This is a genomic window from Nocardioides sp. JCM 18998 (genome assembly GCF_055391535.1).
Map to the genome: position 1 here is coordinate 2,264,847 of NZ_AP043886.1, position 57,671 is coordinate 2,322,517.

General features: G+C 68.7%; 46 protein-coding genes and 4 pseudogenes (2 of these 50 cut by a window edge). 35 read left to right on the forward strand and 15 right to left on the reverse strand.

Features of this window, described 5'->3' with window-relative positions; all coding sequences use genetic code 11:
* Both cydB and cydD read left to right on the forward strand, forming a co-directional pair.
* Positions 1-523 carry the 3' portion of a cytochrome d ubiquinol oxidase subunit II gene (gene cydB, locus ACZ5L9_RS10550; protein ID WP_464527421.1) on the forward strand. It extends 488 nt beyond the left edge of the window, so 523 of the gene's 1,011 nt are visible here — the last part of the coding sequence; its start codon lies beyond the left edge, outside the window; its stop codon occupies positions 521-523.
* Position 524: 1 nt separating this feature from the next.
* A complete protein-coding gene (gene cydD / locus ACZ5L9_RS10555; RefSeq protein ID WP_464527423.1) occupies positions 525-4,019 on the forward strand; it encodes a thiol reductant ABC exporter subunit CydD in 3,495 nt (1,164 codons plus the stop codon).
* On the opposite strand, the gene ACZ5L9_RS10560 is transcribed toward cydD, so the two are convergent.
* Positions 3,977-4,384, reverse strand: coding sequence for a YchJ family protein (locus ACZ5L9_RS10560; RefSeq protein ID WP_464527424.1), 408 nt, complete (start codon positions 4,382-4,384; stop codon positions 3,977-3,979). The genes cydD and ACZ5L9_RS10560 overlap by 43 nt on opposite strands.
* A gap of 55 nt (positions 4,385-4,439) precedes the next feature.
* Here ACZ5L9_RS10560 and ACZ5L9_RS10565 point away from each other — a divergent pair, with 55 nt between their 5' ends.
* The 7 genes from ACZ5L9_RS10565 to ACZ5L9_RS10595 all read left to right on the forward strand — a co-directional run bounded on the left by ACZ5L9_RS10565 (position 4,440) and on the right by ACZ5L9_RS10595 (position 10,637).
* Positions 4,440-5,828: a MoxR family ATPase gene (locus ACZ5L9_RS10565; protein ID WP_464527427.1), complete on the forward strand. Its 1,389-nt coding sequence runs from the start codon at positions 4,440-4,442 to the stop codon at positions 5,826-5,828.
* Entirely contained in the window at positions 5,821-6,210 is a 390-nt protein-coding gene (locus tag ACZ5L9_RS10570; RefSeq protein ID WP_464527430.1) for an OsmC family protein, read from the forward strand. The genes ACZ5L9_RS10565 and ACZ5L9_RS10570 overlap by 8 nt, the downstream gene beginning before the upstream one ends.
* Positions 6,207-8,219 (forward strand): vWA domain-containing protein, encoded by a 2,013-nt coding sequence (locus ACZ5L9_RS10575; protein ID WP_464527432.1) that lies wholly within the window; start codon positions 6,207-6,209, stop codon positions 8,217-8,219. The genes ACZ5L9_RS10570 and ACZ5L9_RS10575 overlap by 4 nt, the downstream gene beginning before the upstream one ends.
* Before the next feature lie 121 nt (positions 8,220-8,340).
* Positions 8,341-9,114, forward strand: coding sequence for a sulfite exporter TauE/SafE family protein (locus ACZ5L9_RS10580; protein WP_464527435.1), 774 nt, complete (start codon positions 8,341-8,343; stop codon positions 9,112-9,114).
* Positions 9,115-9,142: 28 nt separating this feature from the next.
* The gene (locus ACZ5L9_RS10585) at positions 9,143-9,610 is read left to right on the forward strand and encodes a TspO/MBR family protein (protein ID WP_464527437.1); all 468 of its coding nucleotides are present in this window, start codon (positions 9,143-9,145) and stop codon (positions 9,608-9,610) included.
* Between the two features lie 49 nt (positions 9,611-9,659).
* Positions 9,660-10,214 carry a YbaK/EbsC family protein gene (locus ACZ5L9_RS10590; RefSeq protein ID WP_464527439.1) on the forward strand — a complete coding sequence of 185 codons (555 nt, stop codon included), beginning with the start codon at positions 9,660-9,662 and terminating at the stop codon, positions 10,212-10,214.
* Positions 10,215-10,253: 39 nt separating this feature from the next.
* Positions 10,254-10,637 carry a nitroreductase family deazaflavin-dependent oxidoreductase gene (locus ACZ5L9_RS10595; protein ID WP_464527441.1) on the forward strand — a complete coding sequence of 128 codons (384 nt, stop codon included), beginning with the start codon at positions 10,254-10,256 and terminating at the stop codon, positions 10,635-10,637.
* A gap of 84 nt (positions 10,638-10,721) precedes the next feature.
* Here the strand turns inward: ACZ5L9_RS10595 and msrA are convergent, their stop codons facing one another.
* Entirely contained in the window at positions 10,722-11,369 is a 648-nt protein-coding gene (gene msrA / locus ACZ5L9_RS10600) for a peptide-methionine (S)-S-oxide reductase MsrA (protein WP_464527443.1), read from the reverse strand.
* A gap of 150 nt (positions 11,370-11,519) precedes the next feature.
* On the opposite strand from msrA, the gene ACZ5L9_RS10605 reads away from it, so the two are divergent.
* The 5 genes from ACZ5L9_RS10605 (at position 11,520) to greA (ending at position 17,099) form a co-directional block, all read left to right on the forward strand.
* On the forward strand, positions 11,520-12,530 hold the full coding sequence (locus tag ACZ5L9_RS10605; RefSeq protein WP_464527445.1) for a GNAT family N-acetyltransferase: 1,011 nt from the start codon (positions 11,520-11,522) through the stop codon (positions 12,528-12,530).
* A gap of 37 nt (positions 12,531-12,567) precedes the next feature.
* Positions 12,568-13,728 (forward strand): cystathionine gamma-synthase, encoded by a 1,161-nt coding sequence (locus ACZ5L9_RS10610; protein WP_464527447.1) that lies wholly within the window; start codon positions 12,568-12,570, stop codon positions 13,726-13,728.
* A 130-nt stretch (positions 13,729-13,858) separates the two neighbouring features.
* The gene (locus ACZ5L9_RS10615) at positions 13,859-15,223 is read left to right on the forward strand and encodes an AI-2E family transporter (RefSeq protein WP_464527449.1); all 1,365 of its coding nucleotides are present in this window, start codon (positions 13,859-13,861) and stop codon (positions 15,221-15,223) included.
* Positions 15,216-16,436: a threonine ammonia-lyase gene (gene ilvA, locus ACZ5L9_RS10620; RefSeq protein ID WP_464527451.1), complete on the forward strand. Its 1,221-nt coding sequence runs from the start codon at positions 15,216-15,218 to the stop codon at positions 16,434-16,436. Before ACZ5L9_RS10615 ends, ilvA begins: the two co-directional genes overlap by 8 nt.
* Positions 16,437-16,601: 165 nt before the next feature.
* The gene (greA, locus tag ACZ5L9_RS10625; RefSeq protein ID WP_464527453.1) at positions 16,602-17,099 is read left to right on the forward strand and encodes a transcription elongation factor GreA; all 498 of its coding nucleotides are present in this window, start codon (positions 16,602-16,604) and stop codon (positions 17,097-17,099) included.
* A gap of 169 nt (positions 17,100-17,268) precedes the next feature.
* Here greA and ACZ5L9_RS10630 read toward each other — a convergent pair whose 3' ends face one another.
* A complete protein-coding gene (locus ACZ5L9_RS10630) occupies positions 17,269-17,703 on the reverse strand; it encodes a DUF4307 domain-containing protein (protein ID WP_464527455.1) in 435 nt (144 codons plus the stop codon).
* Positions 17,704-17,892: 189 nt separating this feature from the next.
* On the opposite strand from ACZ5L9_RS10630, the gene mca reads away from it, so the two are divergent.
* The 9 genes from mca (at position 17,893) to ACZ5L9_RS10675 (ending at position 25,967) form a co-directional block, all read left to right on the forward strand.
* Positions 17,893-18,804 (forward strand): mycothiol conjugate amidase Mca, encoded by a 912-nt coding sequence (mca, locus tag ACZ5L9_RS10635; RefSeq protein ID WP_464527457.1) that lies wholly within the window; start codon positions 17,893-17,895, stop codon positions 18,802-18,804.
* A gap of 12 nt (positions 18,805-18,816) precedes the next feature.
* On the forward strand, positions 18,817-19,050 hold the full coding sequence (locus tag ACZ5L9_RS10640; RefSeq protein WP_464527459.1) for a hypothetical protein: 234 nt from the start codon (positions 18,817-18,819) through the stop codon (positions 19,048-19,050).
* Between the two features lie 35 nt (positions 19,051-19,085).
* A complete protein-coding gene (locus tag ACZ5L9_RS10645) occupies positions 19,086-19,967 on the forward strand; it encodes a mechanosensitive ion channel family protein (protein ID WP_464527461.1) in 882 nt (293 codons plus the stop codon).
* A complete protein-coding gene (locus ACZ5L9_RS10650; protein WP_464527463.1) occupies positions 19,967-20,371 on the forward strand; it encodes a hypothetical protein in 405 nt (134 codons plus the stop codon). Before ACZ5L9_RS10645 ends, ACZ5L9_RS10650 begins: the two co-directional genes overlap by 1 nt.
* 10 nt (positions 20,372-20,381) lie before the next feature.
* Positions 20,382-21,164, forward strand: coding sequence for an HNH endonuclease family protein (locus tag ACZ5L9_RS10655; protein WP_464527464.1), 783 nt, complete (start codon positions 20,382-20,384; stop codon positions 21,162-21,164).
* Between the two features lie 124 nt (positions 21,165-21,288).
* Positions 21,289-22,881: a PP2C family protein-serine/threonine phosphatase gene (locus ACZ5L9_RS10660; protein ID WP_464527466.1), complete on the forward strand. Its 1,593-nt coding sequence runs from the start codon at positions 21,289-21,291 to the stop codon at positions 22,879-22,881.
* 16 nt (positions 22,882-22,897) lie between these two features.
* Positions 22,898-23,998, forward strand: a complete 1,101-nt coding sequence (locus tag ACZ5L9_RS10665) for a cobalamin B12-binding domain-containing protein (protein WP_464527467.1) — start codon at positions 22,898-22,900, stop codon at positions 23,996-23,998.
* 152 nt (positions 23,999-24,150) lie between these two features.
* On the forward strand, positions 24,151-24,501 hold the full coding sequence (locus tag ACZ5L9_RS10670; protein WP_464536847.1) for a YciI family protein: 351 nt from the start codon (positions 24,151-24,153) through the stop codon (positions 24,499-24,501).
* A 188-nt stretch (positions 24,502-24,689) separates the two neighbouring features.
* Entirely contained in the window at positions 24,690-25,967 is a 1,278-nt protein-coding gene (locus ACZ5L9_RS10675; protein ID WP_464527469.1) for an RNA polymerase sigma factor, read from the forward strand.
* A 12-nt stretch (positions 25,968-25,979) separates the two neighbouring features.
* Here the strand turns inward: ACZ5L9_RS10675 and ACZ5L9_RS10680 are convergent, their stop codons facing one another.
* Both ACZ5L9_RS10680 and ACZ5L9_RS10685 read right to left on the reverse strand, forming a co-directional pair.
* A complete protein-coding gene (locus tag ACZ5L9_RS10680) occupies positions 25,980-27,251 on the reverse strand; it encodes a sensor domain-containing phosphodiesterase (RefSeq protein WP_464527471.1) in 1,272 nt (423 codons plus the stop codon).
* A gap of 133 nt (positions 27,252-27,384) precedes the next feature.
* Entirely contained in the window at positions 27,385-27,870 is a 486-nt protein-coding gene (locus ACZ5L9_RS10685) for an FBP domain-containing protein (protein WP_464527473.1), read from the reverse strand.
* A gap of 52 nt (positions 27,871-27,922) precedes the next feature.
* Here ACZ5L9_RS10685 and ACZ5L9_RS10690 point away from each other — a divergent pair, with 52 nt between their 5' ends.
* Positions 27,923-28,549 (forward strand): TetR-like C-terminal domain-containing protein, encoded by a 627-nt coding sequence (locus tag ACZ5L9_RS10690; protein ID WP_464527475.1) that lies wholly within the window; start codon positions 27,923-27,925, stop codon positions 28,547-28,549.
* Here the strand turns inward: ACZ5L9_RS10690 and ACZ5L9_RS10695 are convergent.
* From ACZ5L9_RS10695 to ACZ5L9_RS10705, 3 genes and pseudogenes are all read right to left on the reverse strand, one after another.
* Complete coding sequence (locus tag ACZ5L9_RS10695; protein WP_464527477.1) at positions 28,506-28,883, reverse strand: YrdB family protein; 378 nt, start codon at positions 28,881-28,883, stop codon at positions 28,506-28,508. The genes ACZ5L9_RS10690 and ACZ5L9_RS10695 overlap by 44 nt on opposite strands.
* A 109-nt stretch (positions 28,884-28,992) precedes the next feature.
* Positions 28,993-30,384 (reverse strand): DUF1254 domain-containing protein, encoded by a 1,392-nt coding sequence (locus tag ACZ5L9_RS10700; RefSeq protein ID WP_464527478.1) that lies wholly within the window; start codon positions 30,382-30,384, stop codon positions 28,993-28,995.
* A 619-nt stretch (positions 30,385-31,003) separates the two neighbouring features.
* Positions 31,004-32,015 (reverse strand): annotated as a pseudogene (locus ACZ5L9_RS10705) (IS481 family transposase).
* 356 nt (positions 32,016-32,371) lie between these two features.
* Between ACZ5L9_RS10705 and ACZ5L9_RS10710 the strand changes: the two are divergent.
* The 3 genes from ACZ5L9_RS10710 to ACZ5L9_RS10720 all read left to right on the forward strand — a co-directional run bounded on the left by ACZ5L9_RS10710 (position 32,372) and on the right by ACZ5L9_RS10720 (position 35,758).
* Positions 32,372-33,292, forward strand: coding sequence for a nuclease-related domain-containing protein (locus ACZ5L9_RS10710; protein ID WP_464527480.1), 921 nt, complete (start codon positions 32,372-32,374; stop codon positions 33,290-33,292).
* A 397-nt stretch (positions 33,293-33,689) separates the two neighbouring features.
* Positions 33,690-34,763 carry a nucleoid-associated protein gene (locus ACZ5L9_RS10715; RefSeq protein WP_464527482.1) on the forward strand — a complete coding sequence of 358 codons (1,074 nt, stop codon included), beginning with the start codon at positions 33,690-33,692 and terminating at the stop codon, positions 34,761-34,763.
* Positions 34,760-35,758, forward strand: coding sequence for a hypothetical protein (locus ACZ5L9_RS10720; protein ID WP_464527483.1), 999 nt, complete (start codon positions 34,760-34,762; stop codon positions 35,756-35,758). Before ACZ5L9_RS10715 ends, ACZ5L9_RS10720 begins: the two co-directional genes overlap by 4 nt.
* Positions 35,759-37,472: 1,714 nt before the next feature.
* Here ACZ5L9_RS10720 and ACZ5L9_RS10725 read toward each other — a convergent pair.
* On the reverse strand, positions 37,473-38,429 hold the full coding sequence (locus ACZ5L9_RS10725) for an FRG domain-containing protein (protein WP_464527485.1): 957 nt from the start codon (positions 38,427-38,429) through the stop codon (positions 37,473-37,475).
* Between the two features lie 398 nt (positions 38,430-38,827).
* Here ACZ5L9_RS10725 and ACZ5L9_RS10730 point away from each other — a divergent pair.
* Positions 38,828-39,739: pseudogene (locus ACZ5L9_RS10730) on the forward strand (zinc-ribbon domain-containing protein); the annotation flags it as partial.
* Between the two features lie 18 nt (positions 39,740-39,757).
* Here the strand turns inward: ACZ5L9_RS10730 and ACZ5L9_RS10735 are convergent.
* Positions 39,758-39,958, reverse strand: a complete 201-nt coding sequence (locus ACZ5L9_RS10735; RefSeq protein ID WP_464536934.1) for a hypothetical protein — start codon at positions 39,956-39,958, stop codon at positions 39,758-39,760.
* Positions 39,959-40,234: 276 nt separating this feature from the next.
* Between ACZ5L9_RS10735 and ACZ5L9_RS10740 the strand changes: the two are divergent.
* Positions 40,235-41,125: pseudogene (locus ACZ5L9_RS10740) on the forward strand (zinc-ribbon domain-containing protein); the annotation flags it as partial.
* 73 nt (positions 41,126-41,198) lie between these two features.
* Here ACZ5L9_RS10740 and ACZ5L9_RS10745 read toward each other — a convergent pair.
* The 3 genes and pseudogenes from ACZ5L9_RS10745 to ACZ5L9_RS10755 form a co-directional block, all read right to left on the reverse strand.
* Positions 41,199-42,358: pseudogene (locus tag ACZ5L9_RS10745) on the reverse strand (IS3 family transposase).
* Between the two features lie 198 nt (positions 42,359-42,556).
* Positions 42,557-42,844: a hypothetical protein gene (locus ACZ5L9_RS10750; protein ID WP_464527486.1), complete on the reverse strand. Its 288-nt coding sequence runs from the start codon at positions 42,842-42,844 to the stop codon at positions 42,557-42,559.
* 3 nt (positions 42,845-42,847) lie between these two features.
* Positions 42,848-43,096 carry a helix-turn-helix domain-containing protein gene (locus tag ACZ5L9_RS10755; RefSeq protein ID WP_464527488.1) on the reverse strand — a complete coding sequence of 83 codons (249 nt, stop codon included), beginning with the start codon at positions 43,094-43,096 and terminating at the stop codon, positions 42,848-42,850.
* Between the two features lie 62 nt (positions 43,097-43,158).
* Here ACZ5L9_RS10755 and ACZ5L9_RS10760 point away from each other — a divergent pair, with 62 nt between their 5' ends.
* Positions 43,159-43,881, forward strand: coding sequence for a helix-turn-helix domain-containing protein (locus ACZ5L9_RS10760; protein ID WP_464527490.1), 723 nt, complete (start codon positions 43,159-43,161; stop codon positions 43,879-43,881).
* Here ACZ5L9_RS10760 and mobF read toward each other — a convergent pair.
* Positions 43,878-46,430, reverse strand: coding sequence for a MobF family relaxase (gene mobF / locus ACZ5L9_RS10765; protein WP_464527492.1), 2,553 nt, complete (start codon positions 46,428-46,430; stop codon positions 43,878-43,880). The genes ACZ5L9_RS10760 and mobF overlap by 4 nt on opposite strands.
* 267 nt (positions 46,431-46,697) lie before the next feature.
* On the opposite strand from mobF, the gene ACZ5L9_RS10770 reads away from it, so the two are divergent.
* Genes ACZ5L9_RS10770 through ACZ5L9_RS10790 form a run of 5 tightly spaced genes read left to right on the forward strand, consistent with a single transcriptional unit; the run spans position 46,698 to position 56,325 of the window.
* On the forward strand, positions 46,698-48,245 hold the full coding sequence (locus ACZ5L9_RS10770) for an N-6 DNA methylase (protein ID WP_464527494.1): 1,548 nt from the start codon (positions 46,698-46,700) through the stop codon (positions 48,243-48,245).
* Positions 48,242-49,471, forward strand: a complete 1,230-nt coding sequence (locus tag ACZ5L9_RS10775; RefSeq protein WP_464527496.1) for a restriction endonuclease subunit S — start codon at positions 48,242-48,244, stop codon at positions 49,469-49,471. Before ACZ5L9_RS10770 ends, ACZ5L9_RS10775 begins: the two co-directional genes overlap by 4 nt.
* A complete protein-coding gene (locus tag ACZ5L9_RS10780; RefSeq protein WP_464536849.1) occupies positions 49,471-52,797 on the forward strand; it encodes a type I restriction endonuclease subunit R in 3,327 nt (1,108 codons plus the stop codon). Before ACZ5L9_RS10775 ends, ACZ5L9_RS10780 begins: the two co-directional genes overlap by 1 nt.
* An 8-nt stretch (positions 52,798-52,805) precedes the next feature.
* Entirely contained in the window at positions 52,806-53,468 is a 663-nt protein-coding gene (locus ACZ5L9_RS10785) for a hypothetical protein (protein WP_464527497.1), read from the forward strand.
* Positions 53,461-56,325 carry a hypothetical protein gene (locus tag ACZ5L9_RS10790; RefSeq protein ID WP_464527498.1) on the forward strand — a complete coding sequence of 955 codons (2,865 nt, stop codon included), beginning with the start codon at positions 53,461-53,463 and terminating at the stop codon, positions 56,323-56,325. Before ACZ5L9_RS10785 ends, ACZ5L9_RS10790 begins: the two co-directional genes overlap by 8 nt.
* Positions 56,326-56,328: 3 nt before the next feature.
* Here the strand turns inward: ACZ5L9_RS10790 and ACZ5L9_RS10795 are convergent, their stop codons facing one another.
* Positions 56,329-57,671 carry the 3' portion of a hypothetical protein gene (locus ACZ5L9_RS10795; RefSeq protein WP_464527499.1) on the reverse strand. The gene runs 1 nt beyond the window's last position, so 1,343 of the gene's 1,344 nt are visible here — the last part of the coding sequence; its start codon straddles the right edge of the window (only 2 of its three bases are visible, at positions 57,670-57,671); the stop codon is at positions 56,329-56,331.

The window sequence follows — 57,671 nt, forward strand, 5'->3', positions numbered from 1 at the left end:
GGGCGGCCTCGTGACGCTGACGCTGTTCCTGACCCACGGCGCGATGTTCATCGCGCTGAAGACGGACGGCGAGATCCGGCACCGCGCCCGGACACTGGCGATCCGGCTCGGCCTGATCGCGGCGGTCGTGGCGGTGGTCTTCATGCTGTGGGCCGAGATCCACACCGGCGACCTGGCCTCGGCGCTCCTCTTCATCGGGGCCGCGCTGTGCCTGGTCGGCGGCATCGCCGCGGCGGCGATGGGCCGCGAGGGCTGGGCCTTCGCCGGCACCTTCCTGACCCTCGCGCTCGCCGTGCTCGGCCTCTTCGTGGCCCTCTTCCCGGAGGTGATGCCGACGACCCTCGCGGACGGTGTCAGCCTGACTGTGCACAACGCCTCGGCCACCCACTACACGCTTCAGGTGATGACGATCGTCGCGGCGATCTTCACCCCGATCGTGCTGCTCTACCAGGGCTGGACGTACTGGATCTTCCGGCGCCGGCTCTCGGTGCAGCACATCCCGGCCGAGGAGCTGGCGCACTGACGTGAGGCCCACCGACCCACGGCTGCGGGCCCAGCTCGGGCCGGCCCGCGGCCCGCTCCTCCTCGTCGCTCTGTGCGGCGTCGCCGCGAGCCTCGCCCTGATCGGGCAGGCCTTCGCCGTCACCTCGCTGGTGCTGTCGATCATCCGGGCGGACTCGCTCGGGGCGGTCGGGGCGCGTGCCGTTCTGGTCGCGGCGCTCTTCGCCCTGCGCGGGGTGCTGGGCTGGGTCGGCGACGTCGCGGCGGCCCGCGCCGCCGGGCTGGTCGGTGCCGGGCTGCGGCGACGGGTGATGGGCTCGGTCCTCGGCTCGGGGTCCTCGGGGCCCGGCGCTGACGGTGGACCGGCCGAGCCCGAGGTGCTGGCGACACGGGGTGTGGCCGCCGCGGAGCCGTACCTGACGCGATACGTCCCGGCGCTCGTCCTCGCGGCGGTGCTGCCGGTGCTCACGCTGGTCGCGATCACGGTGATGGATCCGCTGAGCGGGTTGATCGTGGTCTGCACGCTGCCGTTGATCCCGCTCTTCGGAGCGCTGGTCGGGCTGGCGACCCGCGACCGCGCCGAGACGCAGTGGCGGGCGCTGGAGCTGTTGTCGGGGCACTTCCTCGACGTGATGCGAGGGCTGCCGACGCTGGTCGCCTTCCGCCGGGCCGAGGCGCAGTCGCGGACGATCGCGTCGGTCACCGAGCGCTACCGGGTCGCCAGCCTGGCGACGCTGCGGATCGCCTTCGCCTCGGCGGCGATCCTCGAGCTGGTCGCGACCATCTCGGTCGCGCTCGTGGCGGTCACGGTCGGCGTCCGGCTGGCCGGCGAGCACCTGGATCTCCGGACGGCGCTGGTCGTGCTCCTGCTCGCCCCCGAGGCGTACTGGCCGCTGCGCCGCGCCGGCTCGGAGTTCCACGCCGCCGCCGAGGGTGTGGCGACCTTCGAGGCGGTCGCGGGTCTGGAGGCTGAGCCGGCAGCGCGGGAGGGTCTCGATACGCCCGCGCTCGTCCCTCACGCGGGCTACTCGACCACCGATGCCGGCGAGCTGGGCGGTCGAGGAGCGAGCGCCAGCGATCCTCGGGGGTCGATGAGCGAGCGCGGCGATCTCGGAGGTCGAGTAGCGAGCGCCAGCGAGCGTATCGAGACCCTCGCCGTCGCCGACGTCTCGCTGACCTACCCCGGTCGCACCACCGTCGCGCTCGCGCCGGTCTCTCTGCGGCTCGACAGCCGGGGTGTGACGGCCGTCGTCGGCCCGTCCGGCTGCGGCAAGTCGACGCTGCTGCGGATCCTCGCTGGTGAGCTGGCGCCGACCTCGGGCGAGGTCACGCGACCACCCGCCCAGCAGATCGCGTACCTGCCGCAGCGCCCGGTCTTCGTCGCGGGCTCCATCGCCGACAACCTGCGGCTGGCACGCCCCGGGGCCACGGACGACGAGCTCTGGGTCGCCTTGCGCGAGGTCGCCTTGGCCGAGCGCATCGCGGCTCTGCCGGGCGGGCTGGACGCCGATCTGGCCGAGGACGGCCGCAGCCTCTCCGCAGGGGAGCGGGCCCGCCTCGCGCTGGCCCGTGTCGGCCTGTCCGGTCGCCCGTACGTCCTCCTCGACGAGCCGACCGCCCACCTCGACGCGACGACCGAACGGGTGATCGCCGACACCGTCGCCAGCTGGGGTCGTACGCGCACCGTCGTCGTGGTCGCACATCGGCCCGCGCTGGTCGCCGCCGCCGGGCGGATCGTCGAGCTGGCCCGACCTGATGTCGCTATAAAGAGGGATACATCGGGGCCGCGCGGCGTCGACCGTATCCCTCTTTATAGGGGCCCTATAAAGAGGGATACACAGTCGTCGGCGGGCCCAGAGAGTGTCCCGCTCCACGCAGCCGATCCCGTCGCCCACCACAGCAGAAAGGGCCTCGCGGGATGGGGCGCCGCACTCATGGGTGGCCTGGCGTCCGCCTCGGGCGTGGCCCTGACAGCGACCGCCGGGTGGCTGATCGTCCGGGCCGACGCGCAGCCGGCGATCCTCACCCTGACAGTCGCGATGGTCGGCGTCCGTACGTTCGGCCTGGCCCGGCCGGCGCTGCGGTACGTCGAGCGCCTGTGGTCGCACGACCGCGCCCTGCGCCTGCTCGCGCGGCGCCGGGTCGAGGTCTACGACGCCCTCATCCCGCTCGTGCCCGGTCGGATCGGACGGCGCGGCGACGTGCTCGCCTCGGTCGTCGACGACGTCGATGCCGTCCTGGACACCGAGCTCCGGGTGCGCCTGCCCGTCCGCGCCTACACCGTGGTCGCCGCCCTGACCGTCGTGGCGGCGGCCCTGATCCGCCCGGTCGCGGGCGCCGTGCTGCTCGCCGACGCTCTTCTCGCGGGTGTCGTCTTCGCCCTCGCCCGTCGCGGGGCGAGCCGGGCCGAGCAGCGCGCCGTCGCCGCCCGCGCGGCTCTCTCCGACGCCGTCGTCGAGGCCACCCAGACAGCCGGTGAGCTCCGGACGTGGGGCGCCGAGCAGCGGGCGTACGACGCCGTCGCGGCGCGCGGCGCCGAGCTCGCCGCGGCGACGAGGAGCGCGGCCACCTGGCTCGGCGGAGCCCGCGGGCTCGTCCTCACCACCGCCGGTGTGGCCGTCGCGGCCCTCGCACTGCTGCTGCGCGACCAGGTAGCCCACCACGAGCTGAGTGGCCCGGTGCTCGCCCTGCTCCTGCTGCTGCCGATCGCCCTGGCCGAGGCCGCCGGGACGATGGCCGACGCCGGAGCCGCGGCCGCCCGCGGCGCCGCTGCAGGCGACCGTCTCGACGCCCTCGCGGCCCTGCCGCCCGCGATCGTCGAGACCGTCACCCCGCTGGACCCGCCGGACGGCAGCGCCATCACCACCGAGGGTGCGTACGCCCGCGACCGTGCCCTGCCCGACCTGACCCTCGAGCCGGGGAAGCGGATCGCCGTCGTCGGTCCGTCCGGCTCCGGGAAGAGCACCCTCGCGGCCCTGCTGCTGCGCTTCCTCGATCCCGATCGTGGTGTCGTCGCCCTCGCCGGCACCGACTACCGCGACCTGGCCGCGGCCAGCGTCCGCGCGCGGGTCGGGCTGGTCGACGACGACCCGCACGTCTTCGCCTCCACGGTCGTCGAGAACGTCCGTCTCGCACGCCCGGCCAGCACCGACGACGAGGTCGAGCAGGCGCTGCGCCGCGCCCACCTCGGGCCCTGGCTCGACACCCTGCCGCGCGGCCTTCACACCCACCTCGGCACCACCGGCAGCGTCTCCGGCGGTGAGCGCGCCCGGCTGGCGATCGCCCGCAGCCTGCTGGCCGACCAGCCCGTCCTGGTCCTCGACGAGCCGACGGCTCACCTCGACACGGCCACCGCCGCCGACGTCGCCGAGGAGGTGCTGGTCGAGTCCGGGCGCAGCATCGTGTGGATCACCCACGGCGAGGTCGGCCTCGACCGCGTGGACCAGGTCGTCGACCTCGGCGCCGGGCGCATCGCTCAGTCGGTGTCGAGGTCGTCGTCCACCTCGCCGTCCACGTAGACCCAGCGTCCGGCGCGCTGCTCGAAGCGGCTCCGCTGGTGCATCGAGCCGTCGCCGTCCGGTCCGCGCCAGCGCGCAGTGAACTCCACCCAGTCCTCTCCGTACCCGTGGATCTCCAGCCCCGCCCACCTGAGCCCGTCTTCGGAGGTCGAGCCTGTCGAGACCCCGGCGAGCTCGTCGAGCCCCGGCCGCGTCCTGGGGTGCCACGTGCGGAAGACGTAGTCGGTCTCGTTCAGCGCGTACGCGGCGTAGCGCGAGCGCATCAGCTCGACCGCCGAACCGGCCTGACGGACACCGCGGTGGAGCGGGCCGCAGCAGGCGTCGTACGGCCGCCCGGAGCCGCAGGGGCAGGTCTTCCCGAACATGCTCGCCAGCCTAGGACCCGGGGTAGGACGTTGTGGCCCTGAGTAGCGTGTTGGTGTGAGTGCTGCTCCCACCATCAAGAACGTCAGCGAGCTCAAGGCCGCCGGATACATCGTCAAGCCGCTGCGCACCGAGATCCGTGACAACCTGCTCGCCAAGCTGCGGGCCGGCGAGAACCCGTGGCCCGGGCTGCACGGGCTCGAGAGCACGGTCATCCCGCAGCTCGAGCGGGCCCTGATCGCCGGTCACGACATCGTGCTGCTCGGCGAGCGTGGCCAGGGCAAGACCCGGCTGCTGCGCACCATGATCGGCCTGCTCGACGAGTGGTCGGCGGTGATCGAGGGCTCCGAGCTGGGCGAGGACCCGCTCGAGCCGATCACCGTCGCCTCCCGCCGTCGGGCCGAGGAGCTCGGCGACGACCTCCCGGTCGCGTGGAAGCACCGCTCGGAGCGCTACTCCGAGAAGCTGGCCACCCCGGACACCAGCGTCGCGGACCTGATCGGCGACGTCGACCCGATGAAGGTCGCCGAGGGCCGCTCGCTGGGCGACCCGGAGACGATCCACTTCGGCCTCATCCCGCGCAGCCACCGCGGCATCGTCGCGATCAACGAGCTGCCCGACCTCGCCGAGCGGATCCAGGTCGCGATGCTCAACGTGATGGAGGAGCGCGACATCCAGATCCGCGGCTACGTGCTCCGGCTGCCGCTCGACGTCCTGGTGGTGGCGAGCGCCAACCCGGAGGACTACACCAACCGCGGGCGGATCATCACGCCGCTGAAGGACCGCTTCGGCGCCGAGATCCGCACGCACTACCCGCTCGAGCTCGAAGCCGAGATGGCGGTGATCCGGCAGGAGGCGCAGCTGGTCGCCGAGGTGCCCGACTACCTCCTGGAGATCCTGGCCCGCTTCACCCGCAACCTGCGCGACTCCTCGGCCGTCGACCAGCGCAGCGGCGTCAGCGCCCGCTTCGCAATCGCGGGGGCCGAGACCATCGCCGCGGCCGCCCTCCACCGCGCGACGCGGCGCGGCGAGGAGCTGCCGGTCGCGCGCGTCGTCGACCTGCAGACCGCTGTCGACGTCCTCGGCGGCAAGATCGAGTTCGAGACCGGCGAGGAAGGCCGCGAGCAGGAGGTCCTGACCCACCTGCTCCGCACCGCCACCGCCGAGACCTGCCGGGCCCGCCTGCGCGGGATCGACTTCGGACTCCTGGTCGCCGCCGTCGAGAACGGTCAGATGATCACCACCGGCGAGCAGGTCACCGCCCGAGACTTCCTCACCGGCCTGCCGGCCCTCGGCGAGTCCGAGCTGTACGACGAGGTGTGCGCCCGCCTGGAGGCCACCAACGACGGCGAGCGTGCCGGCGCGCTCGAGCTCGCCCTCGAGGGTCTCTACCTCGCCCGTCGGATCGGGAAGGACACCGACGGCGACGAGGTCGTCTATGGCTGAGACCTCCCCGTTCGCTGTCACGGTCTCCGCCGGCTCGTTGCGCGCCGACGGCGGCGTGACGCTGCGGCACGCGTGGACCGAGGCGGGCGTCTCGGCCGGGCCGGTCGAGAACGGCGGCCAGGCGCTGCACCTCGCCGTCGCCCTGTGCGTGCTCAACGACACCTACCGCGAGGCGGCGCCGCTCGGCGTGCCCGTGGACGGGGTGGAGGTCCACGCCGACGGGGGCTTCGACGAGGACTGGACCTCGACCGGGATCACGTACCGGCTGCGCGTCGACACCGGTGCGGCCGAGGACGCGGTCGCCGCGCTGGCGCAGCGGGTGGACGAGGTCGCGGAGATCCCACGCGCTTTGCGCGCCGGGGCGAAGGTGGTGCGGGCATGAGATACAAGAGGTACGCCGGCGGCGACCCGCTCGCCCCGCCGGTCGACATCGCCGAGGCGCTCGACGCGATCGGCGAGGACGTGATGGCGGGCTACTCGCCCGAGCGCGCGCTGCAGGAGTTCCTGCGCCGCGGCGGGCAGAGCCAGGCGGGGCTCGACGACCTCGCCCGCCGGGTCGCCGAGCGTCGCCAGGAGCTGCTCCAGCGGCACAACCTCGACGGCACCATGCAGCAGGTCCGCGAGCTGCTCGACAAGGCGGTGCTGGCCGAGCGCGGCCAGATCGCACGCGACACCACCCTCGACGCGGACGACGCGATGCTCCGCGAGATGCAGCTCAATAACCTGCCACCCAACACCGCCGCCGCTGTCTCCGAGCTGGGCTCCTATGACTGGAGGTCCCGCGAGGCCCGCGAGGCGTACGAGGAGATCAAGGACCTGCTGGGGCGCGAGCTGCTCGACCAGCGCTTCGCCGGGATGAAGCAGGCGCTCGAGGGCGCCACCGAGGAGGATCGCGCCGCCGTCGCCGAGATGCTCGAGGACCTCAACGGGCTGCTCGAGAAGCACCGTCGCGGCGAGGACACCCCAGAGGACTTCGCGGAGTTCATGGGAAAGCATGGAGAGTTCTTCACCGCGCCTGATGGTGGGCGTCCGAAGGACGTGGACGAGCTGCTCGATGCGCTCGCCCAGCGCGCCGCGGCCGCCCAGCGGATGCTCAACTCGATGACCCCGGAGCAGCGCGCCGAGCTGATGGAGCTCTCTGCCCAGGCGTTCGGATCGCCCTCCCTCATGGAGGCGCTCGACCGGCTCGACGGCAACCTGCAGTCGCTGCGCCCCGGTGAGGACTGGGGCGGTTCGGAGCAGTTCGGAGGCTCGGGACAGGGTTCGTCCCTGGGACTGGGCGACGGGACCGGCGTGCTCCAGGACCTCGCCGAGCTCGACCGGCTCTCCGAGCAGCTCTCGGGATCGCGCGGCGCCGGTCTGAACAGAGGAATGCTCGACGACGTCGACCTCGACGCGCTGGCCCGCCAGCTCGGGGACTCGGCCGCGGTCGACGCCCGCACCCTGCAGCAGCTCGAGCAGGCGCTGCGCGACTCCGGCCAGCTCGAGCGGGGCTCCGACGGCAACCTGCGGCTCACCCCGAAGGCGATGCGCCAGCTCGGCAAGGCCCTGCTGCGCGACGTCGCCCAACGGATGTCGGGACGGCAGGGCCAGCGCGAGCTGCGTACGGCCGGCGCGGCCGGCGACCTGTCCGGCGCCTCCCGCCGGTGGTCCTTCGGCGACACCGAGCCGTGGGACATCCCTCGTACGATGCTCAACCGCGCCCTGCGCGGCGGCGACCGGCTCACCCTCGACGACATCGAGGTCCAGGAGACCGAGTCCCGCACCCAGGCGTGCGTGGCGCTCCTGGTCGACACGTCGTTCTCGATGGCGATGGACGGGCGCTGGGTGCCGATGAAGAGGACGGCACTCGCGCTGCACACCCTCATCCGGTCACGCTTCCGCGGCGATCACCTGCAACTGATCGGCTTCGGGCGGGCCGCTCAGGTGATGGAGATCGAGGAGCTCACCGCCCTCGACGCGCGCTACGCGAAGGGCACCAACCTCCACCACGCGCTGCTGCTGGCGAACCGGCACTTCCGCAAGCACCCCAACGCGCAGCCGGTGCTGCTGATCGTCACCGACGGCGAGCCGACGTCCCACCTGGAGCCGGACGGCGAGGTCTGGTTCTCCTACCCGCCGCACCCGCTGACCATCGCGTACGCCGTCCGGGAGCTCGACAACGCCGGGCGTCTCGGCGCGCAGACCACGTTCTTCCGTCTCGGCGAGGACCCCGGTCTGGCCCGCTTCATCGAGTCGATGGCCAAGCGGGTCGACGGGAAGGTGATCGCGCCCGAGCTCGACGATCTCGGTGCGGCCGTGGTCGGCTCGTACCTCGGCTCGCGGTCCCGCCCGCAGGGCTCCGCGGGCGAGATGTTCGGAGGCTGGGGCCGGGGCTTCTGGGCCGGCTGATCGGGTGGTCGCTCGGTGGGTAACACGATGTTCACGGAGGTAGCAGCGCGTTGCGTCGCGCTGCTACCCGAGTGGACACCGTGTTACCCGGGGCGCCGGCCGGCATCGGTAGCCTCTGCGGGTGCCTGATCTGTCGACCGTCCTGCTGCTCGCGATGGCGGCGATGGCGGCGGGCTTCGTGGACGCCGTGGTCGGTGGCGGTGGGCTGATCCAGCTCCCCGCCCTGCTGCTGGGGCTGCCGGGGTACGCGCCGGTGCAGGTGCTGGCGACCAACAAGATGGCCTCCATCTGCGGGACGACGACCAGCGCGGCGACGTACTACCGCCGCGTCCGGCCCGATCCCAAGACCTTCATCCCGCTGATGATCTTCGCTTTCGTCGGCTCGGCCGCGGGGGCGGAGGTCGCGACCCACATCTCGGAGTCGGCGTTCAAGCCGATCGTGCTGGTCGCGCTGATCGTGATCGGGACGTGGGTGTGGTTCCGCCCGACGCTGGGCGGGGAGACGGTGCTGCGACACGAGCCGCGGCGACACCTGGTGATCGCGATGGCGATCGGCGCGGCGATCGGGTTCTACGACGGCGCGCTCGGGCCCGGCACCGGCTCGTTCTTCGTGATCGCGCTGGTCGGCCTGCTCGGCTACTCGTTCCTCGAGGCCTCGGCGAAGTCGAAGATGGCCAACGCCGCGACCAACCTGGCGGCGCTCGTGGTCTTCATCCCGCAGGGTGCGGTGCTGTGGCGACTCGCCCTCGTGATGGGCGGCTGCAACATCATCGGCGGCTACCTCGGCGCCCGGATCGCGGTCGCCCGCGGCACCGCGTTCGTACGGATCTTCTTCCTGCTCGTGGTCGGCGGCTTCATCGTCCGGATCGGCGGCGAGCTGCTCGGCCTCTGGTGAAGGGCGCCGTTCCTGGTTACAGGGCGGCATGATCAGTCGCACCCTGGCCGGGGTCGGCGGCGCCGTGGTCGGCACCGCGCTCCTCGGCAGCCTCGCCAGCAAGGACACCTCGAGTCGCTGGTACCGGACCCTGCGCAAGCCCGCCATCCAGCCACCGCCGGTCGCCTTCCCGGTCGTGTGGACGGGCCTGTACGCGACCATCGCCGGCGCGGCCACGGCCACCCTCGAGAGCGCGGAGCCCGACGTCGCGCGCAGCTACCGGCGGGCGCTGGCGATCAACCTCGCGCTCAACGCCTCCTGGACCTGGGTCTTCTTCAAGGCGCACCGGATCGGGCCGGCGGTCGGCGTCGCGGCAGCGCTCGCGGCGAGCAGCGGCGACCTCGCGCTCCGCAGCGGCCGCGTGCAGCGCTCCGCGGGCTGGGCGCTGGCGCCGTACGCCGCCTGGTGCGGGTTCGCGACGGTCCTCAACGTCGCGATCTGGCGCGAGAACGCCTGAACGCGAGGCGGTTCCCGGACCCCATCGGGGGAGTGCCAGGATCGGTGGCATGTCGCTGCCCACCCTCGCCGACCTGACCAGCCTGCCCGCCGCCGACCACCCCGAGCTGGTCGCCGAGCCGACCGCCCGCGCGCTCCCGGCCTGGCCGGACGTCGCGTCGGTCGCGGTGATCGAGATCGACCCGGGCCTGGCGGACACGGCCGCGCTCACCGAGGCGTACGACCTGCCCGCCGAGGGCTCCGGCAACTGCGTCCTGGTCGCGGGCTCGCGCAACGGCGAGGAGCGGATCGCCGCCTGCGTCGTCCCGGCCGACTCGCGCGCCGACATCAACAGCCTGGTGAAGCGGCTGCTGGACGTCCGCAAGGCGTCGTTCCTCCCGATGGACCGCGCGGTGGAGGAGTCCGGGATGGAGTACGGCGGCATCACGCCCGTCGGCCTCCCGGCTGGCTGGCGCGTCCTGGTGGACGCCCGGCTGCTCACCGTCGAGCGGGTCGTGATCGGCTCCGGCCTGCGCCGCTCCAAGCTCCTGCTGCCCGGCTCCGCGCTCGCCTCGCTGCCCGGCGTCGAGATCGTCGAGGGACTCGGCAAGCCGATCTCGGCCTGATCGCGGGTGCGGCCTGGGCGAGCGGAGTAGAAAGGGAGCATGCATCTGCCCCGCGCGCTCGCGGCGTTCAACCGGCGTGTCACCAACCCGATCCAGCGCCGCTGGGCCGGCCGGATCCCCGGCCACGCGATCATCGAGCACGTCGGGCGCAAGTCGGGCCGCCCCTACCGGACGCCGGTGCTATGCGTGGAGCGCCCGGGCGGCTTCGCGTTCCTGGTCGGCTACGGCCTGGAGTCCGATTGGGTCCGCAACCTGCTCGCCGCGGACGGGGGAACGGTCGTCCACCGCGGTCGCCGCTACCGGGTGAACGACGTGCGGCTCGTGCCGAGCCCGGCCGGCCGCGAGCTGCTCCCGAGGTGGCTCCAGCGGGTCACCAAGCTGGCCCGCGAGGGCAACGTCCTCACGGTCACGATCGTCGACTGACCGCGCGCTACACCGAAGTCGGTCCGGAACCCGGCCGCCACGCGTGACGGCCGGGCCGGATCGGGACTTCGGTGGACTCTCCGGTCAGGCCGGGAAGGCCACGCCGGTGTTGGCGTGGCAGCGATACCCGTTGGGGTGGGCGTCGAGGTACTGCTGGTGCGAGGGCTCGGCCGGGTAGAAGACCGGAGCCTCACGGATCTCGGTGGTGATCTCACCCAGGCCACGGCGCGCGAGCTCCTGGCCGTAGACCTCGGTCAGCTCGCGGGCGACCTTCTCCTGCTCGGGCGAGAGGAAGTACAGCGCCGAGCGGTACTGGGTGCCGACGTCGTTGCCCTGGCGCATGCCCTGGGTGGGGTCGTGCACCTCGAAGAACCGCTTGACCAGCTCCGCGTAGTCGACGACCGCCGGATCGAACACGACGCGGACCGCCTCGGTGTGGTTGGTCATGCCCGAGCAGACCTCCTCGTACGTCGGGTTCAGCGTGGTGCCGCCCTGGTAGCCGACCGCCGTCGCGTAGACGCCGGGGATCTGCCAGAACATCTCCTCGGCGCCCCAGAAGCAGCCGAGGCCGAAGTACGCGGTCTCGTACCCGGCCGGGGCGGTCCCGGCCTCGGGGGAGGCGAGCAGCGGGGTGCCGAGCACACGGTGCTTGGCGGGCAGGTCCCAGGCGAGCGTCTCGCGGCCGGGAAGGGTGCGCTCAGCGGGCTGGAGCGAGGTGGGACGTCCGAACATGGGGTTCCTCCTTCAGGATCCGTACACAGGATCCACCCCCTCCAACACCATCGCCACTCCAGACGTTCCCGGCCGGCCGCCACACCCGGCGAGGGCGGCGGCCGACGGTCGGGCCGGCACCGGCTGGGGTCGGTTTGGCAGGGTGGAGTGGTGAGCCACACTCCCGGGAACCCCCTCGATCTCCCCGACGGCTGGTCGGCGCGTCCGGCCGAGCTGACCGATCTCGACCGCCTGGTCGCGCTGCGCAACGACGACCGCACCCGGTTCGAGGGGCCGGGGCCGGTGGACCCGGTCGGCATCGAGAACGAGATCGCCGGCCTCGCCTCCTGGACCCGCCAGCAGATCGTCGCGCTCGACCAGGACGACGTGATCCGGGCGTGGGCCAGCGTCCACGACCGGGCCGCCGGACGTGCGCTGGTGCACCTGTACGTCGACCGGGCCACGCCGGCGGCCGCCGACGTCGCCGCGGCCCTGTACGCGTGGATGAAGGAGCGGGCGCGGGCGATCGCGCGGATGCGCGGGCTGCACGAGACCCAGCTCGACGCCAGCCCCTTCGCCGAGGACACCGAGCAGCGCGGCTGGCTGACCGGCGCCGGCTACCGCCAGGTCCGGACCTGGCTGCAGATGACCCGGCCGGTGCGCCCCGAGGAGCGGACCTCGCTGCCGATGCCGCGCGCGGGGGTGGTCGTACGCCCGGTCGACATCCATCCCAACGGCTTCCCGGTGGCAAGCGATCTCCAGACGATCCACCGGATGCTGGAGGAGTCGTTCGCCGACCACTTCAACTCCTACCGGGAGAGCTTCCCGGAGTTCGTGACGCGGTTGCGCGAGGAGCCGGGCCACCGGTGGGACCACTGGCGGCTGGCGACGGTCGACGGCCAGCCCGCCGGCGCGCTGATCGCCTCGGTGCTCCCGGCCGGGTCCGGTGGCGTCGAGGGCTCCTACGTCGAGTACATCGGCGTCAACCGTCGCGCCCGCGGCCGCGGTGTCGCGAAGGCGCTGCTGCACAGCGTCATCGCCGGCACCGCCGCCCGCGGCGGCGACCGGGTCGGGCTCGAGGTCGACGCCGACAGCCCGACCGGTGCCGACGGGCTCTACGCGTCGATGGGCTGGCGCACCGTCTACGTCACCGAGTCCTGGCACCAGGACATCTCGGTCTGAGGCGGGGCCGGGCAGGGCGCTGGGTAGTCTCGACGCCATGGCCCAGGAGCACGCCGACAAGGCAGGATTCGAGACCCGCGCGATCCACGCCGGCTACGAGCCGGACCCGACGACCGGCGCGGTCAACCCGCCGATCTACGCCAGCTCGACCTACAAGCAGGACGGCGTCGGCGGGCTGCGCGGCGGGTACGAGTACAGCCGCAGCGCCAACCCGACCCGCACCGCTCTCGAGGGCGCGCTCGCCGCGGTGGAGGAGGGCGAGCGGGGCTTCGCCTTCGCCAGCGGCCTGGCCGCCGAGGACACCCTGCTGCGCAGCCTGACCGCGCCCGGCGATCACGTGGTCATCCCCGACGACGCGTACGGCGGGACCTTCCGGCTCGTCGACAAGGTCGCCAAGCCGTGGGGCGTCGAGCACACGCCGGCAGCGGTCAGCGACACCGAGGCCGTCGCCCGCGCGATCGTCCCGGGCCGGACCAAGCTGGTCTGGGTCGAGACCCCGACCAACCCGCTGCTCAACATCGGCGACATCGCCGCGTTGGCGAGCGTCGCGCACGACGCCGGCGCGCTGCTGGTCGTCGACAACACGTTCGCCTCGCCCTACCTCCAGCAGCCGCTCGCCCTGGGCGCCGACGTGGTCGTGCACTCGACCACCAAGTACGTCGGTGGCCACTCCGACGTCGTCGGCGGCGCGCTCGTGGTGCGCGACCTGGAGCTCGCGGAGCGGATCGGCTTCCACCAGAACGCGATGGGTGCGGTCGCCGGCCCGTTCGACGCCTACCTCACCCACCGCGGCCTGAAGACGCTCGCCGTACGGATGGATCGGCACTGTGACAATGCGGAGCGGATCGTCGACTTCCTCTGCGCCCACCCGGCCGTCGGCGACGTGATCTACCCCGGCCTCGAGACCCACCCCGGCCACCACGTCGCGGGCAAGCAGATGAAGCGCTTCGGCGGCATGGTGAGCTTCCGGGTCCGCGCGGGTGAGCAGAAGGCGCTCGACGTGTGCGCGGCGACCGAGGTCTTCACCCTGGGTGAGTCGCTCGGCGGCGTGGAGAGCCTGATCGAGCACCCCGGCCGGATGACCCACGCCAGCGTCGCCGGCACCGAGCTCGAGGTCCCCGGCGACCTGATCCGGCTCAGCGTCGGCATCGAGACGGTCGGGGACCTGATCGCGGATCTGGAGCGTGCGCTGGGGTGAGCCCGGTGTCGGTTCGTCGAGGTATGCAGCTCAGCCGACACTTCCCACGGTGAGTTCCGCACGGGAAGTGCGGGTTCGCCTGCATACCTCGATGAACCAGCGCCCGACGGCCCGCCGCTAGGCTCGGCACGTGACCGACGAGCACGGTGCCGAGGATCCGGCACAGCCCGATCAGGCGCCCGACGAGACCACCCCCGAGTCGGCCGCCGCCTCTGATCAGCCCGATCATCCCGACTACCCCGAGCGCCCCGACGGCCCGGCCGTCGAGGCGGCGAGCGCCCGCGCGGCGCGCGAGCGGGACCGCACCGACCGGCTCGCCGCGCGGCTGTACACCCAGTGGGCCAACCTCCGCGAGGAGCGCCAGGCCCAGCTCGCCCCGGCCGTGCCGGTGGCGGCACCGAGTGGCCACCGCAAGGTCGAGGTCCCGTACGGCATCGACCTGGCCGCCTCGTGGGGCTGGCGCCTGCTGGTGATCGCCGCGGCCGGGTGGGCCCTGTTCCGGGTGCTCGGCTTCCTCGAGGTCATCGTCATCCCGGTCGTGATCGCGATGCTGATCACCGCCCTGGTGGTGCCGGCCGTCACCGGCATGGTGCGCATCGGCCTGCCCCGCGGCCTCTCCTCGCTGCTCGCGGTGATCGCGGTCATCCTGATCGTCGGGCTGCTGCTCTTCTACGCGGGGCACCAGGTCGCGACCGGCGCCAGCGACCTCGCGGACCAGACCGTCAAGGGTCTCGACGAGATCCGGCGCTGGCTGAAGAACGGGCCGCTGCACGCCAGCGACAGCCAGATCAACGGCTGGATCGACCGGCTGCAGGCCGAGGTCACCAAGGCCGGCTCCACCAACCCGCTGGGCCGCGTCAGCGAGGTCGGTGGCGTCGCGGCCGACGTGGTCGCCGGGCTGTTCATCGTCCTCTTCTCGACGTTCTTCTTCCTCGCCGAGGGCGACCGGATCTGGTCATGGGTCGTCCGGCTCACCCCGCGCGCCGCCCGCAGCCGGGTGGACAGCAGCGGCCGGGTCGCGTGGACCTCGCTGACCCAGTTCGTCCGGGCGACGGTCATCGTCGCCGCCGTCGACTCGATCGGCATCATGATCGTGGCCGCGATCCTGCAGGTCCCCTTCGTCGCCGCGATCGGCGTGCTGGTCTTCCTGGGGGCGTTCGTGCCGCTGATCGGGGCCACCATCGCCGGTACGGTCGCGGTGCTCGTCGCCCTCGTCGATCACGGCCCGGTCACCGCGCTCTTCATGCTCGGCGGCGTCATCCTGGTGCAGCAGCTGGAGGCCCACGGCCTGCAGCCCTTCCTGCTCGGCAGGTGGGTCTCGGTGCACCCGCTCGCGGTGATCATCGCGATCGCCGCCGGCGTCCTGATCGCCGGAGTCGCCGGCGCCCTGGTCGCCGTCCCGCTGGCGGCCGCGGTCAACGCGGTCGGCCTCCATCTCGCGGGAGAGGATCCCGATCCCGGGCCGCTGGCGGACGATGAGGAGACCCATGTCTGAGCCGATCCACCCCGACCTCGCCGACATCGAGGCGGCCCGCGAGCTGCTGCGCGGCGTCGTCATCGAGACGCCCGTCGAGACCTCGCGCTGGCTCTCCGACCTGGTCGGCGCCCCGGTGCTGCTCAAGTGCGAGAACCTCCAGCGCACCGGGTCCTTCAAGTCCCGCGGCGCGTACGTCCGCATCGCCCGCCTCACCGACGCCGAGCGGGCCCGCGGCGTGGTGGCGGCCAGCGCCGGCAACCACGCCCAGGGCGTCGCCCTCGCGGCCGGCCTGATGGGCGCCAGCGCGACCGTCTTCATGCCCGACGGCGCCCCGATCCCGAAGGAGCGGGCCACCCGCGGCTACGGCGCCGAGGTGATCTTCGCCGGTCGCACCGTCGAGGACTGCCTGGCCGCCGCCAGGGAGCGCGCCGAGCGCACCGGCGCCGTGCTGATCCACCCGTTCGACCACCCCGACGTGATCGCCGGGCAGGGCACCGTGGGGCTGGAGATCCTGGACCAGATCCCCGACGCCCGTACGGTGCTCGTGCCCGTGGGCGGGGGAGGCCTGCTCGCCGGTGTCGCGCGCGCGATCAAGGCCCGCGACCCCGACGTGAAGGTGATCGGCGTCCAGGCCGCGGGCGCCGCCGCGTACCCGCCCTCGCTGGCGGCCGGTCGCCCGATCGGGCTGGACGCGATGCGGACGATGGCCGACGGCATCGCTGTCGGTGTGCCCGGCACACTGCCGTTCTCGATCATCCGCGAGCACGTCGACGAGATCCGTACGGTCAGCGAGGAGTCGATCTCGCGGGCGCTGCTCGCGCTGATGGAGCGCGCGAAGCTGGTCGTCGAGCCGGCCGGCGTGGTCGGCGTCGCGGCCCTGCTCGACGACCCGCACGCCTTCGAGGGCCCGGTCGCGGTGCTGCTCTCCGGCGGCAACATCGACCCGCTGCTGCTCACCAAGGTCATCCGGCACGGTCTCATCGCCGACAGCCGCTACCTGGTGCTGCGGATCGTGCTGCCGGACGCCCCCGGAGCGCTCGCCGGGCTGACCGCCCTGGTCGCCGAGGCGGGAGCCAACGTCGTCCACGTCAGCCACGGCCGGGCCGACCCGAGCCTGACCCTGGGCGACGTCGAGGTGCTGCTGCAGCTGGAGACGCGTGGCCGCACGCACGCGACGGCGCTGATGGATCTCCTGGAGGAGAGTGGGTACCGGGTCGAGGCGACCAAGTGAGTGACAGCGCCAAGCGAGGAACGGGCTTGGCGCCAGCGCCGAGTGAGTGATCGGCGCGCCGTACGACGACGGCCTGACCAGCGCACTTTCACCCACCTGCGCGTGAAGCGCTGGTAAACTCGTCGGATTGTTCTGCACGACCCCGCATGTCTCAGGAGTAACTCGATGACCGAAGCAGCCGCCACGATCTGGCTCAGCAAGGGTGCGTTCGACCAGCTGACCGCCGAGCTCGAGGACAAGAAGGGTCCTCAGCGCGCCAAGATCGTCGCCGAGATCAGTGCTGCCCGCGACGAGGGCGACCTCAAGGAGAACGGCGGCTACCACGCCGCTCGCGAGGCCCAGGGCCGGCTCGAGGGCGAGATCCAGGCGCTCGAGGTCCTGCTGCGCCAGGCCGACACGACCGAGCCGTCCGGCGCCGTGGTCGGCCCCGGCCAGGTCGTCACCTTCAAGTTCGACGGCGATGACGACGACGAGGCCGAGACCCGCCTGATCGCCTCGATCGAGATGAAGGACTTCGCCGGCGGGCTGGAGATCTCGTCGGCCCAGTCGCCGATCGGCGCTGCCCTGCTCGGCTCGACCGCCGGCGACACCGTCTCGTACGAGGGACCCAACGGGCGCACCCTCAAGGTCGAGGTCCTGAAGGTCGTCCCGTTCCAGGACTGAACCTCAGCACGACGCGAAGAGCGCCGGCCCGGCCACCGGGCGCGGCGCTCTTCGCATTTCGGCCCCGGGTCGAGCTTGTCCCGGAGGTCGAGCCTGTCCCGGTGGTCGAGCCTGTCGAGACCACCCGCCGGTGCGAGCCGCGAAGCCACGGCACGCCACCCGTGGACCACTACTGCGCGTCGCGCTGCCCCTTGGCCGTGCAGCCCTGCCAGTCGACCGAGGTCGGCTGCCGCTCGGTGCGCAGCGTGAAGGTCTGCCGGCCGGCGATCGGGGTGAAGCTGTGCTCGCCCACGGTGGAGTGGTCCTCGGCATAGGCGAGCACGGTGCAGATCGGCCGGACGGTCGCGTCGTAGATGTGGACGTCGACGGTGATCTTGACCGCGTTGTCGCCCTGCAGCTCCCAGCTCTCCATCGAGGAGGCGACCTTGGGGTGGCTGTGCAGCCACAGCGCCCAGACGAACCAGCCGATCAGGCCAGCCACGATCACGGCGCCCGCGATGAGCATCGCGTTGCGCCCCCAGGCGCTGCCGCCGCCGTACCGCTGGGCGATCCGGGCCGGCTGATGCTGCGCCGAGGATGGCCCGGAGGGATGCTGCTCAGTCACGCGCCCATCCTCACATCCAACGGGTCAGGACCACGAAGCGGGCCGGCTGCGCGCCGCCCTGCACGCACCCTGGCTGCGTTGTCGTCAGTCGCCGGACCTCCGGCTCGGCTCCCTCCTCCGCCTTGCCATCGCACGTGCATGGCGACGCTCGCTGCGGCCCCTCGGTGGCCCTGACCCTAGGATCGAGTCATGTCGCAGCGCCCCCAGGACACCGTGCAGCCCCGTACCGGTCTCCGCCTCATGCACGTGCACGCCCACCCCGATGATGAGTCCAGCAAGGGCGCGGCGTCGACGGCGCGCTACGTCGCCGAGGGCGTCGACGTGCACGTGGTGACCTGCACCGGCGGCGAGCGCGGCTCGATCCTCAACCCGAAGATGGACCGCCCCGGGATCCTGGAGAACATCCACGAGATTCGCCGCCAGGAGATGGAGCGGGCCCGCGACATCCTCGGCGTCACCCAGGACTGGCTCGGCTTCGTCGACTCCGGCTGGCCCGAGCCCGAGGTCGAGGGCGGCCCGCTGCCGCCGCTGCCCGAGGGCTGCTTCGGCCTGGTCCCGGTGGAGGAGGCGGCGGTGCCGCTGGTCCGCCTGATCCGCTCCTTCAAGCCGCACGTCCTCACCACGTACGACGAGAACGGCGGCTACCCCCACCCCGACCACATCGCCTGCCACAAGGTCTCGGTCTTCGCCTTCGAGGCCGCTGCCGACCCGACGTTCCACCCGGAGCTGGGGGAGCCGTGGCAGACGCTCAAGCTCTACTACCACCACGGCTTCAACCGGCCGAAGGCCGTCGCGCTGCACCGGGCGATGGTCGAGCACGGCCTCGAGTCGCACTACGCGGAGCGGCTGGAGAAGTGGACCAAGGACGACGCGTGGGACGCCCGGGTCACCACGCACGTACCGTGCGCCGACTACTTCGGGGTGCGCGACCAGGCTCTGCTCGCGCACGCCACCCAGATCGACCCGGACTCGTGGTGGTTCGCCACCCCGCACGAGCTGGAGAAGCAGGCCTGGCCGACCGAGGACTACGAGCTGGTGAAGTCGTTCGTCGAGACCTCGGTGCCCGAGGACGACCTTTTCGCCGGCATCACCCTCGAGTGAGAGACTGACGACATGCTTCCCCTGTTCATCTCGCTCGTGGCGACGGACCCGTCGCCGACCGACGACTCGGTGAAGGCCGGCTGGGTCGCGTTCACGGTCTTCATCCTCCTCGCGGTCGCCATCGGGCTGCTCGGCTGGAGCTTCAGCAAGCAGCTGAAGAAGGTGAAGAAGGCCGACGAGCAGGGCGTCTACGGCTCCGCGCCGAGCGCAGAGAGCACGGACGCCGACACGCACGAGAACGCCTGACGTACCCGATCGTCGAGGGTGACGCAGTGATCGCGATGTCGGCGATAACGCCGATCCACGACTTCGGGCGCTGGTCGCGCGGCAACGGTCTGGAGATCGTGCTGCTCGTCCTCGGCTCGATCCTGCTCGCGCGCTTCGTCCGCTGGTTCAGCGACGTCGCCACCGACCAGTCCGAGGCGCGCCGGGCCTCGCAGGGCTCGCTGGTCCGCTCCGAGGACGACAAGTACCGCCGCGCCCTCTCCCAGGTGGTCACCTGGGCGCTGGTGGTGGTCGTCTATGTCGTCGCCGGCATCCTCATCGTGCAGAAGTTCGGCGTCGCGCTCGCCGCCTTCGTCCCGGTCGCGACCGTCGCCGGCGTCGCGCTGGGCTTCGGTGCCCAGCGCATCGTGCAGGACCTGCTGGCCGGCTTCTTCCTCGTCGCCGAGCGGCAGTACGGCTTCGGCGACCTGGTCCGCGTCTCGGTCGTCGGTCTCGGGGTGCCCGTGATGGGCACGGTCGAGAACGTCTCGCTGCGCACCACGACCGTACGGACCAACACCGGCGAGGTCGTGATCACGCCCAACGGCCAGATCGCCCAGATCACCAACCTCTCGCGCGACTGGGCCCGTGCCGTCATCGACGTGCCCGTCGCGGCGACGATGGACGTCAACCGGGTCCTCTCGGTGCTGCGCGCGGCCTGCGAGATCGCGTATGCGGAGCCCTCGCTGCACGACCTGCTGCTCGACGCGCCCTCGGTGATGGGCGTGGAGTCGATCGAGGTCGACCAGTTCCAGGTACGGGTCGTGGCACGCACCCTGCCGGGCCGGCAGTTCGAGGTCGGCCGCACGATGCGGCTGCTCATCACCCGCACGCTGGCCTCCGAGGGGATCATCCTCCAGGCCGAGATCAGCACCGGCGAGCCGACCGGGAGCGACTGATGCTGGTCGATCATCTCCGCGCGCACCTGCCGCGCCGCTCCACCTGGATCATCGCCGGCCTCTTCGTCGCGGTCCTGGTGCTCTACCTCTTCGTGCGGCCCGACGCGGCAGCCACCTCCGGGCCGACGGTGGTCGTGCCGGAGCAGACGATCACCCCGTCGGCCTCCCCGACCGCCTCGCCCTCGCCGACGCACACCGCCGCGCCGAGCTCGGCGGTCTCCCCGTCGTCGGCGGCGTCCTCGCGGGTGACCCCCACGACCTCGCCGTCCGCCAGCCGGACGGCCGCCCCGACCCGCACCCCGTCGCCCACCGCGACGGCGCAACCCACCGAGACGGCCACGCCCGCGCCGAGCGAGACGCCCACGACATCGCCACTTCCGTCGCCGACGGATGCCGGCTCGTGATCCTGGGGCGGTGACCTCCGGACTGTCGGTGCTCGCTGGCAGCCTGCGCGACATGCCCCGACCGCTCCGGGCCCTGCTGTCCGCGCTGCTGCTGGCCCTCCTGCCGGCCCTCTTGTTGGGCGGGTGCACGCTGGCGACCCCGGAGGCGACGCCCGTCCCGGTGCCCGAGCGATCGAGCGGTGCGCCGTCCGCGCCGGTGCGCGTGCCACCGGTCGATGTCACAGCGGTGCGAGCCGAGCTGGCGACGCTCGCAGTGAGGGGTCGCGCCCCGATGACGGGCTACGACCGGGACGCGTTCGGGCCGGCGTGGAGCGACGACACCGACGACCAGTGGGGCCACAACGGCTGCGACACCCGCAACGACATCCTTCGCCGCGACCTGACCGACGTGCAGCTCGATGCGCGCACGCACGGCTGTGTCGTCCTCACCGGTGCCCTCGCGGACCCCTACGGCGCGACAGCGATCGCCTTCGTCCGGGGCGTCGGCACCAGCCTCGCGGTGCAGATCGACCACGTCGTGCCGCTCGGCGACGCCTGGCAGAAGGGCGCCCAGCGGTGGACGGCGCAGGAGCGGCAGGCGTTCGCCAACGACCCGCGCGAGCTGCTCGCGGTCAGCGGCGCGCTCAACGCCTCCAAGGGCGACGGTGACGCCGCCACCTGGCTGCCGCCGAACAAGGCGTTCCGGTGCGCGTACGTCGCGCGTCAGGTGGCGGTGAAGCGGGCCTACGGGCTGTGGGTGACGGCCGCGGAGCGCGACGCGATCACCCGGGTGCTGGGCTCGTGCGGGCGCTGAGCGCCGCGGTCGGCCAGCGCCCGTGGCGCCAGCGTGAACAACCCTGTATTAGCGTGGGAGGCAACGCCCACGATGCGTGTCGCGCCTCCCCGCGAGGCCGGCTCAGGAAGAGACGGTAGACCGCATGCAGACCCATCCCGCCCCCTCCGAGGCAGGTCTGACGACCCTCGGTCAGGGTTGGGACGGAGCCCCCAGCGTCGCGATCGCCGTCGCCGAGGACGGGTCCGTGCTCGGTCTCAACCGCGCCGGGCGAGCGCTGTTCCCCCACGTCGTGCCGGGGGACCGGCTGGACCGCGGTGTGCCGACGTGGCTCGCCGAGGCCGGGCGGGCCCTGCAGTCCGGCACGTCCGTCGAGGTCGCCTCCGGCGCCGTCGGCGCGCAGCGCTTCCGCGCCGTGCCCGTCCCGGCCGAGGGCGGTGCGGTGACGTGGTGGCTCGAGGAGACCACGTCGTTGCATGCCAGCCGCGAGGCCTTGCGGCGTGAGCGGGAGAGCACCGCGTTCCTGCACGCCGCCTCCGACGCCCTGCTCAGCTCCCTCAACGCGGCCCGGACGATGGAGGTCGCCGCCGAGCTGGCGGCCAGCCGGCTCGCGGACGCCGCCTGGATCCTCGCCCCGGCCGCCCGCGGCATGCACGAGGCCGTGCTGTGCCGGCGCGGCGAGCAGCCGCGCACCTTCAGTCTCCGCATCCGGCCCGAGGACGTGCCGGGGCTGGCCGAGGCGCTGCAGGGCTTCCCGCCGGTGCCGTCGCGCTGGATCGATCCGGTCGGGCTCGAGCCGTGGATCATCCCCGAGGGGTTCGGCGACGCCGGCCCGATCGTGGTCACGTCACTGCCTGGTCACGGCGTTCCGGCCGGAGCCTTGGTGCTGCTGCGCCGTGCGGACCGGGCCGGTTTCGACGAGGACGAGGAGTCCGTCGCTCGGCTGTTCGCCGCGCGTGTGGGCGCGGCGCTGTCGTCCGCCCGTCTCTTCGAGCAGCAGAGCTCGATCACCGACGTGCTCACCTCCCAACTCCTGCCCCCGGTGCTGCGCCGCGCCCAGGGCATCGACTTCGCCGGGGTCTACCGGCCCGCCCAGGAGACCGCGCGCCTCGGCGGCGACTTCTACGACGTCCACGAGACCGAGGACGCCGGGACGCTGGCGCTGCTCGGCGACGTGTGCGGCCAGGGTCTCGAGGCGGCCGTGCTGGCCGGCAAGATCCGTACGACCATGCAGGCGCTGCTCCCGATGGCCGGCGACCACGCCCGCATGCTCGCGCTGCTCAACGCCGCCCTTCTGGGCTCGCACGAGACCCGTTTCGCCAGTCTCGTCCTCGCCTCGGCCCGGAGCGTGGACGGGGGACTCCGGCTGCGGCTGACCCGCGCCGGTCACCTGCCCCCGCTCCTCGTGCGGACCGACGGTCGGGTCGAGGAGATCTTCGGGAGCGGACCGGTCATCGGGGTGATGCCCGAGCCGGTGTTCGAGACCGTCGAGGTCCTCCTGGCGCCCGGCGAGACCTGCCTGCTCTACACCGACGGCATCGTCGAGGCCCGCGGGGGCCCGATGGGCGGCGAGCTGTTCGGCGAGGGCCGGCTGCAACGCCTGCTGGGCGAGTGCGGTGGCCTGCCCGCCGAGGCCGTGGTCGAGCGGGTGCTCATGGTGGCCACCCAGTGGCTGGGTCGCTCCGAGCACGACGACATGGCGATCCTGGCCATCACGGCACCCCGCACGCGGGCCTGACCGGAGGCAACGAGAGATGGCTCAGACCGATGCCGACCGCGCCCACACGCGGGCGGCGGACGACGCGGGCGACGCGGCGTACGACGTGGCGGCCGAGCACGCCGAGCGCCTGTGGCAGGCCGTGCTCGCCGGCGACGAGCACGGGGCGATCGACGTCGTGGCCGCCCTGGCCGAGGGCGTCGACCCGGAGGCGATCCTGCTCGACGTCATCGGCGCGACCCAGCGCCGGGTCGGCATGGAGTGGTCGCTGAACCGGATCAGCGTCGCCCAGGAGCACGCCGCCACCGCGATCAACGAGCGGGTCATCGTCCACCTGGCCGCCCGGCTCCCGCGCCCCGAGGTCACCCGGGCGCGGGTGGCGGTGGCCTGCGTCGACGGGGAGTGGCACGCGCTGCCGGCACGGCTGCTCGCCGAGGTGCTGACCCTGCGCGGCTTCCGGGTCGACTACCTCGGCGCCCAGGTCCCGACCTCCCATCTGATCACCCACCTGCACCGGACCAGTCCCGACGTGGTGGCGCTCTCGGGATCGCTGCCGACCCGGCTGCCGGTCGCCCACGCCACCATCGCCGCCTGCCAGAGCGCCGGTACGCCGGTGATCGTCGGCGGCTCGGCCTTCGGATCCCACGGGCAGTGGGCCGCGCCGTTGGGCGCCGAGGCCTGGGCGCCGGACGCCCGGAGCGCTGCCGAGCGCCTCGCCGAGCCGCTGCCGCGCCCGGTCGCGGTCCACCAGCCGGTCGACGACCTCCCGCACCTGCTGGACCAGGAGTACACGATGGTGACGCGTGGCGCCGTCGGGCTGGTGCGCGCCGTGATGGCGGGGCTGGAGGAGCGGATCCCAGCGATGCGCTCCTACACCGAGCTGCAGCGCCAGCACACCGCCGAGGACGTCGCCCACACCGTCGAGTTCCTGGCGGCGGCGCTCTACGTCGACGACGCGGAGCTCTTCCTCGACTTCCTGACCTGGACGGCCCAGATCCTCGAGGCGCGGTCCGTACCCGCTCGCTCGCTGGTGCCGGCGCTGGACCTGCTGGGCGACGAGCTGCACGACTTCCCCCGGGCGCTCGCCATGCTGCACGCTGCGAGGGAGACGCTGAGCGGGGACGCGCCGTCTCGCTGACGGCGGTGCTGGATCGCCGGGGAGCGGTCGGAGAAGAATTCTCACGAAGCGATGTCGAAATCGCCCGCGCCTGTTCGACGTATGTACGAGAGAGCAACTCCACCAACCGAGAAGGACTGATCGAGATGCCGCGTTTCATGGGATTCGTGAGGATGGAAGAGGGCCAGGGCGCGCCGACCCAGGCGCTGATGGACGCGATGGACGTCTACATCGGGGAGCAGGCCGCGAAGGGCATCTTCCTCGACGGCGGTGGCCTCTACGGCACCGAGGACGCCGTCAACTTCATCGTCCGCGACGGCGCGACGACCCGTGTCGACGGCCCGTACGCCGAGGCCAAGGAGGTCGTCGGCGGCTGGGCGATCATGCAGTACGACACCCTCGAGGAGGCGATCGCCGGCTCGCAGGAGTTCGCCGAGCTGCACGCGAAGCACTGGCCCGCGTGCCGGATGGTCTCCACGCTGCGCCAGATCTCCGACGCCCCGCCGGAGCCCGCCGACGCCTGAGGTCTCGCCGTTGGAGGTCGAGCGTCCCGGAGGTCGAGCCTGTCGAGACCCCCGAGCCCCGGAGGTCGAGTGTCCCGGAGGTCGAGCCCCGGAGGTCGAGCTTGTCGAGACCCCGAGCCCCGGAGGTCGAGCCCCGGAGGTCGAGCCTGTCGAGACCCCCGAGCCTCGGCGCTGGCTACGCTGACCGCGTGTCAGAAGACGCCAGCGCCGAGGCGAGCATCGAGGCGATCACCGCCGCGTGGCGGGCCGAGTCGGCCCGCCTCGTCGGCGCTCTGGCGAGGATGACGCGCGACATCGACCTCGCCGAGGACCTCGCCCAGGACGCGCTGGTCGCTGCGCTGGAGCAGTGGCCCGCCGCCGGCGTACCGGACAACCCGGCCGCCTGGCTGATGACCGCCGCGAAGCGTCGCGGCATCGACCACCTCCGGCGTGCCGACCTCCTCCGTGGCAAGACCGAGGAGCTCGGTCGCGCCCTGGTGCGTGACCCGGGGGAGCAGATGGACCTCGACGACCAGGTCGACCAGATCGAGGACGACGTCCTGCGGCTGATCTTCCTGACCTGTCACCCGGCGCTGACACCCGAGTCGCGCGCCGCGCTGACCCTGCGCCTGGTCGGCGGGCTGAGCACCGCCGAGATCGCCCGCGGCTTCCTGGTCGCCGAGACGGCGATGGGCCAGCGGATCTCGCGGGCGAAGAAGACGTTGGCCGAGGCGCGGGCCGAGTTCGAGCTGCCCACGGGAGCGGAGCGAACCGCCCGGCTCGACGACGTGATGGCCGTGATCTACCTGATCTTCAACGAGGGCTACGCCGCGACCGCGGGCGACACGTGGGTGCGCACCGACCTGGTCGCCGAGGCGAACCGACTGGCCCGCATGCTCGCCGCGCTCGCTCCGGACGAGCCGGAGGTACTGGGCCTGCAGGCGCTGCTCGAGCTGCAGGGCTCCCGCATCCCGGCCCGGCTCGACGAGACCGGTCAGCCGGTGCTGCTCGAGGCCCAGGACCGATCGCTCTGGGACCAGCTGATGATCCACCGCGGGCTGGCGGCGCTGCGTGCCGCGGAGGCGCTGGCCGCGCGCGGGACGCCCGTCGGAACGTACTTCCTGCAGGCCTCGATCGCCGCTCGGCACGCGGTCGCGGCGAATGCCGCGGAGACCGACTGGCGTCGGATCGCGCGGCTGTACGACGTCCTCGCTCAGGCCGCCCCCGGACCTGTCGTGGAGGTCAACCGCGCGGTGGCGCACGGCCGCGCCTTCGGGCCGGACGCCGGTCTCGAAGTGCTGGGCGCGGTGGCGCCGGACGCGCTGGGGGAGTCCCCGCTCGTCCCGAGCGTCCGCGGCGATCTGCTCGAGCGGGCAGGACGTCATCCGGAGGCGGCCGAGGCGTTCGCCGCGGCGGCGGCGCGGACCCGCAACGCCGGCGAGCGGGCGCTGCTGGAGCGTCGCGCCGCGGAGAATCGCGGCGGCTGAGGCTGCCCGGAGCTATCCGGCGGGTCGTACGCGTCGCAGGAGGGCGGCAGCGGCAGCGAGGACGAGCTCGCGGTCGTAGGTCACGACGTAGTCGAAGCGTCGGGTGTCGTCGGGGCCCTCGTCGCCCAGGTCCCGGGCGATGACGGCGCCGGCGAAGTGTGGTCCGACCACCGCGATCGTCCACTCGTCGACCACCGGATCGGCCGGGTCGAGCGAGCCTCCGCTCACACCCGCCGATGGCGCCGCAGGCATGTTCTGGCCGAGCGCGACCACGAGCTCGGCGGAGTTGGCGAGGACTGCGTATCGGCGGGCGGTGGCGGGGGTGAAGTGGCGCGCGTGCTGAAACGTCGCCGCGACGACCGCCGGGCCGCCCAGCGCGAGCGCCTGCCGCTCCAGGTGCTTGCTCATCGCGATGAGCAGCGGCTTGGTCGCCCGCTGGACCGCACGGGACCGCGCGACCAGCTCGTACGGGGTGTCCACGCGCGGTTGCTCCGTCGGGCGCCCGAGCGCGTCGGCGGCGCGGCTGGCAGCGGCGGATGGTTGCGCGGGCAGCTGACCGGGTCGGCCGTACAGCCAGCCCTGGCCGAGGCGTGCGCCCATCTCGACGGCGAGGCGGGCGTGCTCCTCGGTCTCGATGCCCTCGGCCAGGACCACCGCGCCGGTGCGCTCCGCCTCGGCGTTGACCGCGCAGACCACCTCGGCGACCTCGACCGTGGTGCGCTGCTGGACCAGCCGGAGATCGAGCTTCAGCACGTCGGGGGCGAGGAACGGCATGAGTGCGAGGGAGGCCCGCTCGGCCCCGATGTCGTCGACCGCGACCCGCCAGCCGAGCGTACGGGCGGCCTCTGCTGCGGCGAGGAGCCGGGACGGGTCGCGCGTCAGGGCGCGCTCGGTGAACTCGACGACGACCGGCAGCCGGCCCGCCAGCCGCTCCACCACGGCTGTGAAGGTGGCGGGCGCGCCACTGCCGAGCGCACCCGGCTCGACATTGAGGAACAGCGCGAAGGGGCCGGCCAGACCGGCGGCGTCGGCGCCGGTCAGGGCAGCCGTGCGACAGGCCCAGTCCAGCTCGGTGAGCCGGCCGGCGGCGGCCGCGGCTGCGAACAGGCGGTCCGGGCGCTCGAAGTCGGTGCCCTGCGGGCCGCGGGCGAGTGCCTCGTACGCGACAGTGGTGCCACTGGCGAGCTCGACGATGGGCTGGTAGACCGCGCGGATGCCGTTCGCGGAGGCCAGCAGCCGGGCGATGTCCTCGTGTGCCTGCGGCATGCTCTGCTGCTGCGTCATGGTGCTCTCCGTCGCGGACCCCCGGCCCTGGCGGCGGTCGGTCATCGCACCCTAACCGGCGCCGCCTCGACGAGGGCCATCGGCTCGCGCCGGAGGATCTTGCCGGGGGATCTTGCCGGAGGGTCGCGCCGGATCAGGCTGGGTGCATCACCCGAGCGACGAAGGCGTCGAGGTTGGCGCCGAGGCGTTCGATCTTCTGCTCGACGCTGAGCGTCTCATAGGTGATCGGGGTGGCCGCCTTGCGCTTGCCCCGCACGTACAGCGGACAGGCCAGGTCGGCGCAGATGTAGGTGCCGACCGAGTTGCCCGCCTGGCCGGCGCGGCCTGCGCGGTTGGCGACCATGAGGGCGACGTCGCCGACGGTCAGGCACAGCGAGCACATCGTCTTGCGCGGCCCGCGGGCGTCCTGTGACAGCCGCAGCCCGACCGCCCGGACCTCACCCTCGTGCTCGACGGCGAGGTACGCCCGCTGTGGCGCCTTCGGGTCGCGCCAGCCGAGGTAGTCGAGGTCGTCCCAGGGCTGCTCGCCCAGGTCGACCGGCACGTTGACCCGGCTCGCCTCGCCCTTGGAGAGGTTGACGAACGCCTTGCGCAACTGCGCCTCGGTGACCGGGTCCATGCCGTCGATGCTAGGTTTCCTAATGGTATTAGGCAATCTGGCGGAGGGCGTGATGGTGCGAGCGGGGCTGAGCCTGGCGCGGGTCGTGGCCGAGGGCGCGGACCTGGCCGACTCGGCGGGGCTGGAGGCCGTGAGCGTCTCGGCGCTGGCGCGCCGGCTCGGCGTCCGGGCGCCCAGCCTCTACACGTACGTCGACGGCAACGCGGTCCTGCGCCTGCGGATCACCGCCCTCGCCCTCGCCGAGTCGGCGCATCTTGCTGAGGGTGCGATGGCGGGTTCTGATGGGGTGGAGGCGCTCGCGTCCTATGCGGAGACCTGGCGCTCGTACGCCCGCCTCCACCCCGGCCGTTACGCCGCCACCCGGGTGCCGGTACCGGTCGACGACGAGAGTGCCGCCGCATCGTCGGCCGTCGCGGCGGGCCGCCGCCACGCGGACCTGGCGCGCGCCGCCCTCGCCCACCGCTCGCTCGATACGGACGGGGAGGTGCACGCGACCCGGTTGCTCGGCAGCCTCATCCACGGCTACGTCAGCCTCGAGCTCGCCGGCGCCTTCGCGCACAGCGAACCTGCGAGCGAGGAGAGCTGGCGGGTGCTGGTCGGCCAGCTCGATGCGATCCTCGCCGCGGGCGTCGGCCCTATGCCTCCGACTGGTCGAAGGCCGGCAACAGGGCGGCGTTGATCATCGCCAGCGCGAGGAAGCCGATGCCCGTGACCGGATGGCCGGTCGCCACCAAGGACAGGGCGGCGATGGCGAAGATCGCCATCTCCAGCGGGATGCGCGCCGGCGTCGGAAGCCGATGCGACGAGCGCGGCGCCGCCCACTGCCCCCACGCCACCGCCGCCTGCAGCGGCAGACAGATCGCCGGCAGCACACCCCATGGCCCGGAGGCGAGTCGACTGCCCGCGTACGCCAGCGCCACGACCATGCCCACCTCGAGCCCGAACTTCACGAGCAGGGTGACGGCCCGCACCGTCGGTGTCGGTGTCGCGGCCGGCTGGTCGCGATCGGTCATGCTCCTCGTGCGTCCTTCCCGGCGCTGCGGCGTGGATGAGTCGTGTCTATGGGCAGCGCGGCCGGTCGGCATCCGACGTCAGCGCGGCGAACCGCCGCCGGGAGCGAATTCAGGTTGCGGTGATGTCCCCGAGCTTCCAGGTCCGGTCGAAGTACGACTCGAGGGGACCGTAGAGGCGGAAGTAGGAGAACCAGTGGCGTCCGGGGATGGTCTGGACCCAGTTCGACTGGCCGTTCTCCGGCTCCGTCGGCCCGAAGTAGAGGTCGACGGAGCCGTCGTCGTTGCGGATGACGTCGGTGTCTCGGGAGCCGCGGTCTCCCCGCTGCTGCTGGTTGTCGATGAGGCACCGGGTCGCTACGTCGTAGACCGTGGCTGACCAGAAGAGCTTGGCGGGCGGGTCGGCGGGGACGTGCAGCGTGTAGGACTGTGCGCCGTCGAGCCATGCGCCCGTCGCATCGGCGTACGACCCGAGGTAGGCCTGTCCGGCTCCGGGGGTCTGGCTCTTCATCGCCTCGGAGAAGCTGACGGCTTCGTAGAACCACGACGCCCGCTCGAGGAGCTCGTCGTGATGCTCTCCGCGTTGGGCGGGGTTGTCCAGGACGATCGCGGTGTCCCAGGCTCGGTCCGGCCAGTACCGGGAGCCCTCGAACCGCTTGGCGAACGTGTTGGCCTGGGCCATCAGCTCACCTGCCGCACTCGCCTGGATGAGGATGGCGCTCAGCCGATCGTCCGGTTCGAACGGCTTGTCCTTCTCGATGCCGAGCTGCTTGAGCATCGCGAGGTAGAACCGGTCGCGCTCGTCGACGATCTCGCTCTGGTAGATGTCGTGTAGCCGCACCCAGTAGTCGAGCCCACCGGGCTGGTCACCGGTCCACCGCCGTCCGTCCGGAGAGACGACTCGCGTGGGCTTGGGGTCGTCGCGGTCGGCGTAGGGGTAGATCCGGACCCCATCCACCAGCGCCTGAGAACGGGTCGGGTCGGGGTCCAAGGTACGGAAGCCGAACATGATGTTCATGCCAGTGGCGTACTGGAGGTAGTAGCCGTCGCCCACCTCGGGTGCGTCGTGACCGGGCGGTACGACGACATGCTTGCCGCCGTGGCCGGCGTCTGGCCCCATCTCGCCGAGGACCGCGAACTCGCGCTGCCAGAAGTCGGACATCCCGCCGGCCGTCGGCCCCGGTGGCAGCTCGACGACCAGTGGCCCGGTCTCGGAAAGGTCGAAGAAGTTGAGGATGTACGGCGTGGTCGCGTTGGCGGTGATGAGGCCGAGCCGGTCGCGGTAGCTGACGTAGTGGACGAGGTCGGAGCTGGTCGCGCCGAACACGTCGTAGTGCTGCGTCTTCCACTGCGCGTACGAGACCAGCGGCAACGCCCACAGGTAGACCTGGCAGGCCATCTGGTAGTCGAGCTCATCGAAGACGACACCCAGATCCGCTCTGGACGGCAGCTCGCCATCCATCGAGACCTGCGCCAACCTGCCCGGAAGCTCTGTCGAAGACATGACCCCAGCCTGCCGGTCCACCCGAGACCACTCCTCCCCTGGAACGGGCGATCGGCAGACCGTCAACGGCGAGCCTGTCGGCAGGCAAGGCGCGGCCTTCCGCCGCGCCTGACACGAGGCGGGGAGAGCTCGCCCGGACGCACGTGAGCAGGGACGGGTCATCGCCGCGGCATCCCGATCCTGCTGTCGGCCGGGATGCCGCCTGTCACTGGTGCCAAGAAGATTGATCATTCAACTACCGTCAATGGTCGTTGACGTTTGTGCAGGTCAGAGCCACTTTTGAGGTTCACGCCGTTTCGCGGCGTATCGCCAAAAACCGCCCGATTTCGGGCAGTTCGTATCACTTTTCGTATCACTCGGCGGGTTCTAGCTGAGTCTCCGAGGTGGCGCTGCAACTCCTCTTCGAGGAGGGCGCCGGGGTGGGCGAGGCGTAGGTTCATGATACCCCGCATCGTCCGCGTTGGCAGGTGCTCGTTGGAGCCGTCCTGCTGGAACCCGCTGAAGCAATGTTGCAGGAGGCCTGGGCCCAGTCGGAGGCGCGCCGGGGCTTGTTGAGTAATCGGATCGTCACCGAGTTGATCTACTCAACTTCGGGCGTGCCCGCGCTCGCAATCGACCTCTAGATGTGATGCCCAGCCAGGTTGTCCAATCTGGTGATGGGTGCGGCTTTCCCGATTGCTGAGTGGGGCCGGTGATGGTTGTACTCGTGGATCCATGCTGGCAGAGCAGCTAGTCGGGCAGATTCGGAGTTGTAGAACTTCTTGAACGCCCAGCCCTCGGCCAGCGTGCGATGGAACCGCTCGATCTTGCCGTTGGTCTGCGGCCGATAGGGCCTGGTCCGCTTCGGCGTGACGCCGAGCTCGGTGCATGTGTCACGCCACAGGAAAGAGCGGTACGTGCCCCCGTTGTCGCTGATCACGCGACGCACGGTGACGCCACGCTCGGCGAACCAGGCCACCGCGTTGCGCAGGACCGCGGCAGCGGTCTGGCTGGTCTCGTCCTCGTGGGCCTCGACGTAGGCCACCCGGGAGTGATCATCGATGACCGTGTGTAGGTAGCAGGTGCCGACCAGGGGCTGGCGGTACTTGCTCTTCGGTGCACCGGTCCTAGCAGATGTCGCAGCCCTGTTTCTTGTCGCCCTGCTGTCGCCCGACGTAGCGCCAGCCGCCGCCGTCGGGGACCTTGCCGAGCTTCTTCACATCGACATGGATCAAGTCACCAGCACGAGCGTGTTCGTAGCGGCGGATCGGCTCGCCGGTAGCGCGGTCGATGTGGCTGAGTCGGTTGAGCCGGCAGCGGGTGAGCACGGCGTGCACGGACGAGGAGGCCATGCCCAGACGGTCGGCGATCTCGACTGGGCCCAGGCGTTGCTTCCACCGCAGGTGCACGATCTTGCGGACCACCGGTGCCGGGGTGCGGTTCGGTTGATGGTGCGGCGCCGAGGAGCGGTCGAGCATGCCGGCCGCGCCCTCTTGGCGGTAGCGCTGGGCCCACTTGTTCGCGGTCTTCCAAGCGACGTCGTAACGCTCGGCGGCTCGAGCTGGCGACCAGCCCTGGTCGACGATCAAGCGGGCGAGTTTCAGCCGGGCTCGGGGCGTCAGCGCGGCGTTGGCATGGGTAGCGTGGGACACGAAGGCCTCCTCGGTGGCGGAGCGGTTCCTTAGACAGCTCCACTCCACACCGGGAGGCCTTCACCTATCTACAGATCAGATCTTGTCGTCGCAGGATCTCGACCAACGTGCCTGGACATCACATCTAGCGGAAGATCCCGTCGGCCTATCGAGGTTGCTCGACCGGTCTCGTTGCGGCGGGCATGCCGGCATCCGCCGTGGCCGCGGGCATCGGTGGTGAGCGCCTCGGCCACGCCAGGAGAGTGCGGAGGGCGGGCTGACATATGCCCTGGGATACGGATGTGGCACAGCTTCGGCGAATCCGCTGCTGGCGATGGCCCGCGCTGGCACCCTGAGCGAAGGGGAGGGAGGACGTCGTGACGGAGTGGGTAGTGCGCCGCTGGGCGCGGTACGGGCACGCGCGCCTGTACGCCGAGACGCCCGGCGGGACGGCGCTCGGATACCTGGATCTCAAGACCGGGCGCTATCACTCCGACGACCTGACGAATCTGCCGCTGCTAGAGAAGGCGATCGGCGACCACCTCGCGGAGACGCAGTCGGTAGAGGTGCCCGCGCTGGCGATCGCTTATCCGGTCGAATCGCCCGCGGACGGTGTGCTTGCTGCTCCTCTCGACGCCGAGGAGCGTCCGGTCGAGCCGGCTGCACAGGAGTGGGAAGACCTCGGCGCGCATCAGGCCGGCGTCTCGCTGCGGGAGCAGGCACTGCTCGCGCGAGAGGGGACCGGAAAACTCAGGCACTTCTTCAACCGCCTAGTCGATGCGAAGACAGACGAGCGCGCGTGGCGGATCGGTGCCGACGGGGAGGAGGCAGTCGCTGTTCAGCTTGCGAAGCTCGGTCCGGAGTGGCGGGTCATCCACTCCATCGAGGTCGGCAACCGTGGCTCGGACATCGACCACGTCCTGGTCGGCCCGGGCGGCGTGCTGACGGTGAACGCCAAGAACCACCCCGACGCCAGCATCTGGGTCGGTGGTGACACCTTCATGGTCAACGGTCAGCGAGTGCCGTACGTCCGCAACAGCCGCCACGAGGCCAAGCGTGCGGGCCGCCTGTTGACCGAGCAGGTCGGCTTCCCGGTGACCGCGCTCGGCGTGATCGCCGTGATGGGCGCCCAGAAGGGTTGGACGATCAAGAAGCAGCCCGAAGACGGTGGTGTCGTCATCGTTCAGCGCCGCCGGATCAGCCACTACGTCGCGAAGCTCCCGCCGCGCCTGACCGACCGCGAGATCGAGGCGATCTATGAGGTCGCCTGCCGCTCTGCGACCTGGCGGCGAGGGTGAGTGGCCTTGGGGTCGGTGGCCAGGGCCCTTGTTGGGTCACCAATCTCCTGTTTTGCCGACAACGACGTCGCTCATCCCAGCGGTTGTCGGCGCCGGGTTAACGTCAAGGCGACCCGTCTACATACCTGGAACGAGTCTTGCGCCCACACGAGAGGCATCCGACTGCTGACGCAATTCGGCTGTCGGTGCAGCAAGCGACCGGAAGCGAGCCCCGTCCCCGCTGATTGGACCACCAAGGCATGCTGCCTTCGCTGCGACCGCGCCCATACGTTCAGGGTCAACGGCCAACGAGGCGATCCGCTATTGCTGTTTCGGTCCCCGTTGCGTAGGCGTGCATCTAGCCTAATCGTATCGGGAGGCCTATTGGGGGGCTCCAAACGTTCGCGGAGGAATCACGATGCCTGACTTTGGCACTCTGACCATTTCGGAGGTCATCCTTCACCGGGTGCCCAGCGGGCGGAGAGATGAGTCTGGCCCTGACGGGATCGACTACAGCGAAGCGCCAATCGCGCTCGGGACGCTAGACCGAGGCTTCATTGAGTTGCGCCTGCGCGAGACCCTTGGGGGAATGGCCCGTCCGGTTATCGAAGACGAGGAGGAAGGATCTACATCCCCGAAGTTGATACGCGGTCTCTTGGCCAACGTTGGCGATATCGTGGCCGACTCCGCTGAGCTCGCCCGCAGCCTGCATCGGAAGCAGAAATGGATGAGTTCGGTTGGCCTCGTGATGGTGCTTCGAGGTGCACTGGACAAGGAGGCATGCCTGATCGTGGCTAAGATGGAGCACGAGGAAGGAATGCGAGTCCAGGCGACAACCGTGGACGGCAAGCGCACCTACAAGGCAGAATATTTGAAGGATCTCATCCTCGGCCAAGGCACCAAGGTCTTCAAGGTAGGCATCTTCGCGGCGAGTGGCGCCACTGACCACGCACCGCTCCGCGGCTATGTGGTGGACGTTCAGCAAGGCGGCGGTGGGGTCGCGGACTATTTCGTCGAGTTCCTGGGCTGTCAGTTTACGCAACGCTCGGACGTACAAACGGAGAAATTTTTCAAAATCACCCAGAGCTTCATTTCGCGGTCAACGAAGGGCGATCCAGAGACAACGGCCGAATACGAGATTGCCCTTCTGTCGGAGATGCAGAACCGCTCGCCCCGGATCTCGCCGGAACAGTTCGCTCAACGTCACCTCAAAGTCGAGCATCGCGACGAGTACATAAGCAAGATCCAGGCCGCAGGTCTTCCAGCAAGGGGATTCACGAAGGACACTCATCTCGTTACCAGCAGTATCAGACGGGTCAAGTTTCAAACCGGCCGCGGCGCAACCGTTCTCGTGCCTCCGCCAATGTACGAAGACGGCTCGGTAGCTATTCAAAGCGCTAAAGAGGGCAATGCTTCGCAGATCGTCATCACCGATAAAATATCCTCAATTAGCGGCGCGAGTGGGCCAAAAGACGCGGAGATTTCGGAGTGACTCCAGATGAGGCTCGGCAGCGCTTCATCGACGAGCATCAGAACTTCAGAGATGCCGCGACATCTCTCCGTGAGTACCTTGAGGATTTGTGCCGCACCCTTCATGTGACGGCCGCCGTTGAGGCGCGCGAGAAGGGGATCGGCAGCTTCGTCAAGAAGATCTACTTAAACAAGTACACGCGGCCATGGGAGGAAATTACAGACAAAGTCGGCGCGCGCGTCGTTGTTGGTAATTTGCAAGATGTACGAAGAATTCGCGATGCCCTTGCCGGCGATACAACGGCGATCCTCGCCGCGCGGGACATCGTCGACAAGTCTGAACTGGCACCTGAAGACAGGCTCCACTACCCGGGCATACATGCTCAGGTAACCGTTCCAGGGGTGTCGATGACTGACGGAACACCTATCGAGGCTGAGCTCCAGCTGCGCACGAAGAGCCAGGACCTGTGGGCAGCGGTGTCCCACAAGCTCGACTACAAGGGGGCTGTCACCCCAGCCAAGCAGACCAGACGGCGGATCCTGAGACTGTCAGTGCTAGCTGAGATGTTTGACGAGGAGGTGGGAACGGCGATGAACGAGCTGGCTGCTGATCCCGCCTATGTCAACGCCCGCTACCTCCAGGTGGCCGAGCCACAGTACTTGCGATTCGTAGGGGAACCCGGAAGCGACGCGTTGTCTCTCGAGGTGATCGGAGCGATTCGGTCGGCAATCGCGGATACACAAGAACCGGATGACTACACCGTGGGTCTGGCAGACTTCGTGGATCGCCACGTTGCCAAACTTCAGGACATCTACGATCGCTTCGGCAGTCGAACCGAGTGGGCCCAGCAGGCAGCTTACTGGTTATTTTCTCAGCCGGAGTCGATAATTATCTTCCAGCTCATCGAGTCTCGACCGGTTGCGTTGGCCAGTAGCGTTCGGGGAACTGAGCTTGAGACAGTCGTTGACCGGCTCTATGCGGCTTGGGGGCGAGCTATGCCGCTTGGCCTCGAATAATCAAAATGCCTCAAGCCGCGAGGGTTCAGCTCGGCACCTGCCCTCGCCTGAGCGGCACCATTCGCTCGTGACGCCCTTCGGAGTCGGTCCAAGACAATGTGGCGACAAACCGGCGTGAGTGCCGACTGAAAGGCTCGTACAGCCACGGAATGGGATACCGGCCATCGACATCTAGCACTGCCAAAGGCATCTCATCGGGAGCGACGTCAAGTAGCTCGAGTTCCTGCCCGGCCGAGTTTGACAACCTGAGGTTAACGTCGCGAGCTGGCGCTGGCCCGCGGTTAACCAGCACGATGTGGTAGCCAGCCTCGAGAGTCCGCCCGTCTCTCACTTGGACCTTGGCGCGTACTGGCAGCCAATGAAAGGACACAGTCACCCGGGCCCGTCGTTCTGCAGCCGTCCTTTCTCGTCGCTGCGCGTACCAAGTCCATATGGCCACAACGACCGCGAGCCCCGCGAAGACAGCACTAACCCATGCGCTCATACTTCATTATCGCCAACTTCATCGAACCTCAAGAGAACGACACACCTAGACTTAACCATGTGCAACTTCGCGGCGCGGTTGGATGCGATGGTCATTGGTAGCCGCGACGCTCGGGCGGTGGGGCAGCAATTGCGATGTCTCTGGGGGTTCCTCGCGCTGTGTCTTTTCGTCGTGATCGTACCTGGCGACGACTCCTCGACCGGCGGGCGACCCAGCAGCCCGGTCGTTAGCCGCAATGCCGCATATTCCGGTCCCGGACAGCGCCATGTAACAGCCTGAGCAGAGTTCGGGCTAGCCCCGGCTCGACGCGGCCTCGGCGTGCTCGAAACGTTGACAGCTCAGTCGTTAACGACCCAGAACCCGAAGGTGCCGATTCTCGGTGGAACTTGCCGTATCTCGGGCAAATCCACATCACAGGCATCGCGAGTTGCTGCAGAAGGCACGCGATGTACGACTCGCTGGGTGAGGTAGAGGGCCGTGATGTTCAAGCGATCAAGCTGATGGTGGATGAGTGACGTCGCTCGCGGACCAGTTTTCACTGAACGCGAGCGCCTGCTCGCGCGTGAGAGCGGTGCGCTTCGGGTCGGGATCTCCGAATGATTCATAGAACTCGATCTCCACGGGCCGCGCCGTCCCGGATCAGTTCAGCTTCTGCGACCCCGGCGCGTCGCCTCGTCGCGTCACGGCGTCCCAGGCGGGCGGCATTGCCTGATCGAAGTGGGTATCACCGAGCCTAGGATCTCTGCATGACCGACGACGCGGACCTGGGTCGCGAGCGGGCGATGATCGCGACCTGATGGCGACCTGATGGCGATGGCGGCCGCAGTCCTTGCCACGGCGGAACCATCGAATGCGTACCGCTCGGTCTGCTGGGGAGGCAGTGTCGGCACACTTCCACGTTGACTGTGCCTTCTGGTGGCGTAGTCCAGAAGGGTTCCCCTACCTACCGGCCGCGCATCGTCGACGACGACGGCAGAGTTAGGCTAGTCGCATCTCGGTTCATCGACATCGGTGCGTGCATATGAAAACGACTGTTCGATCTGAGCTGGACTGACTCTCTCTGGTCGAGGCGCCACCAGAGCTGCCTACGGCGCCACCCGGTCCTGGGTACTCGCGAATCGTTTACGCCCGGTACTGCCTCATCTCGACACGAAGAATTCGGGTTAAGACGCCCGCCAGATCGTTCAACAGAGCTCAGGTAAGCGCTCCCCGAGGCCCAATCGCGCCTCGCTAGACCGAGAACCTCTGGTCGACTATTCGACGGGCAAGACGCATCACTTCATTAACCGGCGGATACATGGTGTCTCGGGTTATCGGGTCGGGCTCGGCCCGCAGGCGCCTCATCAGACCCGCCTTCCACGCGGCGTCTACGCGCACCGACCAACCGGATGCGTCGAAGCCCGCGGGGATCCTGCGCGTGCGTGACTTCGGAAAGTTGATGTGTAGAGAGCACACCCGGGCGTGGTCTTCTTTGGACACCTCTGTCCCGCCCCGCAGCCGTCGCTGGGCTCCGGCGTACTTCCGCGCCAACCCTCCAGTCAGGAATTGCCCATTTTGTGCGCGCATTCTCGGATCGAGCGCCCCGTCCTCCACCACTGCGACACGAGTAGTCCAGGCGCCGTCTGCGTATCGCTGGCCCTTCGCCGCACCCTCCCAAGGCAAGTCGTCCAATCCCGCAAGCTCCATAGAGTCGTAGTCGACTCCGTCGTCGCCTCGCAGATTGAAGACGAAGAAGCGTCCGTCTTGTTCGGCATGCTGGTCGCACGCGAAGAAAAGCGCCTCCTTCGGAGTCGCGGAGACGTCCATGAGTCGGGTTGCGATGCCGTGATGCTGCATCACCATTAGAAGCTCGCCATCCGACATTCGTCGCCCGAGACCCTCGTGGCGCATGCTCTCGATCAAAGATCTCTCTACCTGCGCGAGATCGGACTCCGACGCCTCGGCGATACCGGCCGCGTCGGCACCCATCCGCAAGTCCCGGTACAGCTTGGACGTGAGGCCGTATGCCGCGGACGCCTGGCCGCGGAAGTAGGTCCCCGACCCACCCACCAACTTCCACTCATCGATCGCTAGGCCGACCGTTGCGCCCCCGTCAATCCATGCCCAAAGTGCCGCCTCGCTGTCAATGCCCAGCCGATCGTTGGCATCGATATCGGCAAAGAACTGGGACTCGATGCTTGTTGCCATGGCGAGAACCTATGGCAGATTCCGGTTGCGCACCCGGGAATTGGTGAGCCACTTCTCCGAAGCCGGTGTTGATGTCAGCCGGACGCACAACAATCTCCGCCCCCATCGATCCGGAGTGCGGACAGGACCTCGGTCCGATCAATATGACTAGCGTCCCAAGGCCTTCCCAGTGTGAGGTGCTCTCTGAGCCGATGGCGTGTGCGCGGCGTGGGCCATTCCACCGTGCACAGTCTGGGTGGCGTCGCGCCACGACATCCGGGTGCAGCCGGCCGACCTCGATGCGAGGTGCGGTGTCGGCTCGGGACTACCGCCAGGTGCGTGCCGGACAAGCTCTCCGTTCTTACATCGAGGTGTCCGATTTGGGCTTCTACGGTCGCCGAACACGCAAGACTTGATCCATGTCCGGGCCGACTCCTCGCTCGCTTCTGCGTGATGTCAATCCGAGCGCCTTCGATGAGGCGCTCTTCATTGTCGATCGTCCGGGTGTCACGTTGTCGGAGCTCGGAGCCGGAAGCAGTCTCCGAGTCGAGTGGCGATGCGCGGTGTGCGCTGAGCACTGGCAAGCGACACCAGCGGCCCGCTCCAAGGGCAGCGGATGTCCTCAGTGCGCGCGGGCGCGGCGCGGGAACACGCGCGCCCAGGCCCCGCCTGGACGGAGCGTGGCTGACCTCTTTCCGCAGGTCGCTGCTGAGTTCGTCACTAACCTGGATCGAACCCATATGTCTCCCAATGAGCTGCGCGCCTCTTCCCAGCAGCGATGCCGCTGGCGATGCGCCAATTGCTCGGCTGAGTGGGAGGCGACAGTCGCGAATCGGACCAGCGGACGTGGATGTGTCGCGTGCGCGAATCGCAGTCGCGCGAACGCGAGACGCACACCTACCGAGGCAACTGGGACCGCGGCAGGTCGCGCTTGGTTCCCGATCGATGAGCTGCGAGAGAACCTGACGAATCCTGGACTCGGACTCGAGGATCTCAAGCCGAACTCGATTGATCGCTGCGTCTGGTCGTGCTCGATATGCAATCACACATGGCAAGCCACGGTGGTCAACCGCATCACCAAGCGCAGTGGCTGCCCCATCTGTAGCTCCCGCAAAGCTGGCGACCGCCGGAGCACTGCTCCTTATGAAGCCTCCTTGCTCCACCTCCACCCGGATGTCGCCGCCCAGTTCGTCGAAAATCTCGACATCCCCAGCCGCAAGAGCGACGAGATCTGGCCGGGCTCGAACGCCATGTGCCGTTGGCGATGCGCCCGCGGCCACGAATGGACCACTACGCCCGCCTCGCGAGTTGCCGGCACTGGCTGCGCTCGGTGCTCCGGCCGCGGCCAGTCACGACTCGAGTTCGAAGTCGCTGAAATGTTGCGCTTGGCCACCAAGGAACACATCGAACTCGACCGGCCAGTCAAGGCAGGTGGACGAACTTGGCGCATCGATCTCGCCATCCCCCGCACGGGTCTGCTCATTGACCTGGATCCAGAGCGGTGGCATAAGGACCACCACCGCGATCAGCGCAAAGCGACCGCGCTTCATGAGCTCGAGTACGTCAGAGTGCGGCCCGAATCCCTCCCGCGCCTCGTGGACGCCACGGTGATGAGCGTGCGAGACAACTGCGCCGACGCCTACGAGTGGGCATGCGCCATCCGCACGGCATGCGAACGGACGGGCTCGACGTGGGCCGGGCTGACCCTCGCCGAACGAGGACTTGCGCTGGCAGCTGCCGCGACAAGATGGCGCGAGACCATCTCGGGTCGCCCCGCTCGATCAGCCACTGACGTTGCGCCGCACCTTGAACATGAGTTCCAAGAAAACCTCACTCGCCCCGGCGTCAGCCCTGCCTGGTTGCCGCCATCAGCGAAAGACTCGTGCCGATGGGTGTGTGGAAGGTGCGGCGTTCGGTGGACCACGAGCGTTGCGTCGCGCGCTGGCGGCGGAACCAACTGCCCGTCCTGCGCGAAAGCGGTCACGGCAGCGCAGTCCCGTGCCCGATCCTTCCCAAAGCCGGGTACCTCCCTTCTCGACCTCCAACCAGGAATTGCGCAGGAATTCGTCAAATGTGTTTCCCAACCCGAGCGAAACGCCCAAGACCTGCGCCCCGCCAGCAACCTGAAATGTCTGTGGCACTGCGAAACATGCGGACAACGGTACGAAGCATCGGTCGCTTCACGGACTCGCGGACGAGGTTGCCCAACGTGTGCGCATGCAGGTGCCGCGGCCGCTCGGAGCAAGGTCACGTTCGAGAACAGCATCGAGGTGCTCCATCCCGAGCTCGCGGAAGAACTAATCGACATCCCAGGGCACCCGGAACGCTCGGCGAAGGACATCTCCCCCGGATCCAACTACGCCGCGCGGTGGAAGTGTTCAACGTGCGGGCACGAATGGAACACGACCTTTGCATCTCGAGCGCTTGGCGGCAGTGGTTGCAGCGCCTGTGCACGTCGGACCGTCGGGCGGATCCGAGCGACTCCTCTAGCCGGGCGCTCACTCCAAGACCTGCACCCAGATGTCGCCGCCGAGTTTCTCGAGAACCTCACACACCCAGGCCGTACTCCCGCGGACATCACAGCGTCGAGCCACGACCGCTGCCGCTTCCAATGCGGCCGCGGGCATCAATGGGAGAGTGTCGTCAAGAACCGCACGCGCCAAGGCAGTAGCTGCCCCGAGTGCTACGCAGCGTCGCGAAAACCCAGGCGCCGGTAGGAACGGGTCAGCTGCACACATCTGCTGCACACATAGGTGACCTGCCCCACCGTTTGGGTTCCAGATTCGGTGGCTAACCGACTGCAGCGTTGGTGATGTCCTGGGAGAGTAGTTCGAACTCGATCGGGGTGCGGTAGCCGAGCGCTGAGTGGCGACGGCGACGGTTGTGGAAGATCTCGATGTACTCGAAGATCGCGTTCGCCAGTTCGACTCTGGTCTTCCAGCGGCGCCGGTTGAGCAGCTCGATCTGCATCGAGGACCAGAAGCTTTCCAATCATGGCGTTGTCCAGGCCGTCGCCTACGGTGCCGAAGGACGGCAGCAGCCCCGCGGAGCGGATCTTCTCCCCGAAGACCCATGAGGTGAACTGGGTCCCGTGGTCGGCATGGACGATGCCGCCCGGCTCGGGCGACGGTTGCGGATGGCCATGTCGAGGGCGTTGACGACCAGGGTGGAGTCCTGCTTGGAGTCGATGGACCAGCCCACGATCCGACGGCTGTAGGCATCCAGCACCGCGGCGCAGTAGATCCAACCTTCCCGCGTCCTGTGTTGCGTGATGTCGGTGACCCACAGCTCGTTGGGACGAAGGCGATGGAACTTGCGGTTGACCAGGTCATCGGCGGTCGCCACCCCTCGTAGCCGTTTGACCCTCATCGGCCCGGGAAGGCCGTAAATCCCGGCCTGGTTCATCAACAGCCACACGGTGCGCTCACACACGGTGATGCCCATCCCGAGGGTGAGCTCAGCGTGCACTCGGCGGTAGCCGTAGGTGCCACGCGACGCAACGTGGACCTCGCGGATCAGCCCGGTCAGCCACTGCCGGCGCAGCTGGGTCGGCGTCGTCGGTGCGCGCTTTGCTTTGTAGTAGTTCTGCCGCGCCACACCGAGGACCCGGCAGCAGCGATCGGCCGGCACCCCGGCGGCGACGAGCATGTCGATCACCGGGAAGAGCCTTTTGGGCGCGGGCGGTCCTCGCCCAGGAACTTCGCGGCCTGCCGCACGATCAGCAACTCGGTCTCGAGCTCGCGAATCCGCCGGCGAGCAGCTCGGAGCTCAGCGGACTCAGCAGTGCTGACGCCGGGGATCTCGCCACGGTCGATCCGATCCTGTTTGACCCACTTTGAGAGCGTGACGGGATGGATGTCGAGTTCGGCAGCAGTCTGGTTCTGCGGTCTGCCGGCGCGGACCAGGGCGATGGCCCGAGCGCGGAACTCGGGCGGGTAGGCACGGGGCACGGTGTTCAGCCTTCCGGTGAAGGCAGTCAATTAGCCACCCGCACTGGAACCTTTCTGGTGGGGCAGGTCATAGGTGACACCTGATCGTGCAGCAGACCCATCCGCGGGTGCGCCACACCGCGCGGACGCAGCCTCGTACCGGCGCGCCGTCGGACCTGCGTCTAAGGCTCCCAAGTGTCCTGGCTCCACGCGGCTGAGTCAGCCTGCTCGGCGACCTTGCTTCGGTGGCGGGAGCAGCGAGGCGAGGTCAGCCCGCCGCGGAGTCGGCGCCTTCATCGACTCCGCGATCAGCTTGTCCTCCCACGCCAGGAGCTGGTCGAGGCGCCAGCGCATCGGGTGCTCCATGATCGGCGAGGGGACCAGGGTGCGGTCCTTGAGGTTGCGGTAGCCCTTCGTCTTGCCCCAGCCGTAGCGGGCGAGGACGTCGTGGGCGTCGAGGAAGACGTGGCGTGGGTCCTCGGAGTCGTTCTCGTGATGGATGACCATGGCTCATGCCAGCTTCCGCGGGGCCGGCAGCACGGGCTGGACGGCGAGCCGCTGCTGGCGGATGAAGGCACGTAGGTCACCCACGGTGATGTAGAGGCGCCGGCCGATGTGGAAGTACGCCGGACCCACCCCTTCTTGGCGCCACCAGCGCAGCGTGTTGATCGGCGTCTTCAGGATCTCGGCAACCTCCTCGAGAGTGAGCAGCTCGTCGTCGTGGCGAGCGTGGAAGGGCGTGTCGTTGTGCGTTTTCATCGAGACCTCCGGGCGGGTGCGGGGAGGCAAGCACCTCCCTCAGTGAGGGAGGTGTGCAGGCCGTGACAGCGAACACGGCGGAAACGTCCGAAGAGATATATTTCGGTATGGACCAGGACTGGATCCTTGAGGTTGCCCGTCGTGCGCGGGGCCTCACGCAGGTGCAGTTAGCCGGGTTGTCGAAGACCTCGCAGGCAACACTGTCGGCGTACGAGCGCGGGTTGAAGTCCCCGACGCTGAAGGTCGCTGCCCGAATCTTCACGGCGATGGACTACGAGATGACTTTGCAAGCCCGGGTCTCGTGGAAGGAACACCATCCGACGGGCATCCACGCGTTCTGGGTGCCGAACATGGTCTGGTCGGTGCCGCCGCCGGAGTGCTTCGTTCGACTGAACTTCGATGACACGATCAGCCATGGGCGCCAGCACAAGTGGGACCTGCGGGACCGGGAAGAGCGGCGGCGGGCGTACGAGTTGCTCATCAGACGCGGCTGGCCTCAGCAGATGATCCGGTGGATGGACTGTGCGCTGCTCATCGACCTGTGGGAGGAACTCGACTTGCCGCCCCAGGTGCGTGAGGCCTGGGAACCGACGCTATCCGGCGCCAGACGCACACGCGATGTCTCCGAGCACGCTCCCTGGTACTCGGAGATGCTGTCGGTGCACGACGCGCCGACCGCTCGGGCGTGGGTGCTGCAGCCGCTGCCGCAGCCGCCGGCCGAGCCGGTCAGACGGCGGAAGCAGCGTCGTACGCGCTTCGATCCTCGTCCACCCGAGCCGGACTAGAGACTGAGCCCAGGGCCCGATCGAGAAGGCGGCCGTCGGGCGAAGTCATCCTCGCGCTGTCGGGTGGGTGTCGGCCGCGGGCGACGCTTCGGCGCGTTCGGTCCGTACCTCTCGACGGCTTCGCCGGCGAGCTTCCGAGCATGGGCGGGGCCCAGGTCGGCGCGATCGCGACCGAAGACTTCGATCCACTGGCGGCGCGCGTCACCGACCGACTCAGCGACGAGGTGGGCGACGTTAGTTTCGCGGCCGCGGGTCATCGCGACGTAGGCAGACGCGGCGCTGGTGTGCTCGCCGATGAGGACGTGGCTGATCGCGACGGTGGAGCCTTGGGCGCCGTAGGCGGTGGTGGCGTAGGCGAGCTCGACGTGGTGGCGCACGTAGTCGGGTGGAAGGACGCGCCGGCCATTCTCGCCGCGCACGATCATCCCTGTTCGGGTGTAGCCGTGCACGGTCCAGGTCTCCCGATTGGCGACATCGACCTGAGCGTCGTTGTGGCGGGTGGCGATCGTGTCTCCGACCCCGATCCGCTCACCGGAGGCGGTGGTGAGGGAGTCGCGGGCCCGGCCGGTGATGACGCGGACGCGGTGGGCGCCGTGGTTGAGACGGGCGACCTGGTCGCGGGTGTCGGCGATCACGAGCTGCCCCTGGGAGGCGAGCATCGCGAGGGCGTCTTGCCGTTCGACCTCGCTGGCGTGGATGACGACGTGACCCTGTCTCATCAGGTCGTCGAAGACCTCACCAGGAGCGGTCCCCGACCGCATCCGTAGGGAGAGGGCGGCGTAGTCGGGGTCGGTGAAGCGGCGTACCCCGCCGTATTCGACGCACCGGTCGGGGGCGTACCGGGCGGCGAGGTCGAGGACCCCGCCGCGTCCGACGGCCGGGAGCTGGTGTCGATCGCCGATCAGCGCGACCTGGGCCCCGCCGGCCTCGGCCAGTGCGAGCAGGGCGCGTGCACTGTCCTGGTCGAGCATGCCGGCCTCGTCAATGACGAGCAGGGTGCGGCGATCGAGTGGGGGAGCGTCGGGTGAGGGCTGGGTGTGGCTCCAGTGCCCTTCCTCGTCCCAGCGGAACCCGTGCTCGTGCAGCAGACGCGCAACCGATCGGGTGTCGGTGCCGATCTCGACGTGGGCGACGTGGGCGGCCTTGCGCGTCGGGGTGACCACGATCATCCGGCCACCACGGGCCTCGACGTTGTCGCGGGTGGCGGCGAGTCGGCGGGTCTTGCCTGCGCCGGCGGCGCCTTCGACGACCGTGATCCTCTCGCGTTGCTCGGCCCGCAGGATCCGGGCGACGAGGTCGTGCTCGACGGCGATCACCTGGGGCGAGCTCAGTGCACGGACGTGCTCGGGAACGTCGTCACTGTCCACCAGCGGGACACAGGAGGCAATGGCTCGGGCGGTGAGGTCCTCAGCCAGTTCACGTCGCACGGCGCCGGTGGTGACGACGCCGGAGGCTGCGATGAGCTGCTCGACCTCGCCTCGGATGTCGGCGGCGTTCCACGCCGAGTGGCGTACGGCGAGCCGATCCAGGCTGCGTGCCGCGAGGGCGTCTCGATCCAACGACCCGACCGGCACCGAGCTGGGGGCGCTACGGCGTATGCGATGTGGCGTGGGGATGCGGAATCCGAGCTCGAGGAGCTCTTCGATCCACCGCTGACGTAGATCGGCCCCGGAGACCGGGACGATCTTGTCCGGCCTGGCGTCGGCCCATGCGCGGCGGTCCCAGGTCTGGCGGATCGCGGGACCGGGCTCCTCGCCGGGGTGGTGACCTCGCCAGGCGGCTTCGTAGCGGTCGATGTTGGACGCGATCTGACGTGAGCGTGCGCTGAACGCGCCGGCATAGTCGACGAGCTGGGTGACTACGCCGGTGGCGGGGTCGAGGTCGTAGCCGTGCTCGGCCAAGACCGCCCGGAACTCTGGGTTGGTCATCACCGCGGCGTGCCCGATGCCGTTGATCGCTTCCAGGCTGTCGCGGACGCCGACGGTGTGGATGCCCCGCCAGGCGCCGGCGGCGCGAACGCGGGCGTTGATTTGGAGGTGCAGGTGGCGGTGGGGATCGCCGGCGCGGGAGGTGAAGTGGCGTACGAGAGCGGCCTCGATCTCCTCGACCGGGATCTGCACCTGTCGCCCGCGTGGCCCGATGCGGGTGGTGGCGTGCTGGGCGACCCAGCCGATGATCTCCTCGGCGGCAGCGAGCTGCGCGTGGTCGTACGCCTCGGCGATCTCGGGGTGGAGCGCGGCCGCGAGGGACCAGGTCTTCGGCCCGTTGACGGTGACCTCGACGAACCGGACCGCTTGTCCGTCGCTCCGCAGTCGACCCTTCGGTTGACTGGTCTCGAGGTCGGTCCCGGCGACCCACTGCTCGTAGGCGTCGCCGTCCATGTCGCCTAGGTGCTGGAGGCCGTCCGGTGTAGCCGCGATCCGCATCGCCAGACCGCTGCCCTCGGTGAGGTAGTAGTCATCGGCGCGGGAGCGGTCGGCCTCGACGTAGTGCCGCGCGGCAGCTGCCACACCCCGGTAGACCTTCATCCCGCCATGCACCTGGATCACGTCCCTCAACAACCACCGATAACCATAAAACCGCAGGTCAGGGGCTGGTTTGCTCGCTTCCTTCGTAGCATGCGTGCCGCTGGGAAGGAAGGGGTAGGGAGGCGCGAAGGGAGGGTAGGTGAGAAATCAGTGATGGTCGGCGATGGGTGAGGGCGGAGCGGGCATAGGCGGGGGAGTGCGGCGGGGAGCCGTTAGGCCTGGGTGAGCGCAACTGGCGTCTTGTTCCTTTGCCCGGAAATCGTCGGGGGCCGCCGATAGCCTTCGTCTGTGAAGGCAACAGATCTCTCGAAGGTTCGGGCAACTCTGTGGGAGGCGGCGGACCAGCTCCGTGCCAACTCGAAGCTGACGCCGGTCCAGTACCGCGACCCGGTGCTCGGTCTGGTCTTCCTCGCGTACGCCGAGAACCGCTTCGAGGGCGTCCGCCCCGAGGTCGAGGCGAAGGCGACGGCCCGCAACCCTGCGACGGTCGCCGACTACAAGGCGAAGTCCGTTCTCTACGTCCCCGACGAGTCCCGCCTCTCGCATCTCGTCGCGCTCCCTGAGGGCCAGGACATCGGCAAGGCCGTCGATGAGGCGATCAAGGCGATCGAGACAGCCAACCCCGAGCTCAAGGACATCCTCCCGCGGGGCTATCAGAAGCTCGAGAAGGACACCCTCGTCGAGCTGCTCCGGCTCTTCGCTCCGCTGCCGACCCAGCTAGAAGGTGACGCCTTCGGGTTCATTTACGAGGACTTCCTCTCCAACTTCGCCGCTCAGGAAGGCAAGGGTGGCGGTGAGTACTTCACCCCCTACTCGATTGTCCGGCTGATCGTCGAGATCCTTGAGCCGTTCCAGGGGCGCGTCTTCGACCCGGCGTGCGGTTCGGGCGGCATGTTCGTGCAGTGCGCGAAGTTCGTCGAGCGGCACCACGAGTCTGCGAGTCGCAAGCTCTCTGTCTTCGGGGCGGAGAAGACGGAGGACACCGTCCCGCTGGCGAAGATGAACCTCGCCCTTCATGGCCTCTCTGGCGACATCCGCCAAGCCAACAGCTACTACGAAGACCCGCACAACGCCGTCGGCGCGTTCGACTACGTGATGGCGAACCCTCCGTTCAACGTCGACAAGGTCAAGAAGGATCAGCTCGCTGGCGACAAGCGCTACCCCCTGATCCCCAGGGCCGACAACGCCAACTACCTGTGGATCCAGGCCTTCCACGCTGCCCTGACGCCGACCGGTCGCGCGGGGTTTGTTATGGCGAACTCAGCCTGTGACGCTGACTACTCCGAGAAGGAGATCCGGAAGCAGATCATCGAGTCCGGCGTAGTTGATGTGATGGTGGCGATCGGCCCGAACTTCTTCTACACCGTCGCGCTGCCGGTCACGCTCTGGTTCTTCGACAAGGGCAAGGTTGGTTCCGACCGCGAAGACACGGTGCTCTTCATCGACGCGCGCCACATTTTCCGGCAGATCGACCGCGCTCACCGAGACTTCCTACCTGAGCACATCGAGTTCCTCGCCAACATCGCTCGCCTCGACCGAGGCGAGCCTGTCGAGACGACCGCAGGTAGTGAGTCACTTCTCAAGGAACATTTCCCCGACGGTAGGTACGTCGACGTCCCGGGCCTCTGCAAGGTCGCGACTCGCGCCGAGATCGAAACCCAGAACTGGAGCCTCAATCCCGGCCGCTACACCGGCTCCGCGGCTGTCGACGAGGGCGACGAAGACTTCGCCGCGAAGCTCGAAGAACTCTTTGAGGAGTTCACTCGCCTGAGCGACGAAGCCGAAGACCTACGCGCGAAGGTCGATGCTGCGGTCACAGGGATCCTCGACGCATGAGGACCACCTTCTCGAAGCTTGTGGCCTACGAGATCGGCGGCGGATGGGGGACCGACGCGCCCGCGCCCGACTCGGCAAGCGTCGGCTACGTGATTCGAGGCACGGACATTCCACGGGTCGCGGTCGGCGACGGATCAACAGTTCCGCGACGATTCCACAAGGCGTCCAACCTCGCGTCGCGTGTGCTACGGCCGGGTGACATCGTGTTTGAGGTCTCGGGAGGAAGCAAAGGGCAGCCCGTCGGCCGAGCCCTCCAGATCACAGATCGTGTCCTGTCCAACTTCGACGAGCCTGCGATGTGTGCAAGCTTCTGCAAGCTCATCCGCATCGACCCGGGTCACGCACTGCCCAATTTCGTCTTCCGCTGTCTCCAAGCGGCGTACTCGGACGGCAGGCTCGATGCCTACCAAGTCCAGTCGACGGGCATTACGAACTTCAAGTGGAAGCCGTTCCTTGAACACTTCGAGCTCAACCTCCCTCCTCGCCCCGTTCAAGCCAGAGTCGCGGCGGTCCTCGATGCCTTCGATGAGCTGATCGAGAACAACCGGCGGCGGGTCGAGGTGCTGGAGGAGATGGCGCGTGCCACATACCGTGAGTGGTTCGTAAAGTTCCGCTACCCCGGTCATCAGGCCGTCCCGCTGGGCGACTCCGCCCAAGGACCGATCCCCGCAGGCTGGGAACTTGGCAGGGTTGACTCACTCCTTGTTCTGCAGCGCGGCTTCGATCTGCCGCAGCGATCGCGTGAGTCGGGTCCGATTCCGATCATTGGTGCGTCCGGCCCGCAGGGCAGCCACAGTTCCGCAAGAGCGGCGGGGCCGGGTGTGACAACGGGGCGAAGCGGGACCGTGGGCGTCGTGACATACGTGCCAGACGATTACTGGCCACTCAACACCGCGCTCTGGATCAAGGAATTTCGTCTTGCGACTCCGCGGTATGCCTACTTCGTCTTACAGGACCTGGATCTCAAACGTGCAGCGTCAGGGGCAGCGGTTCCCACGTTGGACAGGAAGGTTGTTCACGCCCTGCCCGCACTCTGTCCTCCGGCACCCGTGATTGAGCAATGGGACTCGGCTGTGGCCCCAATGTTCGAGCTGATTGCTCGCTTGCGTGACCAATCAGGCCGCCTGTCGGCCATTCGAGACCGCCTGCTACCAAAGTTGGTGGGAGGGCAGATCGACGTCTCGGCGCTCGATCTCGACGCTCTGGTTGACGGGTGGGTGGCGTGATGGCACCTGCCGGCCCCGAGTATCTCTTCGTCGAGAAGCCGAGTATGGAGCTGCTCGCCGAGCTCGGCTGGACCTGCGTGGACGCCTTCCAAGAGATCCTTGGGGCGCAAGGGACGCTGGGCCGAGACTCGCAGCGCGACGTCGTACTCACGCATCGGCTGCGATTCGCGATGCGCAAGATCAACTCGATCGACGTGCCCGATGCTTCGATCAACGAGGCGATCGAGGCCCTCACCAAGGACCGGTCGATCATGGATCGCGTCCGCGCCAACCGGGAGGTCTATGACCTGCTGCGCGACGGCTACCAAGCTGAGTGGACTGACGACAACGGGGACAAGCAGATCGCAACCCTGCGCTACCTCGACCTCACGGACCCTGCGAACAACGACCTCCTCGCCGTGCAGCAAATGTGGGTCAAAGGCAACCTGCATAGCCGCCGCCTCGATGTCGCTCTGTTCGTCAACGGTGTGCCGCTGGTCCTGATGGAGTTCAAGGAACCGGGTGTGCCGGTCAAGTCTGCCTACGACGACAACCTGACCGACTACCGCGACACCATCCCGCAGTTGTTCATCCCCAACTGCTTTGTTCTGCTCTCCAACGGCGATGAGGCGAACGTCGGATCGACCTACTCGCCGTGGGAGTTCTTCGGGGACTGGAAGGTCATCGACGCTGCTGGCACACGCGGTGCCGTTGGGCTGGAGACGGCACTGCGAGGGACATGCGACCCCGCGATCTTGCTGGATCTCTTTGAGAACTTCGTCGCCTATCTGGAGCGCCCGGGCGGCTTGATCAAGAACGTCGCGCGCTCCCACCAGTACGTGGGCGTCAACGCCGCGATCGACAATCTGCACCGTGCGCTAGCCGAGCAGGACAAGCGCCTCGGCGTCTTCTGGCACACCCAGGGGTCGGGCAAGTCGCTCTCGATGCTCTGGTTCACGCAGAAGGTGCTGCGACAGGTCGCGGGCAAGTGGACGTTCGTCATGGTGACCGACCGCACCGAGCTCGACACCCAGCTCCACGGAGAGTTCGCAGACGCAGGTGCCATCCCGCAGGAGACGCGGGTCCACGCCGAGTCCATCGCGCACCTACGCGAACTGCTCGCTGCGGACCACCGCTATGTCTTCACGCTGATCCAGAAGTTCCAGCCGTCGAAGGCTGCCGGCGAGCGCGAGATGCCGATCCTCTCTGATCGTTCGGACGTCATCGTCATCACCGACGAGGCGCACCGCAGCCAGTACGACACGCTCGCCTTGAACATGCGTCGGGCCCTGCCCAACGCCTCGATGATGGGCTTCACCGGGACCCCGCTGATCGCGGGGGAGGAGCAAGCGACCCGCGAGCAGTTCGGCGAGTACGTCAGCATCTACAACTTCCGCGACGCTATCGAGGACGGCGCAACGGTCCCGCTCTACTACGAGAACCGCATCCCCGAGATGCAGCTCGTCAACGAAAGCTTCTCCGACGAGCTCGACGCGCTGCTCGAGGCCGCCGAGGTGGACGAGGACGCCGAGGGTGCCCTGGCCCGTGAGTTCGGCACGCAGTACACGCTGCTCACCCGGCCGGAGCGACTCAAGACGATCGCCAAGGATCTTGTCGCGCACTTCGTCGGCCGCGGGTTCTCCGGCAAGGCGATGTACGTCGGTCTCGACAAAGCTGCCGCCGTACGGATGTACAACCTCGTCCGGGCGGCGTGGGCCGAACACCTCGCCGAGCTGCGTGCGCAACACGATGCGTTGCCCGAGTTGGAGCGTCCGTGGATCGCGTCGCGGATCGAACTCATGGAGACCACCGACATGGCGGTGGTCGTCTCGCAGAGCCAGAACGAGCTGAAGATGCTCGACGACCAGGGCCTTGACATCCGCCCGCACCGCGAGCGAATGATCCGAGAAGACCTGGCCGAGAAGTTCAAGGAACCGAAGGACCCGCTGCGGCTGGTCTTTGTCTGCGCGATGTGGATGACCGGCTTCGATGCGCCGTCGGTGTCGACCGTGTACCTCGACCGGCCGATGAAGAACCACACCCTGATGCAGACGATCGCGCGCGCGAACCGTGTCTTCCCTGAGAAGGACAACGGCCTGATCGTCGACTACGTGGGTGTGTTCAGGAACTTGGAGAAGGCCCTCGCCATCTATGGCGCCGCAAGCTCGGGCACTCAGCCGATCGAGGTCATCGATGCTCTTGCCGGGGAGCTCGAAGCCGCAGTCGCGGAGTTGATCGCCTTCTGCGCCGAGGTCGGGGTGGACCTGATCGATCTGCGCGACGCCGAAGGGTTCGCCCACATCGCGAAGCGCAATGCGGCAGTCGAAGCGCTGCTGGTCGATGAGGAGACGCGCAACGACTTCACCGTGAAGGCGCGGCAGGTTCGCAAGCTCTTCAAGGCGTTGCTCCCGAACCCGCAGGCCGCAGCGCAGCAGCGGACGGTTGCGGCGATCCGCGTCCTCCACGAGCGGATCCTCGAAGTCACGCGACCGCCCCAGCCGGACATCTCGGCGGTCGCGGATGCCGTCGACGCTCTGCTCGACCGCTCTGTCGGCGCGGAGGAGTACGTGATCCGTGCCGCTGCCGAAGGAACTCAGCCGGATCCGCTCATCGACCTCTCGCTGATCGACTTCGATGGTCTGGCAGCGAAGTTCGCCGGTCGCAAACGGGCAGAGACCGACCGCCTCGCCCAGTTGCTGAAGTCGCAGGCGATCGCCGCTGCGCAGCGGAACCCCACCCGCTACGAGTTGGTCGAGCGCATCGAGAAACTGATCGCCGACTACAACGACGGCAGCGTCAACATCGACGAGTACCTCCGCCGGCTGATCGCGTTGTCGGGCACGCTGACCAGCGAGGAGGAGCGGGCCGTTCGCGAGGGCATGACCGAGGAGGAGCTCGCGATCTACGACTTGCTCACGCAACCGGAGCCTGCACTCACGGAGGAAGAGCGAGAAGTCGTAAGAGCCAGTGCGAAGACACTTCTGAAGCATCTCCACGAGAAGCTCGTCCAGGACTGGCGTCGCAAGGTCGACGTCACCAACGACGTCGACAGCACCATCCGGCGGGTCCTAGACGCAGGTCTCCCCGAAGCCCCCTACACGCCGGACATCTTCACGACCAAGGTCCAGCTCGTCTTCGACCACGTGCTGACCTCATATGGCGACAACGGCGAGAGCGTCTACGACGGCCCACGTCTTGAGCCCGCTTTCCCGGCAGGCATCTCAGTTGAGCTTGACGGACCGCTCGATGTGGACAGGATCGCCGACGACGTCGTGGCCCGCATCCATGCCGACCCTGAGTTCGCGGCGAGGGTGGCCGCTGAACTAGGGGCCGGCCATGAGACGTGAGTGGATCCGTGTCGACGTCCGAAGATCGCCAAGCGCGGATCACCGACTGGCTGGAGGAGAAGCGCCCAGACCTGGCGAGCATGTACCGGGCTGCTCGTGAGCTGCTCGCGAGCGCCCCAAGGCCGGGCGATGAGCGGACACGCGTCTCGCACATCTGCCACTCGATGCGCGAAATCATGAATCGACTCCCGGGTGCCCTCGGGATCGTGGGGACTGGGGGTGGAGGTCCGAGGAGTTCGACACATGTACGCAAGTTGCCTGCGCTCGCCGCGCGCTTTCCGAACCTCGATCTCCGCCAAGAGGTTGAGAACGTCCCCGTCCCGCAAGAGTTGGCGGTTCTCCTTGATGAGCTGGTCAAGGCTGCCGTTGCGGAGGACGGTCGGGTAGCGGCCAATGCAGCTGCCCTGCTCACTGATGACGGGAACACCAAGCATCCGGTAGTCCGTGACTGGAGGACTATCAATGACTACTTCGTGAAGTGGGCGCACCTCCACGACGAGCAGAGCGATCCTGAGTTGATCCCATCGGATGATGACCTGAGGCAGCGGATCGAACTGGCCGAGGCCCTTATGGACGGCATCAGGGCTGAGTTCTTCGACAGCTTGCACGCAATCGAGGACTTGCTTGCAGAGGCCAATCAGGTCCGCGAGGGAAGCGAAAACGATGACTGAGTATCAGGCTCCGACGGCAGAGCAAGTCCAGGCGGCGCTGCGCAGGTTGACGTCCTTCCAACTCCGCAGAGCTTTCTACGAAGGGCTCAAGAATCCGCTTTGGGTCAAGCCGCTCGCTGATGCCGGGGCCTTCAGCGGCCCGCCCGAACCTGAGGTCGGAAGCGACGGCATCGTTCGCGAGCGATACTGGCCAGAAGCTAGCTATCTGGATGCGATGGCGGAGCATGTTCCGGGCGAGGTTGCGGACGTTCTTGTCGCTCTTGCCGGCAGCAGTAACTCCTGGGTCCGGAGAATCGCATTCTCTGCTGGCTCGCGTATGCCCTCGGCCGTCGCAGCCAAACTGAAGCCGGTTGTAGATGGCTGGGAGGACAGCGGCTACGGGTGGCGTACTGACCCTCGGGATCTCGTGTCGTTCGCCGTCAACCTGTTGGAAGGCGGTGAGACGAAGTTCGGCGTTTCGTTTGCCAACAAATTGTTTCGGCCAACCCAGGACAATGGGGCCAATGGTGACCCCGTTACGGAGTTGAAGGCGCATTGGTATTCGCGCGAGCTTCCGAGGGTGGCCCGTGCCCTTGGGGACAAGGCGTTGAAGACCATCCTTCCCTGGCTCGCCCTCTTTGAAGAGCACGAACGAAGCATCGGAGAAGACTACGACCACAGCGGTTTTGGGCGCTCTGAGATCGCCCGGAGGCGGAACTCATATCACGAGGTTCAGGATGCACTGATCGACGCCGTGCGCGACGCGGCGATCCAGCACTTCGAGAACGATCCGTTGGCGGCGTGGGCGGTTCTCAACATGAATCCGATCCTCATTGTGCGACGCATCTCGCTCTTCGCGGTTGCGGAAGTCCTTGAGCGCCAGGCGGCTGCCGAGACTGTAAACACTGACCTGATCTCGGTCGCGCGAGAACTCATGGTGGACCCCACGTCCCGCGAGCAACTTGCCGCCTCGGACTTCATCAGGCTCCTCCGCGCGCTTGGTGCCGTTTCTCATGCCGAGCTTGACGCACTTGAAGGTGTGCTGGCATCGGGTCATGTCACCGAGCACGCCGCAGCGCGAATCGCGCGCAACCTTGGTGAGCAAGGTGAGTCGGACGTCGAGGTCAAAAACCAGATTGCACAGTGGGACAGGCAATGGCGCCACCGCGTGTTGGCCGGTATTGGGCGCGACCTCCTTCCGATTGTGCTCCAGGAGCAACTGGACGTGCTAGATGCTGAAGATGGCATCGTCGATGACCCGACGCGACCCACATTCCAGACCTCCGGGTGGACCGGCCCGAACAGCCCAATCCCTCAGGAGGAAATGGCAGCCCTGGCGCCGATGGAACTCGTTGCGCAGCTGGAAGGCTGGCACGACGAGGGGGATGGCTGGGGTCCCGAGCCTTCCCATGAGGGACAGGCGAGGGTGCTTGAGGCAGTCATCACTAGCAACCCGCAGGCACTGGATGGGCAGCGGGACCTCGTCCGACGCTTGCGCCCGACCTACCTGAGGGCCGTCCTCGCCGGCTGGGAAGGCGCACTCAAGGCAGAACTTCCGCTTCCCTGGGAGCAGGTGCTGATTCTCATCGGCGACATCCTCGATCACTCCGATGAGTCCGTTTTCCCAGTTGAGGGCGGGCGCTTCGACGACGATCCCGACTTCACCGAGGCCAAGAAGGTTGCGATCCGATTCCTCGCCCACTTGGCGGCAAAGGCTCCGGCTGCGACGCTTCCCGAGGAGCAACTGAGCCAAGTGGCGAACTACCTCTTGACGGCCGCATCCGGAACTGCCGCGTGGGATGAGTACGTCGCCACGGTCGGAGAGGATTCCGGATGGGATCCGCTCATGGTCTCGCTGAACTGGAAGTGGCCCATCATGCTACGGGGACTGGTCAACCTCGTTGGCCTCGGCGAAGGCCGTCCCTGGCATGCCAGATCGCTCGAAGCGCTCCGCGAACAGCTCGAACTGGAGGACCCCCGAGGAGCGTCGCGGGCAGTTCTCGGGGAGGGTCTTGGACGACTCTTCAATCATGCTCACGATTGGCTCGTAGAGAACATCACCACATACTTCGGCACACGCTCGGCACTCGACAGAAACCAGCAGATCGCGATGACGACGGCGATTGCCATGCACTACTACCACCCCGATCTCTATCGACTTCTCTCGGAGCCGATGATCGCCGCACTCGACAGCACCGATGAGATCGCGATCGGGTGGGGCAACGATGTATCTGCGCAGCAACGGATCGGCCAGTGGGTGATCGAGTCGATCATTCGAGGACACGCGGCCGACGATGATCCGCTTCGGACGGCGTTCTACACGCGAGCTGAACCCGAAACTCGCGGAGATGCGATCGGGCACACGGCGTGGTCGTTCATGCACGCCGAGGTAGTTGACGATGCTATCCGTGACCGGCTAGCTGGCCTCTGGGACGAGAGGGTTCGTCACGTCAAGGCACGCCCGGAGGACAAGGCCGAACTCAAAGACTTCTACTGGTTCATCCGCAGTGAGAAGTTCTCTCCTTCGTGGTGGCTACCCAGACTGGTGGAGGCACTGGAGCTGGATGGCGAACTGAACACGAACGGGATGATTGGCGAGCAGCTCGCTGCTGCCGCAGGCGAGAGCCCCCGGCTCGCCCTCGACGCTCTAACGATGCTCCTAGCCCCCGACGAGACGTCGGCCCGCGACAACTATGACCTACGGACGCATTCCTTGGCGCCCGTGATCGCCGCGGCCCTGAGAACATCTGACTCGCACCTACACGCAGACGCGCGAGCGCTGATGAACCTCATGGGTGAGCGTGGCGAGATTGATCTCGAACGGCGGGTCAACTCGATTCTTGAGGACCTCCCAGGTGGCGACACTTCGACTCTCTGACGATCACAGACGTTTGAGCTTGCTCACCGAGTCGCGGAGGGCGTCCTCGCCGGCGCGGACGTAGTGGTTCAGGACGGTGGTGAGCTTGTCGCCGAGGTACTGGGCGACGACCTCCCAGGGTTCCCCGAGCTCCTCGTGGAACCACCTCGTCGCGGCATGGTGGCGGAGGTTGCGGTAGACGATCGTGCGGGGCCAGGCGTTCTCGGGGTCGTTCTCGTCAACCCATCGGCGGATGCGGTGCCAGCGGTCGTTGTGCATCTCGGGGCGCATCGGGAGTCCGGTGACGGTGTCCTCGAAGATCCAGTGCTCCTCGAGCGGTGGGATCGGGTAGTTCCACCACGTCAGCGTCCGATCGCCAGAGCGACGGGCGAGGTTGACCCGGCGTTGCCGCTCCTCCTCCTGGGCGTTGATCACCCGCTGCAGCGGAGAGTCGGCAGGGATCCCCAACAGAACCGCGACGCGCGGCATCAGCTCGTCGCGCAGCAGCGACTGGGGGAGTGGGACCTCGTGGATGACGTGGTTCTTCACCGGGCCGCGGAAGCCGGGTGCGCCGCGAGGGGTGATCCAGGAGCCGTTGACCTGGACGTACCCGCGCTCGAAGAAGACGTCGACCGCACGCAGCCCGTTCTGCTCGCCGAGTCGCAGCCCGCCGAAGGCGGCGACACGGATCTTCGTCCCGAGCATGGGGTGTCGGGTCAGCAGCGGTTCGCTCCCGTCCGGTCCGCACAATACGTCGGCGGCATGAGCCACTGCGTTGACTTGCCGCGTCTCCGGATGCAGTCGCGGATCGACGTAGTGCTCGGTCGCCCCCTGCAGCACCGTCGCCTTGCCCAGCTCCAGCCCGTCGAGCGGATCGATCGAGCGGTCGAGCCAGCCGAGGCGCCAGGCGAGCTTGCGCATCGCGGCCATCTGGGTGCGCAAGTCCTCGCGGCCGCGGTCGGAGAAGATCGTCCGCCCGCCCTGCTCCATGACCTGGCGGCTGTGCTCGAGGCGCCACTTCGCCACGGGGACATCGCCGATGGTGGGCACGATGTGTGCCCTGGCTCGCGACTCACGGGCTTCCATCGTGCGCGGCGCCTTGCCGCGATCCTTTTTGTCCTTCAAGAAGGCATCGGAGAGTGCCTTGATCGTCCGTGAAGCCCGTACGCCCGCCCCGGCCGGCGCTTCTGATTCGGTGTCGAGCGGCCACTCGGCCCGAGAGAAGATCTTGCGCGCCTCCCTCTCGGAGGTGGCGCGACGCAGCACACGCTTCAGGGCTCGCCCTCGCCAGCCGGCGCCCCGGTCCTCACCGAGATCCCTTGCCTGACCCCAGGCGTCATGCAGCACACGCCAGCCAATGGGTGCCA

Bases quoted from the DNA above. Each gene is read 5' to 3' on its own strand.
- ACZ5L9_RS10640 (WP_464527459.1), top strand. From the start codon at position 18,817: ATGCTTCCCCTGTTCATCTCGCTCGTGGCGACGGACCCGTCGCCGACC.
- ACZ5L9_RS10595 (WP_464527441.1), top strand. From the start codon at position 10,254: ATGCATCTGCCCCGCGCGCTCGCGGCGTTCAACCGGCGTGTCACCAAC.
- mca (WP_464527457.1), top strand. From the start codon at position 17,893: ATGTCGCAGCGCCCCCAGGACACCGTGCAGCCCCGTACCGGTCTCCGC.
- ACZ5L9_RS10585 (WP_464527437.1), top strand. From the start codon at position 9,143: ATGATCAGTCGCACCCTGGCCGGGGTCGGCGGCGCCGTGGTCGGCACC.
- ACZ5L9_RS10670 (WP_464536847.1), top strand. From the start codon at position 24,151: ATGGAAGAGGGCCAGGGCGCGCCGACCCAGGCGCTGATGGACGCGATG.
- ACZ5L9_RS10725 (WP_464527485.1), bottom strand. From the start codon at position 38,429: ATGGCAACAAGCATCGAGTCCCAGTTCTTTGCCGATATCGATGCCAAC.
- ACZ5L9_RS10790 (WP_464527498.1), top strand. From the start codon at position 53,461: ATGACTGAGTATCAGGCTCCGACGGCAGAGCAAGTCCAGGCGGCGCTG.
- ACZ5L9_RS10695 (WP_464527477.1), bottom strand. From the start codon at position 28,883: ATGACCGATCGCGACCAGCCGGCCGCGACACCGACACCGACGGTGCGG.
- ACZ5L9_RS10645 (WP_464527461.1), top strand. From the start codon at position 19,086: ATGTCGGCGATAACGCCGATCCACGACTTCGGGCGCTGGTCGCGCGGC.
- ACZ5L9_RS10690 (WP_464527475.1), top strand. From the start codon at position 27,923: ATGGTGCGAGCGGGGCTGAGCCTGGCGCGGGTCGTGGCCGAGGGCGCG.
- ACZ5L9_RS10575 (WP_464527432.1), top strand. From the start codon at position 6,207: ATGAGATACAAGAGGTACGCCGGCGGCGACCCGCTCGCCCCGCCGGTC.
- ACZ5L9_RS10735 (WP_464536934.1), bottom strand. From the start codon at position 39,958: ATGAAGCGCGGTCGCTTTGCGCTGATCGCGGTGGTGGTCCTTATGCCA.
- ACZ5L9_RS10650 (WP_464527463.1), top strand. From the start codon at position 19,967: ATGCTGGTCGATCATCTCCGCGCGCACCTGCCGCGCCGCTCCACCTGG.
- ACZ5L9_RS10660 (WP_464527466.1), top strand. From the start codon at position 21,289: ATGCAGACCCATCCCGCCCCCTCCGAGGCAGGTCTGACGACCCTCGGT.
- ACZ5L9_RS10700 (WP_464527478.1), bottom strand. From the start codon at position 30,384: ATGTCTTCGACAGAGCTTCCGGGCAGGTTGGCGCAGGTCTCGATGGAT.
- ACZ5L9_RS10715 (WP_464527482.1), top strand. From the start codon at position 33,690: ATGCCTGACTTTGGCACTCTGACCATTTCGGAGGTCATCCTTCACCGG.
- greA (WP_464527453.1), top strand. From the start codon at position 16,602: ATGACCGAAGCAGCCGCCACGATCTGGCTCAGCAAGGGTGCGTTCGAC.
- ACZ5L9_RS10560 (WP_464527424.1), bottom strand. From the start codon at position 4,384: ATGTTCGGGAAGACCTGCCCCTGCGGCTCCGGGCGGCCGTACGACGCC.
- msrA (WP_464527443.1), bottom strand. From the start codon at position 11,369: ATGTTCGGACGTCCCACCTCGCTCCAGCCCGCTGAGCGCACCCTTCCC.
- ACZ5L9_RS10590 (WP_464527439.1), top strand. From the start codon at position 9,660: ATGTCGCTGCCCACCCTCGCCGACCTGACCAGCCTGCCCGCCGCCGAC.
- ACZ5L9_RS10775 (WP_464527496.1), top strand. From the start codon at position 48,242: ATGAGGACCACCTTCTCGAAGCTTGTGGCCTACGAGATCGGCGGCGGA.
- ACZ5L9_RS10680 (WP_464527471.1), bottom strand. From the start codon at position 27,251: ATGACGCAGCAGCAGAGCATGCCGCAGGCACACGAGGACATCGCCCGG.
- ACZ5L9_RS10665 (WP_464527467.1), top strand. From the start codon at position 22,898: ATGGCTCAGACCGATGCCGACCGCGCCCACACGCGGGCGGCGGACGAC.
- ACZ5L9_RS10755 (WP_464527488.1), bottom strand. From the start codon at position 43,096: ATGAAAACGCACAACGACACGCCCTTCCACGCTCGCCACGACGACGAG.
- ACZ5L9_RS10685 (WP_464527473.1), bottom strand. From the start codon at position 27,870: ATGGACCCGGTCACCGAGGCGCAGTTGCGCAAGGCGTTCGTCAACCTC.
- ilvA (WP_464527451.1), top strand. From the start codon at position 15,216: ATGTCTGAGCCGATCCACCCCGACCTCGCCGACATCGAGGCGGCCCGC.
- ACZ5L9_RS10780 (WP_464536849.1), top strand. From the start codon at position 49,471: ATGGCACCTGCCGGCCCCGAGTATCTCTTCGTCGAGAAGCCGAGTATG.
- ACZ5L9_RS10750 (WP_464527486.1), bottom strand. From the start codon at position 42,844: ATGGTCATCCATCACGAGAACGACTCCGAGGACCCACGCCACGTCTTC.
- ACZ5L9_RS10610 (WP_464527447.1), top strand. From the start codon at position 12,568: ATGGCCCAGGAGCACGCCGACAAGGCAGGATTCGAGACCCGCGCGATC.
- ACZ5L9_RS10570 (WP_464527430.1), top strand. From the start codon at position 5,821: ATGGCTGAGACCTCCCCGTTCGCTGTCACGGTCTCCGCCGGCTCGTTG.